This window comes from Rhizobium sp. Root149 (assembly GCF_001427345.1).
Lineage (GTDB): Bacteria > Pseudomonadota > Alphaproteobacteria > Rhizobiales > Rhizobiaceae > Neorhizobium > Neorhizobium rhizoryzae.
In genome coordinates this window covers 1-50034 of record NZ_LMGD01000007.1, presented here as the reverse complement: position 1 = coordinate 50034, position 50034 = coordinate 1, and the positions used below count along the sequence as shown (strand labels likewise).

General features: G+C 59.0%; 47 protein-coding genes. 19 read left to right on the top strand and 28 right to left on the bottom strand.

Annotated features, from left to right (window positions below):
* Positions 1–666 precede the first annotated feature (666 nt).
* From ASD54_RS06335 to arsC, 3 genes are all read right to left on the bottom strand, one after another.
* Positions 667–981 carry a hypothetical protein gene (locus ASD54_RS06335; RefSeq protein ID WP_062553778.1) on the bottom strand — a complete coding sequence of 105 codons (315 nt, stop codon included), beginning with the start codon at positions 979–981 and terminating at the stop codon, positions 667–669.
* 85 nt (positions 982–1066) lie between these two features.
* Positions 1067–2251, bottom strand: coding sequence for an arsenite efflux MFS transporter ArsK (gene arsK, locus ASD54_RS06330; RefSeq protein WP_244484694.1), 1185 nt, complete (start codon positions 2249–2251; stop codon positions 1067–1069).
* Positions 2244–2666 carry an arsenate reductase (glutaredoxin) gene (gene arsC, locus ASD54_RS06325; RefSeq protein WP_062553776.1) on the bottom strand — a complete coding sequence of 141 codons (423 nt, stop codon included), beginning with the start codon at positions 2664–2666 and terminating at the stop codon, positions 2244–2246. The genes arsK and arsC overlap by 8 nt, the downstream gene beginning before the upstream one ends.
* A gap of 214 nt (positions 2667–2880) precedes the next feature.
* Between arsC and ASD54_RS06320 the strand changes: the two genes are divergently transcribed.
* The 5 genes from ASD54_RS06320 to ASD54_RS06305 all read left to right on the top strand — a co-directional run bounded on the left by ASD54_RS06320 (position 2881) and on the right by ASD54_RS06305 (position 7306).
* Positions 2881–4608, top strand: a complete 1728-nt coding sequence (locus tag ASD54_RS06320; protein ID WP_062553775.1) for a glycosyltransferase family 39 protein — start codon at positions 2881–2883, stop codon at positions 4606–4608.
* Positions 4609–4824: 216 nt separating this feature from the next.
* Positions 4825–5652 (top strand): AraC family transcriptional regulator, encoded by an 828-nt coding sequence (locus ASD54_RS06315; protein ID WP_062553774.1) that lies wholly within the window; start codon positions 4825–4827, stop codon positions 5650–5652.
* Between the two features lie 75 nt (positions 5653–5727).
* Positions 5728–5880 (top strand): DUF2256 domain-containing protein, encoded by a 153-nt coding sequence (locus ASD54_RS26025; RefSeq protein WP_082547109.1) that lies wholly within the window; start codon positions 5728–5730, stop codon positions 5878–5880.
* Positions 5877–6872 (top strand): FAD-dependent oxidoreductase, encoded by a 996-nt coding sequence (locus ASD54_RS06310; protein ID WP_062553773.1) that lies wholly within the window; start codon positions 5877–5879, stop codon positions 6870–6872. The genes ASD54_RS26025 and ASD54_RS06310 overlap by 4 nt, the downstream gene beginning before the upstream one ends.
* Positions 6872–7306, top strand: a complete 435-nt coding sequence (locus tag ASD54_RS06305) for a DUF3429 domain-containing protein (RefSeq protein WP_062553772.1) — start codon at positions 6872–6874, stop codon at positions 7304–7306. Before ASD54_RS06310 ends, ASD54_RS06305 begins: the two co-directional genes overlap by 1 nt.
* Positions 7307–7483: 177 nt before the next feature.
* Here the strand turns inward: ASD54_RS06305 and ASD54_RS06300 are convergent, their stop codons facing one another.
* The 5 genes from ASD54_RS06300 to ASD54_RS06280 all read right to left on the bottom strand — a co-directional run bounded on the left by ASD54_RS06300 (position 7484) and on the right by ASD54_RS06280 (position 11206).
* On the bottom strand, positions 7484–8173 hold the full coding sequence (locus ASD54_RS06300; RefSeq protein ID WP_062553784.1) for an SDR family NAD(P)-dependent oxidoreductase: 690 nt from the start codon (positions 8171–8173) through the stop codon (positions 7484–7486).
* A 74-nt stretch (positions 8174–8247) separates the two neighbouring features.
* Entirely contained in the window at positions 8248–9795 is a 1548-nt protein-coding gene (locus ASD54_RS06295) for a cryptochrome/photolyase family protein (RefSeq protein ID WP_062553771.1), read from the bottom strand.
* A gap of 72 nt (positions 9796–9867) precedes the next feature.
* On the bottom strand, positions 9868–10098 hold the full coding sequence (locus ASD54_RS06290; RefSeq protein WP_062553770.1) for a hypothetical protein: 231 nt from the start codon (positions 10096–10098) through the stop codon (positions 9868–9870).
* 3 nt (positions 10099–10101) lie between these two features.
* The gene (locus ASD54_RS06285; protein ID WP_082547108.1) at positions 10102–10512 is read right to left on the bottom strand and encodes a DUF2325 domain-containing protein; all 411 of its coding nucleotides are present in this window, start codon (positions 10510–10512) and stop codon (positions 10102–10104) included.
* 262 nt (positions 10513–10774) lie between these two features.
* Positions 10775–11206, bottom strand: a complete 432-nt coding sequence (locus ASD54_RS06280; protein WP_062553769.1) for a hypothetical protein — start codon at positions 11204–11206, stop codon at positions 10775–10777.
* A 233-nt stretch (positions 11207–11439) separates the two neighbouring features.
* Between ASD54_RS06280 and ASD54_RS06275 the strand changes: the two genes are divergently transcribed.
* From ASD54_RS06275 to ASD54_RS06265, 3 genes are all read left to right on the top strand, one after another.
* Complete coding sequence (locus ASD54_RS06275) at positions 11440–12801, top strand: NAD(P)-dependent oxidoreductase (protein WP_062553768.1); 1362 nt, start codon at positions 11440–11442, stop codon at positions 12799–12801.
* A gap of 15 nt (positions 12802–12816) precedes the next feature.
* Entirely contained in the window at positions 12817–14130 is a 1314-nt protein-coding gene (preA, locus tag ASD54_RS06270; protein ID WP_062553767.1) for an NAD-dependent dihydropyrimidine dehydrogenase subunit PreA, read from the top strand.
* A 320-nt stretch (positions 14131–14450) separates the two neighbouring features.
* On the top strand, positions 14451–14639 hold the full coding sequence (locus ASD54_RS06265; protein WP_062553766.1) for a type II toxin-antitoxin system VapB family antitoxin: 189 nt from the start codon (positions 14451–14453) through the stop codon (positions 14637–14639).
* Positions 14640–14649: 10 nt separating this feature from the next.
* Here ASD54_RS06265 and ASD54_RS06260 read toward each other — a convergent pair whose 3' ends face one another.
* Positions 14650–15282 carry a TetR family transcriptional regulator C-terminal domain-containing protein gene (locus ASD54_RS06260; protein WP_062553765.1) on the bottom strand — a complete coding sequence of 211 codons (633 nt, stop codon included), beginning with the start codon at positions 15280–15282 and terminating at the stop codon, positions 14650–14652.
* Positions 15283–15335: 53 nt separating this feature from the next.
* On the bottom strand, positions 15336–15533 hold the full coding sequence (locus ASD54_RS26495; RefSeq protein WP_156379101.1) for a hypothetical protein: 198 nt from the start codon (positions 15531–15533) through the stop codon (positions 15336–15338).
* 40 nt (positions 15534–15573) lie between these two features.
* On the opposite strand from ASD54_RS26495, the gene ASD54_RS06255 reads away from it, so the two are divergent.
* Both ASD54_RS06255 and hydA read left to right on the top strand, forming a co-directional pair.
* Complete coding sequence (locus tag ASD54_RS06255; RefSeq protein ID WP_062553764.1) at positions 15574–16827, top strand: Zn-dependent hydrolase; 1254 nt, start codon at positions 15574–15576, stop codon at positions 16825–16827.
* A gap of 31 nt (positions 16828–16858) precedes the next feature.
* The gene (gene hydA, locus ASD54_RS06250) at positions 16859–18313 is read left to right on the top strand and encodes a dihydropyrimidinase (RefSeq protein ID WP_062553763.1); all 1455 of its coding nucleotides are present in this window, start codon (positions 16859–16861) and stop codon (positions 18311–18313) included.
* A 560-nt stretch (positions 18314–18873) separates the two neighbouring features.
* Here the strand turns inward: hydA and ASD54_RS06245 are convergent.
* Complete coding sequence (locus tag ASD54_RS06245; protein WP_062553762.1) at positions 18874–19287, bottom strand: cupin domain-containing protein; 414 nt, start codon at positions 19285–19287, stop codon at positions 18874–18876.
* A gap of 136 nt (positions 19288–19423) precedes the next feature.
* Between ASD54_RS06245 and ASD54_RS06240 the strand changes: the two genes are divergently transcribed.
* From ASD54_RS06240 to ASD54_RS06210, 7 genes are all read left to right on the top strand, one after another.
* On the top strand, positions 19424–20218 hold the full coding sequence (locus ASD54_RS06240; protein WP_062553761.1) for an ABC transporter ATP-binding protein: 795 nt from the start codon (positions 19424–19426) through the stop codon (positions 20216–20218).
* Positions 20205–21095: an ABC transporter permease gene (locus ASD54_RS06235; RefSeq protein ID WP_062553760.1), complete on the top strand. Its 891-nt coding sequence runs from the start codon at positions 20205–20207 to the stop codon at positions 21093–21095. The genes ASD54_RS06240 and ASD54_RS06235 overlap by 14 nt, the downstream gene beginning before the upstream one ends.
* Positions 21092–21958 (top strand): ABC transporter permease, encoded by an 867-nt coding sequence (locus ASD54_RS06230; protein WP_062553759.1) that lies wholly within the window; start codon positions 21092–21094, stop codon positions 21956–21958. The genes ASD54_RS06235 and ASD54_RS06230 overlap by 4 nt, the downstream gene beginning before the upstream one ends.
* Positions 21959–21983: 25 nt before the next feature.
* Positions 21984–22976, top strand: coding sequence for an ABC transporter substrate-binding protein (locus ASD54_RS06225; RefSeq protein WP_062553758.1), 993 nt, complete (start codon positions 21984–21986; stop codon positions 22974–22976).
* A 322-nt stretch (positions 22977–23298) separates the two neighbouring features.
* Entirely contained in the window at positions 23299–24498 is a 1200-nt protein-coding gene (locus ASD54_RS06220) for an efflux RND transporter periplasmic adaptor subunit (RefSeq protein ID WP_062553782.1), read from the top strand.
* A 14-nt stretch (positions 24499–24512) separates the two neighbouring features.
* Complete coding sequence (locus ASD54_RS06215; protein ID WP_062553757.1) at positions 24513–27848, top strand: efflux RND transporter permease subunit; 3336 nt, start codon at positions 24513–24515, stop codon at positions 27846–27848.
* 121 nt (positions 27849–27969) lie between these two features.
* A complete protein-coding gene (locus tag ASD54_RS06210; RefSeq protein WP_062553756.1) occupies positions 27970–28656 on the top strand; it encodes a Crp/Fnr family transcriptional regulator in 687 nt (228 codons plus the stop codon).
* Here the strand turns inward: ASD54_RS06210 and ASD54_RS06205 are convergent, their stop codons facing one another.
* From ASD54_RS06205 to ASD54_RS06130, 16 genes are all read right to left on the bottom strand, one after another.
* On the bottom strand, positions 28657–29484 hold the full coding sequence (locus tag ASD54_RS06205) for an MBL fold metallo-hydrolase (RefSeq protein ID WP_082547107.1): 828 nt from the start codon (positions 29482–29484) through the stop codon (positions 28657–28659).
* On the bottom strand, positions 29481–30101 hold the full coding sequence (gene ureG, locus ASD54_RS06200) for an urease accessory protein UreG (protein ID WP_280139167.1): 621 nt from the start codon (positions 30099–30101) through the stop codon (positions 29481–29483). Before ureG ends, ASD54_RS06205 begins: the two co-directional genes overlap by 4 nt.
* A 57-nt stretch (positions 30102–30158) precedes the next feature.
* Positions 30159–30830 (bottom strand): urease accessory protein UreF, encoded by a 672-nt coding sequence (locus ASD54_RS06195; RefSeq protein WP_062553753.1) that lies wholly within the window; start codon positions 30828–30830, stop codon positions 30159–30161.
* Complete coding sequence (ureE, locus tag ASD54_RS06190) at positions 30830–31342, bottom strand: urease accessory protein UreE (protein ID WP_062553752.1); 513 nt, start codon at positions 31340–31342, stop codon at positions 30830–30832. Before ureE ends, ASD54_RS06195 begins: the two co-directional genes overlap by 1 nt.
* A 144-nt stretch (positions 31343–31486) precedes the next feature.
* On the bottom strand, positions 31487–33199 hold the full coding sequence (ureC, locus tag ASD54_RS06185; RefSeq protein WP_062553751.1) for an urease subunit alpha: 1713 nt from the start codon (positions 33197–33199) through the stop codon (positions 31487–31489).
* A gap of 67 nt (positions 33200–33266) precedes the next feature.
* Positions 33267–33686 (bottom strand): lysozyme inhibitor LprI family protein, encoded by a 420-nt coding sequence (locus ASD54_RS06180; RefSeq protein ID WP_156379100.1) that lies wholly within the window; start codon positions 33684–33686, stop codon positions 33267–33269.
* A 28-nt stretch (positions 33687–33714) separates the two neighbouring features.
* A complete protein-coding gene (locus tag ASD54_RS06175) occupies positions 33715–34020 on the bottom strand; it encodes an urease subunit beta (protein WP_062553750.1) in 306 nt (101 codons plus the stop codon).
* A gap of 10 nt (positions 34021–34030) precedes the next feature.
* Complete coding sequence (locus ASD54_RS06170; RefSeq protein WP_062553749.1) at positions 34031–34333, bottom strand: urease subunit gamma; 303 nt, start codon at positions 34331–34333, stop codon at positions 34031–34033.
* 21 nt (positions 34334–34354) lie between these two features.
* Positions 34355–35182: an urease accessory protein UreD gene (locus ASD54_RS06165; protein WP_062553748.1), complete on the bottom strand. Its 828-nt coding sequence runs from the start codon at positions 35180–35182 to the stop codon at positions 34355–34357.
* On the bottom strand, positions 35116–36321 hold the full coding sequence (locus ASD54_RS06160) for a hypothetical protein (RefSeq protein WP_062553747.1): 1206 nt from the start codon (positions 36319–36321) through the stop codon (positions 35116–35118). Before ASD54_RS06160 ends, ASD54_RS06165 begins: the two co-directional genes overlap by 67 nt.
* A 131-nt stretch (positions 36322–36452) precedes the next feature.
* Positions 36453–37148, bottom strand: coding sequence for an urea ABC transporter ATP-binding subunit UrtE (gene urtE / locus ASD54_RS06155; protein ID WP_062553780.1), 696 nt, complete (start codon positions 37146–37148; stop codon positions 36453–36455).
* A gap of 5 nt (positions 37149–37153) precedes the next feature.
* Positions 37154–37912, bottom strand: a complete 759-nt coding sequence (urtD, locus tag ASD54_RS06150; protein WP_062553746.1) for an urea ABC transporter ATP-binding protein UrtD — start codon at positions 37910–37912, stop codon at positions 37154–37156.
* A 5-nt stretch (positions 37913–37917) separates the two neighbouring features.
* A complete protein-coding gene (gene urtC / locus ASD54_RS06145; protein ID WP_062553745.1) occupies positions 37918–39084 on the bottom strand; it encodes an urea ABC transporter permease subunit UrtC in 1167 nt (388 codons plus the stop codon).
* On the bottom strand, positions 39081–40694 hold the full coding sequence (urtB, locus tag ASD54_RS06140; RefSeq protein WP_244484695.1) for an urea ABC transporter permease subunit UrtB: 1614 nt from the start codon (positions 40692–40694) through the stop codon (positions 39081–39083). The genes urtC and urtB overlap by 4 nt, the downstream gene beginning before the upstream one ends.
* Positions 40695–40983: 289 nt before the next feature.
* Entirely contained in the window at positions 40984–42273 is a 1290-nt protein-coding gene (urtA, locus tag ASD54_RS06135; RefSeq protein WP_062553743.1) for an urea ABC transporter substrate-binding protein, read from the bottom strand.
* Positions 42274–42448: 175 nt separating this feature from the next.
* Positions 42449–44314, bottom strand: a complete 1866-nt coding sequence (locus tag ASD54_RS06130) for a hypothetical protein (RefSeq protein ID WP_062553742.1) — start codon at positions 44312–44314, stop codon at positions 42449–42451.
* 465 nt (positions 44315–44779) lie between these two features.
* Between ASD54_RS06130 and ASD54_RS06125 the strand changes: the two genes are divergently transcribed.
* Together ASD54_RS06125 and ASD54_RS06120 are read left to right on the top strand one after the other, a co-directional pair.
* Positions 44780–48163 carry an ATP-binding protein gene (locus ASD54_RS06125; protein WP_062553741.1) on the top strand — a complete coding sequence of 1128 codons (3384 nt, stop codon included), beginning with the start codon at positions 44780–44782 and terminating at the stop codon, positions 48161–48163.
* On the top strand, positions 48156–49079 hold the full coding sequence (locus ASD54_RS06120) for a response regulator transcription factor (RefSeq protein WP_062553740.1): 924 nt from the start codon (positions 48156–48158) through the stop codon (positions 49077–49079). The genes ASD54_RS06125 and ASD54_RS06120 overlap by 8 nt, the downstream gene beginning before the upstream one ends.
* Positions 49080–49124: 45 nt before the next feature.
* On the opposite strand, the gene ASD54_RS06115 is transcribed toward ASD54_RS06120, so the two are convergent.
* Entirely contained in the window at positions 49125–49736 is a 612-nt protein-coding gene (locus ASD54_RS06115; protein WP_062553779.1) for a hypothetical protein, read from the bottom strand.
* Positions 49737–50034: the final 298 nt, after the last annotated feature.

Below are 50034 nucleotides of genomic sequence, written 5' to 3'. Positions count from 1 at the left end.
AGCTTCGCGTTTCCGCCGGTTGCTCCCACCGCGCCATTTCGCGTAACAAAAAACGCCGAGGCTCTAATCACCGCCGGATGAAAGTTCAGTGGCAGGTCATGAAGCACATCGTATCTTAGAGTTAATAGGCACCGAAGATTTTATAGTTTCTTTATCAAAGGCGTCACCATTCGACCGGATTGCATTTTTGCACCTAACTAATCCTGAACAATTTGCGGCAGCATTGTTGCAAATGAAGGACAGGCGAATGTGGCGGACACTTCTAGCACTAAAATACCGCTACAATAGCGGTCGCTCTACTGAACTTCAAGCAGAGGCACCCTGGCTCAAGGCTGTGCGGGAGTCCCTAGTCCGCCACACAACCCAACACCGGGGCACCATAACTGCTGTGCGATTAGATGACATCATTCCTAAGATCGATGAATCCTATCTATTTTTGACTGGGAACAAGATTGGACCTTGACGTTTTGTTCGCCATGTACCGCTTGCCTTTCATGCTAAACTCCTTCACATTGGGTCACATCGAAGCAGGTTGGAACGTGTATTTTCAATAGCTTAGCAGATTTCTGGCCGTCTCCTGTCGGGTGCGCCACTTCCGTTGAAGAAAGTCAGAAGCAAACAGGCACGAGCCCACAGTGCTGTCGCGCACTTGCGCAACTGTGTCCGTCATTTGACGATGAAGACAACCTTGCGGACGGGATAGGCGTAGGGCTCATTGCCTTGATAGACGAAGCCATAGCGGGCCAGGCAATTGCGCATGGGGGCCGCGCCGAAGGCTCCCCTGTTCATCGGCTGCGCATGGTAGGTTCCGTAGAGTTCCACCTTGCACCAGGCCTGCGCGCTATCATAGTTCGCCATCAGGTGCGGATCCCCGGCAACGGGCACCGCGCCGTAGAGGTGGACATCAGACCGTGCTTCCGCCACGGCCGCCGTGCCAGCCAGAGCCAGAGCCGCAGTCACTGCGAATTTGACAAGCATCATATCATCTCCCGTTGTCTGTTCGCCAGAAACGAGAGGAAAGCAGGATGGTTCCTGTCACATCCGCAATGAGGGCAGATGCGATGCATCAGCGCCGGGCAATAGCCAGAAAGGCTGCGACACTGATCAGGCCCCAGAAGCCAAGCAGCAGAAGCGAGATCGTTGTTCCCGCATTTGCTAAAAGATAGGCGAGCGCAAAGGGAGCGCAGGCCGATGATACGAGGCGGGCGGAGGTGACCTTGCCCTGCAACGCGCCATAACCGGCGCTGCCGAACAGATAGAGCGGCAAGGTGCCGGCCGTTATGCTGAAGAGGCCGTTTCCAAACCCGAAGATACAGGCAAAGATGATTGCCGAAGTGATGGATGGCGCACCCAAAAGCAGTGCGACTGGCGCAATCGCCATTAGAACCGCGGAAATGATCGCGAGCGCCAATGGCGAAAGATCGCGACCGAACAGCATGTTGATCAGGCGGCTGGCCACTTGCGACGGCCCAAACAGGCTACCGGCGATGACCGCGATACCGCCGAGACCAAGCGCTGTCAGCAATGGCACCATATGCACGAGGATCGCAGAACTCAGGAGCGCTTGCGTGGAAAGGGCGAAGGCCATCAACAAAAACCCCTGACGCCGCCGGTCGGACGCAAGCAGTCCGGAGATTTCGGCCCTGGGTCCGGCCGAGATGTTCTGCTGACGGCGCGACCGGCTCAACTGGCCTGCAAGCCAGAAGTGGGCCGGAAAACAGATTGCGAGATTCAGGACGGCAAAGAGCCGATAGATCTCCTGCCAGGTCATCCAGCCATGCAGGGCCGAGGTGAAGGGCCAGAACAGGGTTGAGGCGAAGCCAGCGATCAATGTGAGATAGGTAATGCTGCGCGTGGCGGCGGCAGGCTGCAATTGCACCAGCAAGGCAAAGGCTGCTCCGTACTGCACGAGATTGGCAGCCACTTCGAGCATAAGCAGGCAGATCGCGAAGGACCCTATGCCGGAAGACAATGAGCAGATGATGAGGGCAAGACTGGCAACAACGCTGCCAAAACACATGACCTTGCCCGCACCGAATAGATCGAAAGCCTTGCCGATCCATGGTGCAGCCAGTCCGCCCGCCAGCAGGGCACAGGACAGAAGAGCAAAGATCCACTCGGTCGAATGACCGAAATCGCGCGCGATGGCTGGCGCCAGAATGCTGAACGAATAGTAGAGCGTTCCGTAGCCGATGATCTGGGTTATGCCGAGAAGGATTACGGCAGCAACCGGCAAGCGGAGGTCAGACAACCCTTTTGCCTTCAGAATCCAGCACCTGTTCACCATCCTCCTTGCGGAACTCGCCTTGAGGCGCCGCGGGCAGGATGTCCAGCACCAGTTCCGAGGGGCGGCAAAGCCTTGTGCCCAGTGGTGTCACGACAAAGGGCCTGTTGATGAGAATGGGGGTATCGATCATGGCTGCCAGCAATGCATCGTCGCTCAGACCCGGATCATCGAGCCCCAGATCCAGATAGGGTGTGCCCTTCTCACGAATGGCATCGCGAACGGACAGCCCCGCGTCCGATATCATCTGCCGCAATCCGTCTACCGAAGGAGGATTATCGAGATAGGCGACGATTGTCGGCTCGATGCCGTGATGACGGATCAGCGCAAGCGTATTGCGGGACGTCCCACAGGCGGGATTATGGTAGATGGTGACATCCATGGCGGGTCTGGACTCTATGCTGTTCGGCGGGACGCGACGAACATTGCCTATTCTGGAGTAGGACTCAAGGCCTGTACCGCGAACACTCGGTCCGAACGATCTCCTGTTGATCAGGGGGGTGCCTCGTCAATCTGCCCGAAACATTCTGCCCAAGTATAGTGAGTTTGACATAATCGCCCTATAGGCAGACGCCGGATGGGAGTTACCGGCAGCCATGCGTATCGATTCCGGCGTTGAAACATGGAGGGTAGCGGGAGACGCGAGCGCGCTTCACCCCGCTCCCGAACCGGCGCCCGGACGCGCCATGCACAGGCCTGCCGAATGGCGTCGCCATGTCCTCAACCTCATCCTCATAGGCCTTGTGGGCCTTTTCCTGTTCGCTCCTGGCATCAGCCTCATGCCTTTGACGGATCGCGATGAGGCGCTCTATGTCCAGGCCAGCCGGCAGATGCTGGAAACCGGCAACTGGGTTGATATCCGCTTCCAGCAGGAGCCCCGCTACAAGAAGCCGGTCGGCATCTATTGGCTTCAAGGCCTGTCGGCGAAGGTGTTTGGCGAAGGGGCTGCCAGCCCGTTGTGGATCTATCGCCTGCCCTCCCTTGTCGGCGCCCTTCTCACGGCCTTTTTCACCTATGCCATTGCGGCGCGAATGGGTGGATCGAAGGCAGGCCTTATCGCCGGGCTTCTTGCCGCAAGTACCGTAGAACTCGCCTTCGAAGCTCGCATCGGCAAAACGGATGCCATGCTCTGCGCAATGATCGTCGCGTCGCAGTTCGGGCTCGCCTGCGCCTATCTCGACCCGCAGCGCAGGCAGGTGCTGTGGCGCAACGGGCTGTTCTGGATAGCCCTTGGCCTGGGCACACTGATCAAAGGCCCGGTTGCGCCCATGATTGCAGGCCTCACCATCATCGGATTAACGGCGCCCGAGCGAAATCTGTCGCTGATCCGCGCGCTCTCGCCCGTGCGCGGCGTTCTGGTGTATCTGCTGGTGGTCCTTCCCTGGCTCGCGGCGATCGGCTGGATTTCGAAGGGTGCCTTCTTTGCCCAGTCCATCGGTCACGATATGCTGGGCAAGGTCGCGACAGGACAGGAAGGGCATGGCGCACCACCCGGCACCTATCTCCTCGTCGGTCTTGGCACCTTCTGGCCTCTCTCCATCTTTGCCTCGCTCGCCATTCTCTGGGGCTGGACACGACGAACACGACCTGAAGTGCGCTTCCTTTTCTTCTGGGCGGCTCCCGCCTGGTTGCTCTTCGAATTGATCGCAACGAAACTGCCGAACTATATCCTGCCCATGATGCCCGCCCTGGCCGCATTGGCCGGGCTTGCCCTGGCAGACAAAGGCCTGCGGACCGAAAGCCGCTGGTTCCGGTTCACCTATTCTGGCATCGCCGCCCTCGGTATCCTGCTTGCAATCGCCCTGAACGCGGTTTTCTATATTTCGGAACACAGGTTATCCCGGCTCGGGATCACGCTTGGCTGTGCACTTGTCCTGATGTCCGTCGCGGCCTGGCGTCTGCTGGTGGCGCACAAAATGCGGGAGGGGATCGCCGCCTCCATTCTTGCTGCCGGTCTGGCCTACATTTTGGCATTCGCCATCATCCTGCCGGGTGCTGAACGTCTGTGGCTGACAGATCGTATCGCCGATGCAGCACAGAAGATGATCAACTGCCCGGCACCCACCATCCTCAGCGTTGGTTACGAGGAGCCCAGCCTCGTCTTTCGGCTGGGTACGGGCATGCAACGCCTGGCTGCCGATGATGCCGCGGCAGCCTTTCACCGAGCATCATGCGCTTTTGCAGCAGTGAGGGTCGAGGAGAGCGCAAGTTTCCAGAAGAGCCTGCTTGCTCTCGGAGAGGTGGCGACCCCTCTCCAGATCGTCGAAGGGCGAAATCTGAACGGCTTCAACCTGCGCCAAATGCAGGTTTATCTGAAGCGCTAACATAGCCACCGCCCCGGATAAGGCTCAATAGAAATAAAATTGAAGATTGTGTTCAATAGAACTCGTTTGAAACATGAGCGGTTCTGGCTCACCAATTTCATGAGAATTTTCAGGCTTAGATGCCGTCGTCGGTAAGTGAGGACGATCAGCATCCAACAGGCACACGAATAAATACTATGATTTCATTCACCCACCGGTCGAGCGGGAGAGGATATAATGAATATATCTCGCACAATTTTCAAGGAAATCTCCCAGCTGCGCTGTCAGCGTCATTGGCCGGAAGTAGAGAGGTTCGATGCCCGTATTGCACGAACGAGCTTCGCAACCCATGCCCATGAAGGGTTTGTCATCGGGATTGTCCTTACCGGTGTGCAGTCTTTCATCCATAAAGGGATCGATCATGCCGTCCCGGCTGGTTCGATCACCTTCCTCAATCCGGGTGAACTGAGTTCGGCGGGAGCCTTGCAGGGGCACAGCGTCCAGTATCAGACCCTCCATGTGCCTGCCCAGGCGATGGAAAGCATAGCGCCTGCGGGCTTCCGGTTTCCAACGCCCGTTCTCTACAATCATTCGATTGCGCGGCGGCTGAGCGAACAACTGGCCATTCTGGATGCAACCCGGGAAAAGGCTGTATGGCACGCTCGCCTGACGGAATTCCTCCATCAATGCACGGGGCTTTTCATTTCTCGCGAAACACCTGAACCTGAGATTGAGGATGCTCGGATCACCGCGATCCGCAGCTATATTGAAGACAATCTGGTATCCTCCCTGGAACTGGAAGCCCTCTCGCAGCAGATCGAACTCAGCAAATTCCACTTTCTGCGCCTGTTCCGCGCACATGTCGGGGTAACACCGCATGTCTATATTCAGGCACGCCGGACGGCTCGGGCGAAGATGCTGCTGCGGCAGCATTCTCCGGCCCAGGTCGCAGCGCTTTGTGGTTTCGTGGACCAGAGCCATCTGACCCGCTGGATACGATCCTGCTATGGCACGACCCCGAGTGTCTATCACAAGCAGTTTCGCAGTCTCAGCAAGCTCGCCTGAATCCTGATCCGCTGTCAGCCTCACGCCGTAATCACCTCTGTGTGACAGCAAGACGGGTGACAAGCGAGACAGGCCGTGGCCAAGCAGATCAAAAAACAGAACCTGCCCACCAAGGTTTGCCAAACCTGTGGACGCCCCTTTTCCTGGCGCAAAAAATGGGAGCGAGACTGGGATAATGTAAAATATTGTTCTGACCGCTGCCGAACCTCGAAAGGAAGCGCGTCATGACAAGGCCTCGTATCGCTATCATCGGCGCAGGACTGGCCGGCGTTACACTGGCACGAAGGCTCGATCAGCATGCCGAAGTTCTGGTTTTGGAGAAAAGCCGCGGCACCGGTGGGCGCATGGCGACGCGCCACAAGGATGGCGTGAGTTTCGATCACGGAGCGCAGTATTTCACCATTCGGGATGCCGGTTTTCACGCGCTTGTCGAACCGGCCCTTGATGAGGGCGTCATCGAGACCTGGAGCACGCCGGTTCACCACCTGACGGCAACGGGCGCGTTGGAGCAACGCGAAGACCGCTCGCCGCGCTTCGTTGCAGTGCCAGGCATGTCCAGATTGGTGAAATGGCTGGCTCGACCACTGAAAGTTCAATTCGAAACGCGGGCAATCGCACTCGAAGGCAAGGTCGGCGACTGGAAACTCGATTGCGATCACGGCAACGTGGAGGGCAGGTTTGATTGGGTGGTTTCGACCGCCCCTGCCCCGCAAACCGCCTCCCTGCTGCCGCTTGATCCTGCCGATCAGGAGGCACTGGAAGGTGTCCGCATGAACGGGTGCTTTACCCTGATGCTCCAGATGAAACCGGACATCGATCTCCCGTTTGCGGCAGCCCAGGTTTCCCATCCGATCCTTGGCTGGATCGCCCACAACAACACCAAGCCGGGCCGCGAGACGGGCAATCATCTTGTCGTGCATGCCAACAATCGCTGGTCGGATGCCAATCTGGAAGAGCCGCCGGAACAGGTACAGGCACGGATGATTGGCGCCCTGGAAGCACTATTGCCTGTGGTGAGAAACGCTCTGATCGCGCCTCCGGTCCTCCACCGCTGGCGTTATGCCAATGTGGAAACGCCGCTGGGGAAACCGTTCCTGCTGGATATGGACCGCCATCTTGCGGCCTGCGGGGACTGGTGCCTCGGCAACCGCGTCGAAGCGGCATTCCAGAGCGCCAATGCTCTGGCGGATGCACTCCTGTTGCAAATGGAAACTGCCTGATGTCGACGAAGCGCCTTACCCAGAGCCTGACCTTCAGCGGCGCGCTACCCTTCTACCTGCTGCTGATCCCCGGCTTCATCGCGCCGGATATTCGTTTCCACGCTTTTCTAACCTATGGCGCAATCATCGCCTCCTTCATGGCTGGCACCCTCTGGGGTTTGACGCAGCGAGACCGCGATCCGCCGGTGCTTCCGATTGTGGCGAGCAATATTCTGGCTCTGGCCACATGGACGTCATTGCTCATTCCGTCGCAGCTTGTCGCGATCGGGCTTCAACTCATGATCTTCGTAGGCTTGCTGGAAGTAGACCGCCGGATTGATGCCGAGGGGCGCGAGACACCCTGGTACTTTGCCATGCGCATGCGCATTACCGCGGCGGTCGCAATTGCCTATGTCATTCAGATCATTGTTCTGGTGAACTTATGGTCGATCTAGTTTATTGACGAGGGGCTTTTCAGCTGTCTTCCCGTCATGCTCGGGCCTGTCCCGAGCATCTACAACGGATTGATTTTATTGGACGTCCGTAGATTCTCGGCACAAGGCCGAGAATGACGGCGCGATTGATACATGTCGCGCTCAACCGGATTGCAGGAGCGTGTGACAACCTGAAGATCACCACTCGATCCTTGATCCGTCATAGGCAAAAAACTGGCCAGATTGCTGCGGAGCAAGTCCGTTCAGCACCGTCAGCAGGTTTGTCGCCGCAACCGCAGGCTCCGTCCGCTCGTGCCCGCCGGAATACTTCTCGGAGAGTGAAGTGGCGACAGTGCCCGGGTGTAGCGGCACGATGACCGCTTCAGGATTGGTGCGTGCCAGTTCGATGGAGGCCGTGCGCAATATCTGGTTCAAGGCTGCCTTGGAGGCGCGATAGGAAATCCAGCCGCCCAGATTGTTATCACCAATGGAGCCGACGCGGGCAGACAGAAAGCCCATCAGGCCCCGCTCTTTTTTCGGCAGAAGCGGCGTGAAGTACTTCGTCACGAGAGCCGTACCAACGGCATTGAGCGCAAACTGGCGCATCATAGCTTCTGCCGAAATCTGCCGAAGCGACTTTTCAGGACCAACGCCATCGATGGTCAAGCCGCCCGTCGCGCAGAAGATCAGATGAAACGGCCCTTCCAGCGCAGCGACTGCCGCTGCAACGCTTTCCTCGTTGGTGACGTCGAGACCGGTGCCGCTACGCGAAAGCGCAACCACTTCGCCGCAGGCAACATCCCCCTTCAACACGGTCGACAGGGCACTGCCAATGCCGCCGCTCGCACCAATAACCAGCGCGCGATAGCCTTGCGGAAGCGAAGTCATGGACAACATGCGAAGGTCTCCTCAAATGATCTATCCTGCTTTACGCAGACAGAAGAGAACCGGTTTTCCAAAGCTCACACCTTCTCGCCCGCTTCCAGTTTTTTAAGGAAGCCTTGCGCGCTTTTGCGGTAGGTGCCGCGCTGTTCGTCGCTCATTCGCCGCCATGTGGCATAGGGCTGCGCCAGCCGCCGATTGCCGGAAAGCTTCTCGCCATTGCGATCGAGAAAGTCCCAATAGAGGGCATTGAACGGACACGCGCCCTCGCCAACTTTCTTCTTCACGTCGTAGCGGCAGTGCTGGCAATAGTCCGACATCTTGGAGATATAATTGCCGCTGGCCGCATAGGGCTTCGAGCCCAGAATTCCGCCATCGGCAAACTGCGTCATACCAATCACATTGGGTGCCTCCACCCACTCATAGGCATCGGCATAGACTTCCAGATACCATTCATGCACCTGAAACGGATCGATGCCAGCCAGCAGCGCGAAATTGCCGGTGATCATCAGGCGTTGAATGTGGTGCGCATAGGCGTGATCGATGGTCTCGTCAATCACCGTCGAAAGACACTTCATATCCGTCTCGCCCGTCCAGAAGAAACCGGGCAACGGGCGTTTCGCCTCCAGGAAATTCAGCTCCGTATAGCCCGGCATTTTCAGCCAGTAGACGCCACGCACATACTCCCGCCAGCCGATGATCTGCCGAATGAAGCCTTCCACCGCATTCAAGGGTGCCCGACCGGCGCGATACTCCTCCTCCGCCGCGCGGCAAACGGCAAGCGGATCGAGAAAGCCGATATTGATATAGAAGGAGATGAGCGAGTGATTGAGAAAGGGATCGCCGACCAGCATGGCATCCTGCGTCTCCCCGAACTGCGGCAGAAAGTCCCGAATAAAGCTCTCCAGAACCGTTTCTGCTTGCGCGCGAGTGACCGCAAAGCCAAAGCGATCCAGCCTGCCGATATGATCGCCGAAGCGTTCCTCAACGAGCGCGATCACCTCCTGTGATAGCGCGTCCGGCTTGTAGCTCTTGTGCTTGGGGCGCAGAAGGTCCGGGCTGGCAGGCTTCCTGTTTTCGGCATCGTAATTCCAGCGTCCGCCCGCCGGGTGATCGCCTTCCATCAGAAGCCCGGTCTTGCGGCGCATCTCGCGATAGAAGAACTCCATGGTGAGTTCCTTGCGACCGGATGCCCAGTCGCGAAACTCCTTATGGGAACAAAGGAAACGGTCGTCGGCGCGAATATCGACGGGCAGGCCCAGCAATTGCCGCCACCCTTTCATATCCTCAAGCACGCGCCATTCGCCGGGCTCCGTCACGATCACGCAATCGGGCGAAAGCTCGGCCACGGCAGCGCGCAGCTCTTCGCGGAAGGAACCCTTGTTGCCCTCGTCATCGAGGCGGCGATAGCGGACAGTGAAACCTTGCTGGCGCAGCTCTTCCGCAAAATGCCGCATGGCCGAAAAGATGAAAGCGATTTTCAGCTTGTGATGTCGTACATAGGTCGCTTCCGCCATTACCTCGCACATCAGGATCACATCCTGCGCCGGATCGGCATCGCGAAGACTGGCGAGGTTTGGCGACAACTGATCGCCCAGAATGAAGATGAGATGTCTGATGGATGGCATGAACCGGACTTCGCAACGGGGAAACTTGTCCTCGTTACGAAGCTCGGCGGTCGATAGATTACCGCTCTTGCGTCACGCCTTCCGGCTTTTCAAAGGAATTACCCGGCCTGTCTCTTCCGGCGCAGTGCTATTCGGCAAACGTGTCCGTCCGATGGGAAAGCGCAGGATCTTGTCGGTTTCTTCCAACTCATCCGGGCGGCGCGTCAGAAGTTCATAAAGCTCCGGCACCAGACCGTCGCCATTCTGCTGGGCAAGCTTGTGAAGGCCGATGAAGAAAGTGCCATCGCGGCTATCGTGATTCATGGCTTATGCGTTCCGTTCTTTCATGGTCTGCAATGCCCGCTCCAGGCTCGATTTCGAGCCGTTTCTCAAAGGAATGAAAGCCTTGCTGAACTTCTTGCAGCCGGTCTTCACCCGCAGGCATGCATCGTGGCTGATACAGTCGATCGGGCAGAAAACGCAGTCCACGGAGGGCAAGAGCGTATCGATGCGCGAAACGGCCTCTCTCAAACCGCCGTCATGATGAATGAGTTCCGCGCCATAGCTCTCGGCGATCTCGCGCAAATGGGCCACCTGGCAATCCCTGCCGCCGACATAGAGAAAGCTTTTCACGCCGGACGCATCGTCGATCTTCTCAATCGTCTGCAACTGAGCGGTCTTGGCCGAAGCCTTGCCCCCTTGCTTGCCTGCCGGCTTGCGCTTGTCCTTCTTGGCCACGGCTCGTCTTCCCTCGTCTCTAGCATGGCGCGCAAAAGTGTGGAGCGGTTTTGCGATAACGACATGCGACAATAAAAAGAGCTAAAGCGTCAGGAGCGAATCTGAAAGATCGCTACTCGCTTTAGGTGCTTGCCCTTGGTGGACACTGCGAGGCGGACCATAGATAACATGACAAAAGGAGTAAAGATTAAACTTGATAGAAAGGATCATATTTTCGCACGGGCCTGTGAATGCAATTGGCAGACCCGTGGCTGACGGCTTTTCAGTCCCGGTGACGAGAGGTGATCCGGGCTTCGATGGCCGGCGCACAGTCACCGCGCAACCGCTTCAACATGCTGAGCGGCGCGCGGACCCGAACCAGCGCCTGCACGAAGGCGGATGATTCCGGCTGTGCAAAGACGACCGCCATCTTGTTCTCCTTCAGCTGCCGCTTGGCGCAGGTGATGAAGATCTCCTTTTCGCCAAGGCACAGGTAAAACTGCTCCGGCAGGAATTCCAGAAGGTGCCCGTGCAGCAACGCGCCTTCCGTCGAAAGCTTGGTTATGCGCACCTGCATGGTCGAGAAGTTCTTCATGCCCTTGGACGAATAGACCGCACGCACCAGAAGGTTCGTTTCGCGATAGTTGAGATCGATCCGCCCAAGCGTCTGATAATGTTCGGCAAGATAGTGCCGCGATTTCTGTGTTCCGGTCAAAGGCAGCACTCCATCAGCAATCACGTTAATGAAGCATTAGGCATAACCTTGAGCCATCGATCCGACAACGCCGATTGAGCCTCGGAAAAGCGGTGCTGCAAGCCTCGCGCAAGCGTCTCCGCCCTGAGCTTGCGTTCTGCCAATTTCCCAAAATTTGACCGATTGATAAATTTTTTGGCCGTGCTAGGCTCCTCTTCAGTTGCGTAACAAATTCCATAAAAGAGGGAAGCAACATGCACAGACTGGGAAGCGGTATCGCGGGAGGCCGTCTGGCGCCCGCGGAGTACGAACATAATTTTTCAGACCTTCATCCGCGCTTTGACAAGCACGAGGCACTGGTAGCATCCGACCGGTGCTATTTCTGCCATGACGCGCCGTGCATGACGGCCTGTCCAACCGAAATCGATATTCCGCTGTTCATCCGGCAGATATCGACAGCCAATCCGCTGGGCGCTGCCCGCACCATCTTCTCCCAGAACATTCTGGGCGGCATGTGCGCGCGCGTCTGTCCCACCGAAACGCTGTGCGAACAAGCCTGCGTGCGCAACACCGCAGAGGATCGTCCGGTCGATATCGGCCGCCTGCAACGTTACGCCACCGATATTGCGATGGAACAGAACCGCCAGTTCTTCCATCGCGCGGCGGAAACGGGCCACACCATTGCGGTTGTCGGTGCCGGTCCGGCCGGTCTCGCCTGCGCGCACCGTCTGGCGATGAACGGCCACTCGGTCGTTGTCTTCGATGCGCGTGAAAAGGCGGGCGGCCTCAACGAATATGGCATTGCCACCTACAAGGCCCCGGACAATTTCGCTCAGAAGGAAGTGGATTACCTGCTCGCCATCGGAGGTATCGAGATCCGCAACGGCATGGCTCTGGGTCGCGATTTCTCCCTGCAGGATCTGGCCGCCGATTATGACGCCGTCTTCATTGGTATCGGCCTTGCCGGCGTCAACGGCCTCGGCATCGAAGGCGAAGAACTTTCGGGCGTCGATGATGCGGTGGATTTCATCGCCTATCTGCGTCAGGCAGACAACAAGGCAGATGTGCCAATCGGCCGCCGTGTCGTCGTCCTCGGTGGCGGCATGACCGCTGTGGATGCTGCCGTTCAGGCCAAGCTGTTGGGCGCGGAAGAAGTCACCATCTGCTATCGCCGCGGCAAGGAGCACATGAACGCTTCCGAGTTCGAGCAGGATCTGGCCGCCTCCAAGGGCGTCACCATCCGCCACTGGCTGGCCCCGAAGCGGGTCGTCGGCAAGGATGGCGCAGTGGCCGGGATCGAGCTGGAATATACCGCTCTTCGCGATGGTCATCTTGTCGGCACCGGCGAGACGGGCGTGATTGCCGCCGACCAGATCTTCAAGGCCATCGGTCAGTCCTTCAAGGCCAGCGGTCTGGGTGCGCTCTCCATGGAAAAAGGCCGCATCGTGGTGGACGATCAGTGTCGCACCTCCATGGAACGGGTCTATGCCGGCGGTGATTGCGTCAACCGGGGGGAAGATCTCACCGTTTCCGCCGTGGCGCATGGGCGCGATGCCGCCGACGCCATTCATCTTGCCTTCGCTTCCGCCGGTCAGCCGGCTGTGGCCGTCGCTTGAACCGGGAGATGAACCATGGCTGATCTTCGCAACAACTTCGTCGGCATCAAATCGCCGAACCCCTTCTGGCTGGCCTCCGCGCCGCCGACTGACAAGGCCTATAACGTCGAGCGTGCCTTCAAGGCAGGCTGGGGCGGCGTGGTGTGGAAAACACTCGGCTCCGAAGGACCGCCGGTCGTCAACGTCAACGGCCCACGCTATGGCGCAATCTGGGGTGCCGACCGCCGCCTGCTGGGTCTCAACAACATCGAGCTCATTACCGACCGGCCTCTCCAGATCAACCTGCAGGAAATGAAGCAGGTGAAGATGAACTGGCCGGATCGCGCCCTCATCGCCTCCATCATGGTGCCTTGCGTCGAGGAAGAGTGGAAGGCCATTCTGCCGCTGGTGGAAGAAACCGGCGCTGACGGCATAGAGCTCAACTTCGGCTGTCCGCACGGCATGTCCGAGCGCGGCATGGGTTCCGCCGTCGGCCAGGTGCCGGAATATATCGAAATGGTCGTTCGCTGGTGCAAGCAGTATAGTCGCATGCCGGTGATTACGAAGCTGACGCCGAACATCACGGATATCCGCAACCCGGCCCGCGCCGCAAAACGGGGCGGCACGGATGCCGTCTCGCTGATCAACACCATCAACTCCATCGTCTCGGTCGATCTGGATAACTTCGCACCTATGCCAACCGTCGGCGGCAAGGGTAGCCACGGCGGCTATTGCGGCCCTGCCGTCAAGCCGATCGCGCTCAACATGGTTTCAGAAATCGCCCGCGATCCGGAAACCTATGGCCTGCCGATCTCCGGCATTGGCGGCGTGACGACATGGCGCGATGCGGCAGAATTCCTGGTCCTGGGTGCCGGCAACGTGCAGGTCTGCACCGCCGCAATGACCTATGGGTTCAAGATCGTTCAGGAAATGATCTCTGGCTTGTCCGACTGGATGGACGAGAAGGGCCACCGCTCGCTGGATGATATCACCGGACGCGCCGTGCCGAACGTGACCGACTGGAAATACCTCAACCTCAATTATGTGGCCAAGGCCCATATCGATCAGGATGCCTGCATCAAATGCGGCCGCTGCCACATCGCCTGCGAGGATACCTCGCACCAGGCCATCACCAGCATGGTCAATGGCGTGCGCCACTTTGAGGTGATGGAAGACGAATGCGTGGGCTGCAACCTCTGCGTCAACGTCTGTCCGGTCGAAAACTGCATCACCATGGTGGGGCTGGAACCGGGAACGCTCGACCAGCGCACCGGCAAGATCGTCGATCCGAACTACGCCAACTGGACCACGCACCCCAACAACCCGATGGCACAGGTTGCCGCGGAGTAAGCGGATTAGGGGATAGAGATTGGGCGGGGCGCGAAAGTGCCCTGTTCTTGATGACAAAGGGTTCACTCAATCTTCCGTCATGCTCGGGCTTGTCCCGAGCATCTACAAACGCTTGATTGTATTGGACCTCAGTAGATTCTCGGCACAAGGCTGAGAATGACGTCGCGGCTGGAAAGCCAGATTGGAAGCAGTCTGGTGGTACGGGAACGCCCTGCTCTTGGATCAAAGTACGTTCAGGCTGCTGGCACGGCTAAGACATGGTGTTTGGCATAGAACCCCGCACCAAATGGTTCTATATTTGATGCAACTGGAGCCATCCCATGCGACCCACCATCAACCTCGACGATGACCTTCTAGAACGCGCCCGCGCCCTGACGGGGACGAAAGAGATGGACGCGCTGGTGCGACAGGCCCTTGAAACACTGATCCGTGTCGCTTCCGGCAAACGCCTTATCGCGCTTGGTGGCACAATGCCGGATGCTGAGGTCCTACCCAGCAATATGAGTTAATCAACTCATTCTACCTGATCCCCAACCCCCGCATGAACAGGTCTTCCAGAAAACGGGCGGCATCCTCGAAACGGCCATCGCCTGATTTGTCGCCCAGTACCGCCTGCACCTGCACATCGAAATCCGCATAATGCTGCGTGGTGGACCAGATCGAGAAAATCAGGTGATAGGGGTCGCATTTGGCAATCTTGCCCGCCTTGATCCAGGCGCGGATCACCTCCGCCTTCTCATCCACCAGCTCCTTCAGCGGACCCTTCAATCCATCCTCGATATGCTGCGCGCCCTGAATGATTTCATTGGCGAAGAGGCGGCTTTCGCGCGGGTAATCGCGAGACATTTCCAGCTTGCGACGGATGTAGGAGCGGATCTCCGTTTCCGGATTGCCCTCCGAATCGAAGGCCTGCAGCGGCTCCAGCCAGGTAAAGAGCATGTGGTCCAAAAGCGCTCTGTGGATGGCCTCCTTGGTCCTGAAATAATAGAGCAGGTTCGGCTTCGACATGCCTGCCGCTTCCGCAATCTGGTCAATGGTCGCACCGCGAAAGCCATAGGCGGAAAACACGTCCAGCGCAGCCTGGAGGATCTTTTCCTCCTTCTCCTCCTGAATGCGTGTGCGCCGCTGTGTCTTCGCCGCTCGTGGAATCATCTGCCTTCCCGGTCCCCTCTCACCCGCACGACCCTATCGCAAGTGCACAAATTTTACACCGCCAGAATGACTGCCGGAAACTTGTTCATTTTTTCATCGCCAATGCGATTTTGCGCTTGAGTGCGGCGGTGGAAATTGTAAGCTTTTACCAATCGGTCAAATATCAATGACCCACTCGGCAAAGGCAAGCCACTGGCTCGCCGAATGTCAAAAGAAGGTGGGCGATGACCGTTAGGGAACAGCAGCCGCATCGCACGATCCAACGGCTGAAACAGATGAAGGAATGAACGTATGGTGGCGGCACCAGGCGAAAACCTGCGCGTGAACGGCGACAGGCTTTGGGACATGTTGATGGATATGGCCAAGATCGGCCCCGGCATTGCGGGCGGCAATAACCGCCAGACGCTGACCGATGCCGATGGCGAAGGTCGCCATCTGTTCAAGTCTTGGTGTGAGGCAGCGGGCCTGACCATGGGCGTGGACAAGATGGGCACGATGTTTGCTACCCGACCAGGCACCGATCCGGATGCCCTGCCCGTCTATATCGGCAGCCACCTCGATACACAGCCGACCGGCGGCAAATATGACGGTGTGCTGGGCGTTCTCGCAGGTCTCGAAGTCGTTCGCACCATGAACGACCTCGGCATCAAGACGAAGCACCCGATCGTCGTCACCAATTGGGCGAATGAGGAAGGTGCGCGCTTTGCGCCCGCCATGCTGGCTTCTGGCGTGTTTGCGGGCGTGCATTCACTTGACTATGCCTATGGGCGCAAAGACCCGGAAGGCAAGACCTATGGCGACGAGCTGAAGCGCATCGGCTGGCAGGGTGAGGAAGAAGTGGGCGCGCGCAAGATGCACGCCTATTTCGAATATCACATCGAGCAAGGCCCGATTCTGGAGGCGGAAAACAAGCAGATCGGCGTCGTCACCCACTGCCAGGGTCTGTGGTGGCTGGAATTCACGCTGACCGGCAAGGAAGCGCATACGGGTTCAACGCCCATGACCATGCGCGTCAATGCGGGCCTTGCCTTTGGCCGCATCATGGAAATGGTGCAGGAGGTTGCCATGTCCGAACAGCCCGGCGCAGTTGCCGGTGTTGGCCAGACCTTCTTCACGCCCAATTCCCGCAACGTGCTGCCGGGCAAGGTGGTCTTTACCGTCGACCTGCGCACGCCCTCACAGGAAAAGCTGGACCGCATGCGGGCCAAGATCGAGGCGGAAGCCGCGAAAATCTGCGAGGCGCTTGGCGTTGGATGCTCGGTGGAAGCGGTCGGCCATTTCGACCCCGTCACCTTCGACCCGGTTCTGGTGGAGCGGGTTCGCAACGCAGCCGAAAAGCTGGGTTACAGCCACATGAACCTCATTTCCGGCGCAGGGCACGATGCCTGCTGGGCCGCAAAGGTGGCACCTTCCACCATGGTCATGTGCCCCTGCGTCGGCGGCCTCAGCCACAATGAGGCGGAAGAGATTTCCAAGGAATGGGCTGCCGCAGGCTGCGACGTCCTGTTCCACGCGGTGGTGGAGACGGCGGAGATCGTCGCCTGAGCAACGAAGAATAGATCGAGGGATGAGACCAATGACCACAGTCATCAAGGGCGGAACCATTGTCACGGCAGACCTGACCTACAAGGCTGACGTGAAGGTGGATGGGGGCAGGATCGTCGAGATCGGCCCCAACCTTTCCGGCGATACGGTTCTGGATGCGGACGGCTGTTATGTCATGCCCGGCGGCATCGACCCGCATGTGCATCTGGAAATGCCCTTCATGGGCACCTATTCCGCCGATGACTTCGAAAGCGGCACCCGCGCGGGTCTGGCGGGTGGCACCACCATGGTGGTGGATTTCTGTCTGCCAGCGCCGGATCAATCGCTTCTTGAAGCCTTGCAGATGTGGGACAACAAGACCTCCCGCGCCACGGCAGACTATTCCTTCCACATGGCGATCACCGGCTGGAACGAGCGCATCTTCAACGAGATGAAGGTTATCGTTCAGGAAAAGGGCATCAACACCTTCAAGCACTTCATGGCCTACAAGGGTGCCTTGATGGTGAATGATGACGAGATGTTCGCCTCCTTCCAGCGTTGCGCGGAACTCGGCGCCCTGCCGCTGGTGCATGCGGAAAACGGCGATGTCGTTGCCTCCATGACCGCCAAACTTCTGGCGGAAGGCAATGACGGACCGGAAGGCCATGCCTATTCCAGACCGCCGGAAGTGGAAGGCGAAGCGACCAACCGCGCCATCATGCTGGCCGATATGGCGGGCGTTCCGCTCTATGTGGTTCATACCTCTTGCGAACAGGCGCACGAAGCCATTCGCCGCGCCCGCCAGAAAGGCATGCGCGTTTATGGCGAGCCGCTCATCCAGCATCTGACGCTGGATGAAAGCGAATATTTCAACAAGGATTGGGACCATGCCGCGCGCCGCGTCATGTCGCCGCCCTTCCGCAACAAGCAGCATCAGGACAGCCTCTGGGCTGGCCTGCAATCCGGCTCGCTCTCCTGCGTGGCGACAGACCATTGCGCCTTCACGACGGAGCAGAAGCGCTTCGGCGTCGGCAATTTCGCAAAGATCCCGAACGGCACCGGCGGCCTGGAAGATCGCATGCCGATGCTGTGGACCTATGGCGTCATGACCGGTCGCCTGACCATGAACGAGTTCGTGGCGGTCACCTCCACCAACATTGCCAAGATCCTCAACATGTACCCGAAAAAGGGCGCGGTTCTGGTAGGCGCGGATGCCGATCTGGTTGTGTGGGACCCGAAGCGCTCCAAGACGATCTCGGCCAAGAGCCAGCAATCCTCCATCGATTATAACGTCTTCGAGGGCAAGGAAGTCACCGGCCTGCCGCGCTTCACGCTGACCCGCGGCTACGTTGCCATCGAGGAAGATCAGGTGAAGACGCGCGAGGGTCACGGTCAGTTCGTCAAGCGCGAGCCCTTTACCGCCGTCAACAAGGCGCTTTCCACCTGGAAGGAACTGGTTGCACCCCGCAAGGTGGAACGCACCGGCATTCCGGCCACGGGGGTTTGAGACGGCGAATGTTGGTAATGCGGGCGCTCCAAACGCTGACAGGAGGCAAGGCCGGTTCGCCATCCTCACACCTCCCCTTGAGGGGGAGGTCGGCGCAGCGCGCCGGGTGGGGTGATACCAGAACCATATTGGCCCCCGCGGACATTACCCCCCTCTGTCCTGCCGGACATCTCCCCCTCAAGGAGGGAGATCGGCGGAACGCAACCGCGCAAATTCATCAGAAAATTAGAAGCTTGCGGATTGTCACTGCCGGTTCGCCATCCTCACACCTCCCCTTGAGGGGGAGGTCGGCGCAGCGCGCCGGGTGGGGTGACACCAGAACCATATCGGCGCTGGCGGACACTACCCCCCTCTGTCCTGCCGGACATCTCCCCCTCAAGGGGGGAGATCGACTTGGAGCACCATCCACATTTCCGTTAAGCGCCGCCGAATTGGTATCTGCTTCTCCATATGATCGAGGGAGCGAGACAGAGGCCGTTCTGCCGATCTCCCCCCTTGAGGGGGAGATGCCTGGCAAGGCAGAGGGGGGTAAATCCATCACATCCGGCAGAGAGCAGATCTCAAACCTTCACCAAGCCATCCAGCTCCGGCAAAAGCACCACGCTCTCCTGCTCGTTGGGGTCCGTGCGGGCTATGATCGCTGTCGCCGGTTCATCGGACGTATTGGCGGGCAGATGGGGAACGCCTGCCGGAATGTAGAAAAGCTCGCCCGCACTCACCACCACATGGTGTTCCAGATTGTCGCCGTACCAGGTGTCGGCCTTGCCGGAGAGCATATAAATCGCGGTCTCGTGGTTCTCATGCAGATGGGCCTTGGCACGCGCGCCGGGCGGCATGGTCAGAATATGCATGCAGATCGCCTTGGAGCCAACGGTTTCGGCCGCAATGCCCGCAAAATAGCTCAGCCCCTGCTTGCCGTCATAGGTGCTGCCCGGCTTTACCAAACGACAGGTGGGTTTCGATGATCCATCCATGTTTTCAATCCTTTATCCCTCTGGCCTCAACCCGTCTGGCATCCCGCAGCGATGCAAGGCCGCCCAGACGTTTTCAAGCGAAGATAACAGATAAAATGCAACTGACCATTTCTCTCTCTGGCGGCGAGGCACGCCGATGACCTCCGCCGCCGCACCTGTTGTAACCGCCCGCGATCTTGGCCTGACATTCCAGACGAATGACGGCCCGGTGAACGCGCTGACCGGCGTGAACCTCGATATCAAGAAGGGCGATTTCGTCTCGTTCATCGGCCCGTCCGGCTGCGGAAAAACGACGTTCCTGCGCGTCATTGCCGACCTCGAGAAGCACACGAGCGGATCAATCGAAATCAATGGAATGACTCCGGAAAATGCCCGTCTGGCGCGGGCCTATGGCTATGTCTTCCAGGCGGCAGCCCTTTACCCCTGGCGCACCATCGAGAAGAACATCGCGCTTCCGCTGGAAATCATGGGTTACAGCAGCGCCGAGCAAAGGCAGCGTGTCGAGCGAACGCTGGATCTCGTGAACCTCTCCGGTTTCGGCAAGAAATATCCCTGGCAATTGTCCGGCGGCATGCAGCAGCGCGCCTCCATCGCCCGTGCGCTGGCCTTCGATGCCGACCTGCTTCTGATGGACGAACCCTTCGGCGCGCTGGACGAAATTGTCCGCGACCATCTGAACGAACAGCTGCTGAAACTCTGGGACCGCACGAACAAGACGATCTGTTTCGTCACCCACTCGATTCCGGAGGCCGTCTATCTCTCCACCAAGATCGTTGTCATGAGCCCTCGTCCGGGCCGCGTGACGGATGTGATTGAATCGCCGCTGCCACGCGAACGCCCGCTGGATATTCGCGATACGCCGGAGTTTCTCGAAGTCGCCCATCGCGTCCGCGAAGGGTTGAAGGCGGGGCATAGCTATGACGAGCACTAAGCCCTCTCTCTTCCGGGACCGCGTGCTGCCAGTGCTGACGGTGATCGCCGTCATCCTCGTCATCTGGCATGTGGCCGTTGTCTACCTGAATGCGCCTTTCGTGCGCGATCAGGCAGCGCGTGCCGGAACCGTTGTCACGCTCGGTGAAATCATTCCGCAGACCTTCAACCAGGAGCGGCCCATCCTGCCCGCGCCGCATCAGATCATTGCGGAGCTGTGGGACACGACCATTGCCAAACCCATCACCTCGAAGCGCAGCCTTGTCTACCATGCCTGGGTAACACTATCGGCAACGCTGATGGGCTTCGGCATGGGCACGGTGCTCGGAATTCTGCTGGCGGTGGGCATCGTCCATAACCGGGCGATGGACAAGTCGCTGATGCCGTGGGTCATCGCTTCCCAGACGATCCCGATCCTCGCCATCGCGCCAATGATCATTGTGGTCCTGAACTCCATCGGCATATCGGGACTTCTCCCCAAGGCTTTGATTTCGACCTATCTTTCCTTCTTCCCCATCGTCGTCGGCATGGTGAAGGGTCTGCGCAGCCCGGATGTCCTGCTGCTGGATCTGATGCACACCTATAATGCCAGCCGCGCGCAGACCTTCTGGAAATTGCGCTGGCCCGCGGCCCTGCCCTATCTCTTCACTTCGTTGAAGGTTGCGATTGCCATCTCACTGGTCGGCGCAATCGTCGGTGAACTGCCCACGGGTGCTGTGGCAGGCCTTGGTGCGCGCCTTCTGTCCGGCTCCTATTACGGCCAGACGATCCAGATCTGGGCGGCCCTCTTCATGGCGGCAGCGCTTGCAGCTGTGCTGGTCTCCATCATCGGCCTTGCCCATACGCAAGTGCTGAAGCGCATGGGAGCCAAGCCATGAACGGATATATTCTTGCCGCGCTTGCCATCTGGATCGGCGCCTGGACCCTGAACGAGTGGCTTGTGCGCCAGCGCCCCGCGTCTGCGCAGGCAAAGCAGGCCGTCGGGATCATCGTTCCCGTCATCTTCGGCGCCACCTTGCTGGCAGTCTGGGAATGTCTGGTGCATGGCTTCCAGATCCCGCCTATCCTTCTTCCGGCCCCCAGCGCCATTTGGGTGAAGCTCATAAACTCGGTCCCGGTCCTCTGGGCAGATTTCCAGCAGACCTTCCTCAAATCCGTCATCACCGGCTATATCGCAGGCTGCGGACTGGGCTTTGCCGTTGCGCTTCTGATCGACCGCTCGCCCTTTCTGCAAAAGGGTCTGCTGCCCATCGGCAATTTCGTATCGGCACTGCCGGTCGTCGGCATCGCGCCGATCATGGTCATGTGGTTCGGCTTCGACTGGCCGTCGAAAGTGGCGGTGGTCGTGATCATGACCTTCTTCCCCATGCTGGTGAACACGGTGCAGGGTCTTGCCTCCGCCAGCCATATGGAGCGGGATCTGATGCGCACCTATGCGGCAAACTGGGGACAGACGCTGATCAAGCTTCGCCTTCCGGCCGCATGGCCGTTTATTTTCAATGCACTGAAAATCAACTCCACGTTGGCGCTGATCGGCGCTATCGTAGCGGAGTTTTTCGGAACGCCCATTGTCGGCATGGGCTTCCGCATCTCCACGGAAGTGGGCCGCGCAAATATCGATATGGTCTGGGCCGAAATCGCGGTGGCCGCGGTGGCTGGCTCGGTCTTCTACGGTCTGGTGGCACTGGCAGAACGCTGGGTCACCTTCTGGCATCCGTCCGTCCGTGGGGGACGGGCGTAACAACCAAAAGAAAAAGGGAACTGACATGACGCTGAAAATTGCATCGCTGTTGCTGGGAGCAGCCGTTTCGCTCACCGCCCTTCAGGCGCACGCCGCCGACAAGGTAACCCTGCAGCTGAAGTGGGTCACGCAGGCCCAGTTCGCCGGTTACTACGTGGCCAAGGAAAAGGGCTTCTACAAGGAAGAAGGTCTCGACGTCGATATCAAGCCAGGCGGCCCGGACATTGCTCCGCCGCAGGTTCTCGCCGGTGGCGGCGCTGACGTCATCGTCGACTGGATGCCGTCCGCACTCGCAACGCGCGAAAAGGGCGTGCCCCTTGTCAACATCGCGCAGCCTTTCAAGAAATCCGGCATGATGCTGACCTGCCTGAAGGAAACCGGCATCACCAAGCCCGCCGACTTCAAGGGCAAGACGCTCGGCGTCTGGTTCTTCGGCAACGAATATCCCTTCCTGTCCTGGATGAACACGCTGAAGATCAAGACCGATGGCTCGGCGGAAGGCGTGAAGGTGCTGAAGCAGGGCTTCAACGTCGACCCGCTGCTGCAAAAGCAGGCCGCCTGTATCTCCACCATGACCTACAACGAATACTGGCAGGTCATCGATGCGGGCATCAAGCCGGACCAGCTGGTGACCTTCAAGTATGAAGACGAAGGCGTGGCCACGCTGGAAGACGGCCTTTACGTTCTGGAAGACAAGCTGAAGGACCCGGCCTTCAAGGAAAAGATGGTCAAGTTCGTCCGCGCTTCTATGAAGGGCTGGAAATATGCCGAGAAGAACCCGGATGAAGCAGCCGGTATCGTTCTCGATAATGACGCCTCCGGTGCCCAGACCGAGAAGCATCAGAAGCGCATGATGGGCGAAGTGGCCAAGCTGACCGCTGGCTCCAACGGCGCGCTGGATGAGGCGGACTATAAGCGTACCGTCAAGACGCTGCTGGGTGGCGGATCCGACCCGGTTATCACCAAGGAACCGACAGGCGCCTATACGCTGGACATTACCAAGGCAGCGCTGAAGTAAACCCGCGTTGAAAAACTTTCAGGCGCGCGGCAGTTATGCTGCGCGTCTTTTAATTCATCAATAATGTCGAACTGTTCTATTCACGCATGCTGATTGATCCGACACGTCGTAGCGGATAAGGTCGCTCACGTTTTGTTGTAGGGTGACCTTGCGCGGCTTTCTCTGCGTAACCACCTGAGAACAGGTTCTGGTAGGGAATTGGGGAGACCCGCGCGGGCGCTGCATGAGTGGGATGCGGCGAGAGCAAATCGGTCACGATCGTTTCGTATCCGACCTTATCGACTTGGCAGCAGCATGGTTTAGAAATGGGTCGGACGGGATGATGAACTCTCGCAAACTAACGGGTGCACTCTTTTTCGCTGCTATGGCATCGACGGCAATTGGTTTGCCCGCTGCCGCGCAGGAACAGAAACCCGCTCAGGAACAGGCTGGCCAGGCAAACCTGCCCGCTATCGTCGTGACGAAAGTTGCGGAAAGAAACCTCAAGGACAGCGTCGTTGCCAGCGGCACAATTCGTCCGGTCGAGGAAGTATTCGTCCAGCCTCTGGTGGACGGCTTGTCGATCAAGTCTCTCAAGGTCGATGTGGGGGATGAGGTCACCGCTGGTCAGGTTGTGGCAGAGCTCAATAGCGATTCTCTTCTGCTGCAGAAGAGCCAGCTTCAGGCCAATCGCGCCAAGGCCGAGGCCGGACTGGCGCAATACCGGGCGCAGGTGATCGAGGCTCAGGCAAACGCCGATGATGCCGTTCGCCAGCGCGACCGGACCCAGAACCTCAGCCGCAACGGAACGGCCTCCACCGCACAGGTGGAACAGACGGCAGCCTCCGCAGCGGCGGCCCTTGCCCGGTTGAACGCGGCCAAACAGGCCGTCAGCGTTGGCGAGGCCGACATCAAGGTCGTCCAGGCGCAGATCGACGACATCGATCTCAAGCTGGAACGCACGGACGTCAAGGCTCCGGTTGCCGGCGTCATTTCCAAAAAGGATGCCAAGGTCGGTGCCATCGCTGCAGGCAGCGGAACGCCGCTTTTCACCATGATCCGCGACGGCGACATTGAACTTGTTGCCGATGTACCGGAAAGCGAGATCGGACGGCTGAAAGCTGGCATGTCGGCAAAGGTCACGGTCGCAGGCACCACGGAATCGCTGGATGCGAAAATTCGGCTGGTTTCGCCCGTGGTCGATCAGACGAGCCGTCTCGGCGCAGTCCACATTGTGGTGAGTGATGAAACTGCGGCAAAGGCCGGCATGTATGCGAACGCAGAGATCATCATCACCGAAACGCGCGGCCTCGCCCTGCCCCAGTCTGCCGTCACCACAGATCGCAAAGGCTCGTTCGCCCGTCTTGTGGAAGGCAATGTGGTCAAGCAGGTGAAGCTTGAAATCGGCATCCAGGATGCAGGCTTCGTGCAGATCCTCAGCGGCTTGAAGGCTGGCGACCAGGTGGTTGCCAAGGCTGGTGCTTTCGTTCGCGATGGCGATCAGATCAAGCCGGTTCCATCTGCCAACATCGCCTCGAACTGACAGGAACTCTTCGAATGAATTTCTCTGCCTGGTCGATCCGAAATCCGATTGCGCCGCTACTGGCTTTCGCGCTGTTGATGTTCATGGGCATCCAGTCCTTCAACAAGCTGCCGATCACGCGCTTCCCCAATATTGACGTACCCGTCGTTTCCATTTCCGTCACGCAGAGCGGCGCTTCGCCGAGCGAACTGGAAATGCAGGTGACGAAGGAGATCGAGGACGCCGTTGCCTCCATCAGCGGGGTGGATGAAATCACCTCCACCGTGACGGATGGCTTGTCGACGACCGCGGTTCTCTTCCGTATTGAAAAGCCGACGCAGGAAGCCGTTCAGGACACCAAGGATGCGATTGATCGCATTCGCTCCAACCTGCCCGCTTCCGTCGAGGAACCGATCGTTTCCAAGGTCGAGGTTGAAGGTCAGGCGATCCAGACCTTCTCCGTCACCTCCGCGAACATGACGCTGGAAGAACTGTCCTGGTTCGTGGACGATACCGTCAAGCGCGCACTTCAGGGCCAGCCCGGCATTGGCCGCATCGACCGCTACGGCGGCGCGGACCGGGAAGTTCGCATCGCGCTGGAACCGGCAAAACTGAATTCCTACGGCATCACCGCGTCGGAGGTTAACAGCCAGCTGCGCAGCGTCAACGTCGATCTCGGCTCCGGTCGCGGACAGGTTGGCGGCAGCGAGCAGGCTATCCGAACACTTGGCGATGCCCGCCGTGTTTCTGACCTTGCCAACACGACGATTGCTCTCTCGAACGGGCGCTTCGTGAAGCTGTCCGACCTCGCCACAATCACCGATACCTATGAGGAGCCGAAGTCCTTCTCACGGTTCAATGGCGAACCGAGCGTAACCTTTGCGGTATTCCGCTCCAAGGGATCAAGCGAAGTCACCGTGTCGCGCACGGTTGCCGAGCAGCTGGATACGATCCGCAAGACCCATACGGATGTCTCCATCAAGATGGTGGATGACAGCGTCTATTTCACCTACGGCAACTATGAATCGGCGATCCACACCCTCATCGAGGGCGCGATTCTCGCCGTCATCGTGGTCATGCTGTTCCTGCGCAACTGGCGCGCGACGCTGATCTCCGCGGTTGCCCTGCCGCTCTCTGCCATCCCCACCTTCTGGGTGATGGATATGATGGGTTTTTCGCTGAACCTCGTTTCGTTCCTCGCCCTGACGCTGGCGACCGGTATTCTCGTCGATGATGCGATCGTGGAGGTCGAGAACATTGCCCGCCACATCAAGATGGGCAAGACACCCTATCGCGCAGCGCTCGAAGCGGCAGATGAAATCGGCCTTGCCGTTATCGCAACGAGCTTCACCATCATCGCCGTCTTCGTGCCGGTCTCGTTCATGCCCGGCATTCCGGGGCAGTACTTCATCCAATTCGGTCTGACGGTCGCCTTCTCGGTGTTCTTCTCGCTGCTTGTAGCACGCCTCATCACACCGCTGATGGCCGCCTATCTGATGCGGGCCGAAGATGCGATGGACGACCACCACGACAATGATGGTCGCCTGATGAAGGCCTATACCAGCCTGGTCACCGGCACGACGCGGCGCTGGTACATGCGCTATGCCACACTGGTGGGCGCCATTGCCTTTCTGATCGGCTCGATCATGCTGCTGATGCAGGTTCCGGGCAGCTTCATGCCGCCGGAAGACAGCTCACGCATCACTCTGTCGCTGGAACTGCCACCCAACGCGACGCTGGATGAAACCGCGGAAACGACGACCAAGATCTATGAGGCCATCAAGCCTCTGGAAGGCGTGGAAAGCGTGTTCGTGCTCGGCGGCGCCTCGCCCAAGGGCGATCTTGAACTGCGCCGCGCCACCGTGAACGTCATTCTGGGCAAGATAGACCATTCGCTGGTCAAGACGCTCGTCAACAAGGGCCTCGGAAATCTGCCACTGATCGGCTCCTACATTCCGAAGGTGGAGGACAAGGGCCGTACCAAACCGCAGTGGGAAATCGAGAAAGAGCTGTTCCAGAAGGTTCGCTCCATCCCTGACGTTCGCATCACAAAGCTGAACGATCGTGGAGAACGCGAGCTTTCGTTCAACTTCCTCGCCAGCAGCAGCGAGCAGCTGGATGATGCGGTGGCGAAGCTCGAAACCAACCTGCGTGCTTCACCGATCCTTGCCAATGTCTCGTCGGAAGGTGCACTTCCACGCCCGGAACTGCAGATCCGCCCCCGCAAGGATGAAGCCGCTCGTCTTGGCATCACGCCGCAGCAGATTTCGGAAACCGTTCGCGTTGCCACCATTGGTGATGTCGATGCGGCACTGGCCAAGATCTCGCTCGACAATCGTCTCATCCCGATCCGCGTGCAAGCATCGCTCGATGTCCGCCGCGACTTGCAGGCCATTCGCAACCTGAAGGTCAAGACCGCGAGTGGGGCGACCGTTCCGCTGTCCACCGTTGCCGATGTGGATTATTCGGAAGGTCCAAGCTCCATCAAGCGTAACAACCGCAACCGCGTCGTCTCCATCGGCTCGGATATTCCGCAAGGCACGGCGCTCGATACGGCAACGGCCGAGTTCCGTCGTGTCGTTGACCAGACGCAGTTGCCTGAAGGCGTTCGACTGGCTGAAAGCGGTGACGCAAAGATCCAGGCAGAAATGGTGGCAGGCTTCGGCAATGCCATGCTGCTGGGCCTGCTGCTGGTTCTGGTCGTGCTCATCCTCCTCTTCAAGGATGTCATCCAGCCGTTTACGATCCTGTTCTCGCTGCCATTGGCAATCGGGGGCGTGGCGGTCGGCCTGATCGTGACGAACAACTCGCTTTCGATGCCGGTGCTGATCGGTATCCTGATGCTGATGGGCATCGTCACGAAGAACGCCATCCTGCTTGTCGATTTCGCCATCGAGATGCGCCGTCACGGCATGGAGCGTGTTCATGCCATGGTGGAAGCGGGCCGCAAGCGTGCACGACCCATCATCATGACCTCTATCGCCATGTCGGCAGGCATGCTGCCCTCGGCGCTGGGCGTGGGTGAAGGTGGTTCCTTCCGCGCCCCCATGGCGATTGCGGTCATCGGCGGCATCATCGTTTCAACGGTGCTCAGCCTCGTGGTTGTCCCTGCCTTCTTCCTCATCATGGACGACCTTTCCATGCTGTTGGGCCGGATCTTTGGCCGATTCGTCGGCAAGAAGGAAAAGGAAGATCCCGTTTTGAGCGAAGAGGAACTCAGCCGTGCCGCCCGCGAAACGCAGGCCAAGCTCTCCGAACTCCAGACGAAGCTCGATGCCATGCAGCCATCACCTCGTCAGGACAACGAGAAAGGACATGGGGCACCCGCAGGCAATAATGTGCTGAGACTGCCCCCACTGGCTGCCGAATAGCTTTCGGAACAAACACGACTGCAGAGGCCCGATTGACATCGATCAATTCGGGCCTCTTTTCGTTGTGGTAATGGCTGAACCATTCAACACATTGGACCGCAGGTTGATGGGAAACGCGACGATGCTGGAAAAGAGCAACAAAGCCACGACACGCGAGCGCAGTCTTCTGGCAAAAACAGCATTCATGCGATCGCTTTCAGCAAATGCTCTGGCAACCTTGCTGGACAGTGCGCAGATCGTATCGCTCGGCGCGCGCGCATCCATCTTCCGCGAGGGAGAAAATGCGCAGGCCTTCTATTGCCTGCTGACCGGCTATGTCCGCCTGTATCGAATGGGCAAGGACGGACGGCAGGCGGATTTCCGCATTTGCGGCCCTGGCGATATCTTCGCAGAATGCCTGGTGCCACAGGATGCCCGCTATCCCTACAGCGCGCAGGCCGCCGAAAACGTCTGCATCGCAAGGCTTGATTGTCGCGAAGTTCGCCAACTGGCCGAGCGTGATGCGACCGTTTCCGCGGCGCTGATCATGACCCTGTCTGAACATCTCAAGGCGACCACGGACATTCTTGTGAATGATCGTCTGCACACCGCCCCCCAGCGCGTGGCGGACTATCTGCTGGATCGATGCCCGGTCGATGCCGGCTCCGCATCCATCCGCCTTCCCTTCCAGAAGAATCTTCTGGCCGGGATGCTGGGCCTCGCCCCTGAAGCTCTCTCCCGCGCCTTCTCGGCTCTGCGCCGCGCCGGTGTCAGTGTTCGCGGTCGCGTCATCCAGATCAGCGACGTGAAAGCGCTGAGGGAAATCTGATCACGGATCAACCAGACGGAACGCGTCGCCACGACGCTCCACCGTCTGAATGCCAGGTGTGTGGCAGCCCACGACATGCCAGCCCTTGTCCGCGGCCTGCTCCATCATGAATCTGCGGCTGAGCGCGGCCTGTTCAGGATCGAGATCGAATACCATGCCGATACGCGGATCCTGCGGCTGAAGGCCCGCCATATGCAGAGCATCCGCGAAGATCAGCAGTGCGCCTTGCTCCTCGCCGATCAGATAACCCGTATGGCCCGGTGTATGCCCGGGCAGCAGGATGGACCGTATGCCCGGCATGATCTCGCCTTCCGGCCGGGTCGAAAGCCTGTCGCCATAAGCAGCAAGCAGTGAGGCCGCCAGTGCGAACCCGCTGCGGCGCGCTTCCGGCACACGTTCCCTGGCTGCCTCGTCCGTAAAGAACGCCAGATCTTTTTCCGGCACGATGATTTCGGCCTTCGGAAAATATGGCTGCCCTTCATCCAGAAGACCGGGCACATGGTCTCCATGCAGATGGGTGACCAGAACACGCCGCACGTCGTCGCGGCCAATCCCGATATCTGCCAGCGCCTGCCGCGCCTTGCCAAACCTTTCGCCCCATGCGGTACCGCAACCGGCATCAACAAGGGTCACGCCATCCGGCCCACGCAAGACGAAGCAGTTCACCACCATCTCGAAGTTTTGGTCCGGTATATTCTTGCGCGCAGCATCCAGAGCCGCCTGCCCATCGAGATGGATGATCTGCTGGACCGACGCCTGAAGCGCACCGTCACGCAGAAGGATAATCTCATAGTCGCCGAAGCGGCCCGTCAACGCAGGTGCACTCACGCCGCCAGCCCGCCATGCGTTTCAAGGAAGCGCACGATATGATCCACCCCCTCGCCGCGCTTCAGGTCAGTAAAGACAAAGGGCTTCGCCTCGCGCATGCGGTTCGCGTCGCGGTCCATCACATCGAGATCGGCACCCACGTAAGGGGCCAGATCCTTCTTGTTGATGACCAGCAAGTCGGAACGGGTAATTCCCGGACCGCCTTTTCGCGGGATCTCTTCACCCTGGCAGGTCGAGATCACATAGATGGTGATATCCGCCAGATCCGGTGAGAAAGTCGCGGCCAGATTGTCGCCGCCTGACTCGATGAACACGACATCGAGATCCGGGAAGCGCTCGTTCAAACCGGCAATCGCCTGCAGGTTGATCGTTGCATCCTCGCGAATGGCGGTATGCGGGCAGCCGCCGGTCTCCACACCCACGATCCGGTCTGAGGACAAGGCCTGCATGCGCACCAGCGCCTCTGCATCTTCCTTCGTGTAGATGTCATTGGTGACCACAGCCACCGAATAGCTCTCACGCATGGCCTTGCAGAGCTTTTCCGTCAGTGCCGTCTTGCCGGACCCCACAGGTCCACCGATGCCGACGCGAAGAGGTCCGTTGGATGATTTCATGATCTGAGCCCTCAAATCTGCAAACAGAATAACGTACGGATCGACCCGCACAAGACATGGTCAGGATCGGAAGAGGCGCGACACCTGCGCCTCATGCCGGATGGAAGCGATATCCGCCTGCACAGTGGCAGAACCGAGATCGTCCAGCTCTGCTACCGCTGCATGCTCGGCCACCTTACCCGCAGACGCCTCCAAAGCCGACAGGATGCGAAGACCATCCTGCTGGCCCGCGACGCCCAAGCGAATGCCTGCGGATACACCTTGCGAAAGGCCAGCGTGCAGGAAGGCAGCAATCGCCTGTTCAGCCGAAATGCCATGCGCGCCCGCGACGGCGCCGACCGAGACCGGATACGGGCACTCCACCGGCAGCCGTTCGAACACCGGCGACGGCCAGGCCGTTGCCGCCATCAGGAAGGCTTTGCCAAGCGAGAGCGTTTCCATATGTCGCTCTGCGGAACCGGCCAGCGCCAGCGCCAGCTCCGCCAGTTCGCTCAATGCATCCGGAGTGTCGCAACACCGCGCCGCAAGCGACACGAAGACGGCATCGTTCCACAGCATGCCGTGTCTGAGCGACGTAGAAAGCCAGGCCTCCAGTCCGGCGGCATCCGTGACAAACCGGTCATGGACCGCCCGCTCCAACCCGCTGGAATAGGCAAAGCCACCCACCGGAAAGGCGGGCGAAAGCCATGCCATCAGCCGCATCAGGGCTTGTGTACTGGCCGCGGCAGTCATCAGTCGTGATGATGCCCGTGGTGATGGTCATGCGAGTGATCATGAGAGTGGCCATGGCTGTGACCATGCGAATGGCCGCCGTGACTGTGATAGGCCCCGCGCGCAGGCTGGAATGGCTCTTCCACATCCACCACCGCAGCACCGAGACCCTCCAGCATCGCACGGATCACATGATCGCGCAGGATCAGGATACGACCTTCCTCGATCTGCGCCGAAAGATGCCGGTTGCCCAGGTGCCAGGCGAGTTCGATGAGGTGAAGCGTATCACGCGCCTTCACCTCGAACAGCTTTTCCGCCGCCGCCTTCACCTCTACCGTATCGCCATTATCGAGCACCAGCCGGTCGCCATCGTGAAACAGCACGGCTTCCTTCAGGTCGAGCATCACCATGTCACCATTGGAGAGGTGCAACAGCTTGCGCCGCAAATGGCGCAGATCGTGCGGAAGCGTCACCGTATCGATCGGCGGATCGCTGACTTCCCCTGCGGGACGGTAGGAATGGACATGCTGCATGGTGTTGCCTTTACCAGAAAAACTCAACTGACAGGAGAGATGTCCTTCACCCCCCTCTGTCCTGCCGGACATCCCCCTCAAGGGGAGATGTCCGGCAGGACAGAGGGGGGTAAAATCGCTGTCACGAACGTAGCTCGAACACTATCAAAACAGGAAATACCGCTGTGCCATGGGCAGAACCGTTGCCGGTTCGCAGGTCAAAAGCTCGCCATCGGCCCGCACTTCATAGGTTTCCGGGTCCACCTCGATGTGCGGCGTCAGATCGTTGAGAATCATCGACTTCTTGGAAATGCCGCCGCGCGTATTCTTCACCGCCACCAGCTGCTTGGCGACGCCGAGACGATTGGCAAGGCCATCGTCCAGAGCTGCCTGGGACACGAAGGTGACCGATGAGTTTGTCCGCGCCTTGCCGTAAGCGCCGAACATGGGGCGGTAATGCACCGGCTGCGGTGTCGGGATCGAAGCATTCGGATCGCCCATCGGGGCCGCCGCAATCACGCCGCCCATCAGCACCATATCCGGCTTCACACCGAAGAAGGCCGGGTTCCAGATCACGAGATCGGCGCGCTTGCCCACTTCAATGGAACCGATCTCGTGGCTCACGCCATGCGCAATCGCCGGATTGATCGTGTATTTCGCCACGTAACGGCGAACACGCAGATTGTCGTTGTCACCGGTTTCGCCCGGCAGGCTGCCGCGCTGGCGCTTCATCTTGTCTGCCGTCTGCCAGGTGCGGATGATGACCTCTCCCACGCGGCCCATGGCCTGACTGTCCGACGAGATGATCGAAAACGCACCGATATCATGCAGAATATCTTCCGCCGCGATGGTTTCCTTGCGGATACGGCTTTCGGCAAAGGCGATGTCTTCCGGAATGGACGGCGACAGGTGATGGCAGACCATCAGCATGTCCAGGTGTTCGGCCAGCGTGTTGACCGTATAGGGCCGCGTCGGATTGGTCGAGGACGGGATGACGTTCAGTTCGCCGCAGATCTTGATGATATCCGGCGCATGGCCACCGCCCGCCCCTTCCGTATGGAAAGCATGGATGGTGCGGCCCTTGATGGCACCGACCGTATCTTCCACGAAGCCGCTCTCGTTCAGCGTATCGGTATGGATCATCACCTGCACATCGTATTGATCGGCAACCGAAAGGCAGCAATCAATAGCGCCGGGGGTCGTGCCCCAATCCTCGTGCAGCTTGAGAGAGGTCGCGCCGCCCAGCACCATCTCCTCCAGCGCGCGCGGCAGAGAGGCATTGCCCTTGCCGGCGAAGGCGAGGTTCATGGGGAAGGCGTCGGCTGCCTCGATCATCCGGGCAATATGCCATGGACCCGGCGTACAGGTGGTGGCGAGCGTGCCATGGGCAGGCCCGGTGCCGCCGCCCAGCATGCAGGTGAGGCCGCTCATCAGGGCTTCCTCGATCTGCTGTGGGCAGATGAAATGGATGTGAGCATCCATGCCACCAGCGGTGATAATCTTGCCCTCGCCAGCGATTGCCTCGGTGCCGGGACCGACGATGATATTGACGCCCGGCTGGGTATCCGGATTGCCAGCCTTACCGATGGCAACGATGCGGCCGTCTTTGAGACCGATATCGGCCTTGACGATGCCGGTATGATCCACGATCACGACATTGGTGATCACGGTGTCGACAGCACCTTCGGCACGGCTGACCTGGCTCTGGCCCATGCCATCACGGATGACCTTGCCGCCGCCGAACTTCACCTCCTCGCCATAGGTGGTGAAATCCTTCTCCACCTCGATGAAAAGCTCCGTATCGGCAAGGCGCACCTTGTCGCCCACGGTCGGGCCGAACATGCTGGCATAGGCAGCGCGGGAAATCTTGTAAGGCATGGGCTATCTTGCTCCATCATGCATGGACATGCCGACGCCCCTCGCGCCTGATCATGCCCCTTGGTTTTTATTGACCGATTGGTTCGGCGAGTTCTTTGAGCTCTTGCGTCCGGCTCTTCGTAAGGCGTGTCTGGCAATTGATGTAGAACATTGTTTCCAGCGTACCGCCGCGCGCCTGAAAGCCTTCCGCATCGCACTGGCCATCCCGATAGGTTATCCAGGCCCGCTGCCCTTTCAGAAGAGCGGCTTCCGCGCCGCGCTGATCGGCATCAAGCTGCTTGTCCCAATCGGCCATGGCCTTGCGCGTCAGCTTCCACTGATTGTTCAGCGCCTTGTCGGCAGCGTCATATTCTTCCTGGGCGCAGGCGTTCATTTCCATCTGCGTATTCTTGTTTTCGCAGTCGAAATTCGGCTTTTCTTCCGCAGAGGAAGGCCCATCCTGCAAGAGAACACATCCGCACAGCATGAGGCCAAGAAACAGTTTCATCGAACGCTTCGCTTTCTGCATGGCGCGTTCACAAAGCGCCCATGATCTTCTGCCGGAAACCGTAAACCTCGCGCTTGCCGGAGAGAGGAATGAGGGTCACCTCACGCGTCTGGCCCGGTTCGAAACGCACCGCCGTTCCTGCCGGAATATCCAGCCGCATGCCGCGCGCCTTGTCGCGGTCAAAGGAAAGTCCGGCATTGGTCTCGAAGAAATGATAGTGGCTGCCCACCTGCACCGGACGGTCGCCCGTATTGGACACTTCGATGGTCACTGTCGGCTGACCGCTGTTCAGCTCGATGTCGCCACTTGCGGAAATGATTTCGCCTGGGATCATGGTTTTGCCCTCACCGGATTGGTTCGTGAACGGTCACCAGCTTGGTGCCGTCCGGGAAGGTTGCTTCCACCTGCACGTCGTGGATCATTTCCGCGATCCCCTCCATCACCTGGTCGCGGGTGATGACATGCGCGCCCGCTTCCATCAGGTCGGGCACGGCACGGCCGTCGCGGGCACCTTCAACCACGAAATCGGTAATCAGGGCAATGGCTTCCGGGTAGTTCAGCTTCACGCCGCGTTCCAGCCTGCGGCGGGCCACCATGGCGGCCATGGATATCAGAAGCTTGTCTTTTTCTCTTGGGCTGAGGTTCATGGGTTCCCCGATTATTGTCTCTCAGATGTTCCAGACTTTCGGCACGTTTGCGTCTTTTCGCAAGAGCGAAATCACCGGAACCAGAATTTTTCGCAGCGCAAAACCGTGTGATGCTGCAGCGCGGATAATCAGCTTGTCTTTCCAGAGGCTTGCGCCAGCATATCCATCCTGCAGCAGAGGTTGAAGACGCGGCAGAAACGCCTCGCATTGCGGCCCGGAATAGAAAACGGTAGCAAAAGCCACCTTGCCGGAAAGCACCGAAGGCTGCTCTCCCAGACGGGCGATCTGCCCCTCCATCCGCACTTCCTCCGCATGGATGAGACGACCCGCACGGCGCACGCGCCAGCGATCCCGAAAGAAACCGTTCTCGGCACTCTCGCCCATGGCGGTTCGTCCAAGAATAACCGCTTCCACAGCAAGAAATTCGGCTGTCTCGGCCAGATCGACATGCAATTCACGGGTCAGCGAGGCGCGATCGAAGAGAATGCTTTCCTGCGGCAGCCACGCCACGCGGCTGCCTTCGCCTGCTTCGATCTCGCTCTTCAGGAGCGCTGTATCGGCGGAGGCTTTATAGATCTTCTCGTTTGCCTGCGTGGTCACGGTCACATCCGTGCCGGGACCGGCGCGCAGCGACCATTCCAGCCGGTCGCCGCCGGTCAGGCCGCCGGAGCTGTTGATGAGAATGGCTTCGAGGGAGGAATCGAAGGTGTCCGGCAGGCGGATCTTGCCGCAGCCTTCCTGATAGAGTTCGGCGAGCCGCGTACGGCCCGCCAACTGCTTGGTTACAAGGCGCCCTTTGCCCCGAGCCCGCTGCGGCGCGGCTGGTCGTTCGGCTGGCTGTTGCTGCACGTCATCCCCTCGGTATTCATCGTGGATGCCTCGTCGCCCGCACAACCGACCGCCTGGACCTTTGCCTTGGCGGAGGATGGCCGTGCCGTGGCCACGACATCCGTACTGTCGGCCTTGCGGAAGAAATCCCACATGCGATAGGCCGGATCGACATTCGGATCGAAACTCGGCTTCTTGACTGCCGAGACCTTCACGACACCTGCCGCCTGTCCCTCGCTGGCAGCAGCGATAACGTTCGCCTTCGCATTCGGCTTCGGCCAGTCATGGCTGCCGTTTTCGAATTCATAGGTCGCGATGCGCGCCCCGTTCTGGCAGGTATCGTAGAGGCTGTAGGTCACCCCTTCGATTGTGTCCGGCTTGGCATTGGCCTTGCAGCCGTCCAGTTCCATCCAGCGCTGGAGCGCGGTCTTGAAACTGTATTGCCAATAGGGTTTGCCGCCCCCGGCATAGGGGTTCTGCTCATCCTTGATCCCGGCAAACGCCATGATCGAAATCGGCTTGGCGGGCTGGCAGGTGGAAGGATCCGCTCCCCATTTGCCCTCGCGATTTTCAACCGGCAGGCCGACGCGCAGCGAATTGACGAAACCGGCACCGGCAAAATCATTCGCCCCCGAGCAGAGATAGGCCGACAACATGCGACCGCCACCGGAATAGCCAGACGCGAAAATCTGCGCCGGATCGACGCAATAGCTCTGCTTCACCTTTTCGACAGCAGCCTTGATGAAGGCCACCTCATCCAACCCGCCTTCGCGGAAGGTCACGCCCGGCACATTCCACGCATTCGTTCCCGGCATATTGCCGGAAAGACTGCCCTGCGGCGCAAACACCAGGAAGCCGTTCTTCGCCGCAACCTTGTCCCAGGAACTGCGCAGCATCTGCCCCCGCGGATTGCTGTTGCTGCCGTGAAAATCGAAAACGACGGAAACCTTGTCCTGGCCCGTATAACTGTCGGGAACAAACACGACGCCGGAGCGCGGAGTGCCGCCGACATCGACCGATACATCATGATAGCCCGGTTCAACCGGCGTACCACAGCCAGCCGCCTGAGCGGCCATGCCTGGCCCTAAGAAAAAGGCGCCCGCTGCGGTCATGCAGCCAAGAGCGCGGAGGATTGAACCAGAGCGAATTCCAAATGCCATCAAGCGCCTCGTAAAGGAGAGTGCGTGGAAAGGGGATATGCGTTGGATGAAAACCGCGCTCTGACTAACATATTAGAAGATACTATTAAACCCTCTCCATGACCGGCAGCCATGCAAAATATGAGCATCTATCACACTGTGAGATGCCGTCTGGCCTCCGGTGTGTCGAGCGTTTCTGCGGCACCTTCATGAACGATTTCACCCCGATCCATGATGTAGACATGATCCGCCAGTTCCCGGCAGAAGTCGAGATACTGTTCGACCAGAAGAATGGCCATACCTGTGGAATCTCGCAAATATCGGATTGCACGGCCGATATCCTTGATGATCGAAGGTTGAATTCCCTCCGTCGGCTCGTCCAGAACCAGCACTTTCGGTCTTGTGACCATGGCGCGACCGATCGCCAGTTGTTGCTGCTGCCCGCCGGACAGATCGCCGCCGCGACGTGACAGCATTGAGTTCAGCACGGGAAACAGGCTGAAGATGTCGTCCGGGATATTGCGATCTTTGCGCGCCAGCGGCGCAAAGCCCGTTTCCAGATTCTCCTGCACTGTCAGAAGCGGAAAGATCTCCCGCCCCTGCGGCACATAGCCGATGCCCTGTTTGGCGCGGCGGAAGGGTGCCAGACCGTTCAGGCTTTCGCCATTGAAGGAAATCGTACCTGCGCTCACCGCATGCTGGCCGGTGATGGCGCGCAAAAGCGAGCTCTTGCCCACACCGTTTCGCCCCAGCACGCAGGTTATCTTACCCATGGGCGCTTCGATGGAAACGCCACGCAGTGCCTGCGCCGCGCCGTAGTGAAGATTGACGTTGTTGACTGTCAGCATGGTGATCACCGCCCCAGATAGTTTTCAATGACCTTCGGATCGTTCGACACGAAATCGATCGACCCTTCAGCCAGCACGGAGCCTTCGGCAAGGCAGGTCACCTTGACGCCGAGATCCCGGATGAAGCCCATGTCGTGCTCCACCACCACCACCGAACGGCTCTTGGCAATCTCACGCAGCAGAATGGCTGTTTCGGCGGTTTCCGCATCAGTCATGCCCGCCACCGGCTCATCCACCAGCAGAAGCTTCGGCTCCTGCGCCAGCAGCATGCCAATCTCCAGCCACTGCTTTTGGCCGTGGGAAAGGTTGGCCGCTAGCTCGTCGCGCCGATGCGTCAGCCGGATGGTGCCGAGAATTTCCTCGATGCGATCACGGTCCTCGCCCGAGAGGCGATAGAACAGGGTCGAAAAGACGCCGCGCTTGCGGTTGAGCGCCAGTTCCAGATTGTCCCACACGGTATGGCTCTCAAACACCGTTGGCTTCTGGAACTTCCGACCAATGCCGAGCTGGGCAATATCGGCCTCGTCTCGCTTGGTGAGATCCACCTTTTCCTCGAACAGAACAGTGCCGCTGTCAGGCCGAGTCTTGCCTGTGATGATGTCCATCATCGTTGTCTTGCCCGCGCCGTTCGGGCCGATGATGGCGCGAAGCTCACCCGGCTCAACCACGAAGGAAAGTGAATTCAGCGCCCGGAATCCATCGAAGGATACGGAAACACCATCGAGATAGAGCAGCGACTTCGGCTTGGAGTCCTTGATTTCCATGAGTCTTACTCCGCGGCCTGGATCTGTGTTGAAGGCGTATCGTCATTCTGGGCCTGGGCACGCGCCGCAGCCTTCACCGCCTTGCGATTGGCAAGTGCTGCCTGAACGGTCCCGACAATTCCCTTGGGCATGAACAGCGTGACGAAGATGAAGAGTGCGCCCAGCGCATAGAGCCAGAATTCAGGAAAGGCGCCGGTGAAGAAGCTCTTGCCGCCATTGACCAGCACCGCACCGATGATCGGACCGATGAGAGTTCCGCGACCACCAACCGCCGTCCACACCACGACTTCGATGGAATTGGCCGGTGCGAATTCGCCCGGATTGATGATGCCGACCTGCGGCACGAACAGAGCGCCCGCAATACCCGCCATCATGGCCGAGGTGACGAAGGTGAAGAGCTTGATGTTTTCCACCCGGAAACCCAGGAAGCGAACGCGGCTTTCCGCATCACGCACACCCACCAGCACCTTGCCGAACTTCGAGCGGGTAATGGCCGAGGCCAGCACGAGGCAGAGCGAGAGCATGATGGCCGACAGCGCGAACAGTACGGCGCGGGTTCCATCCGCCTGAACTGAGAATCCGAGGATATCCTTGTAATCCGTCAGACCGTTATTGCCGCCAAAGCCCATGTCATTGCGGAAGAAGGCGAGCATCAGCGCATAGGTCATGGCCTGGGTAATGATGGACAGATAGACGCCGTTGACGCGGGAGCGGAAGGCGAACCAGCCGAAGACGAAGGCGAGCAACCCTGGCACCACCAGCACCATCGCACAAGCAAACCAGAACATGTCGAAGCCATGCCAGAACCACGGCAACTGCTTCCAGTTCAGAAACACCATGAAATCGGGCAGGACGGGATCGCCATAGACGCCACGGCTACCGATCTGGCGCATCAGATACATGCCCATGGCATAGCCGCCGAGGGCGAAGAAAGCGCCGTGGCCCAAGGACAGAATGCCGCAATAGCCCCAGACGAGATCCAGTGCCAGCGCCAGAAGCGCATAGCAGAGATACTTGCCCATCAGCGACATCACATAGGTTGGGATATGCAATGCATTGTCGGGCGAAAGAAGCAGATTGCTGGCTGGCACCAGAAGGGCCACGGCAAGAATGATGGAAACGGTGACGACGATGCGGCCTTCCAGAGCACGCAGGATAAAGCTGGAAATCATGCTTCCACCGCCCTTCCCTTGAGCGCGAACAGGCCGCGCGGTCTCTTCTGGATGAAGAGGATGATGAGAACAAGCACGAGGATCTTGCCAAGCACGGCACCGGTCCACGGCTCGAGGAACTTGTTGAGGATGCCGAGCGACAGCGCGCCAACCAGCGTGCCCCAGAGATTGCCCACGCCGCCGAACACCACGACCATGAAGCTATCGATGATGTAGGACTGGCCGAGATTGGGCGAAACGTTGTCGATCTGGGAAAGCGCCACGCCAGCAATGCCCGCGATCCCTGAGCCGAGCGCGAAGGTGAAGGCATCGACCCAGGGTGTGCGAATACCCATGGAAGAGGCCATGCGGCGGTTCTGGGTGACGGCCCGCATCTGCAGGCCGAAGGCGGAGCGCTTCATCACGATCAGCAGGCCGATGAAGATCGAGAGGGAGAAGGCGACGATCCACATGCGGTTCCAGGTGATCTGCAGGCCACCCAGCGCGAAGGCACCGGACATCCAGGACGGATTGCCGACTTCCTGGTTCGTCGGGCCAAAGATGGAGCGTACCAACTGCTGGAGGATCAGCGATACGCCCCAGGTCGCCAGCAGGGTTTCCAGCGGACGCCCGTAGAGAAAACGGATGACACCACGCTCGATGACGAGACCGACACCAGCTGTCACAAGGAAAGCGACCGGCAGAGCGATGGCCAGCGACCAGTCGAACAGATGCGGCGCGTGGGTGCGGATCAATTCCTGCACCATGAAGGTGGAATAGGCACCCAGCATGACCATTTCGCCATGCGCCATGTTGATGATGCCCATGACGCCGAAGGTGATGGCCAAGCCGATGGCCGCGAGCAGCAGCACGGAGCCGAGCGACATGCCGTACCAGACATTCTGGGCGACTTCCCAAAGCTTCAGGGAATTTTCGATCTTGGTGATCGCCTTGTCGAGATCACCCTTCAGGGCGGGATCGATCGAAGACGAAACCGACATCAGGATGCTGATGCCATCACGCCCGCCGAGATTGGCAATGGTATCGATCGCCTGCTTCTTCTGATCGATTGCGCGGTCGGAAATCAGCACGGAGGCCGCACGCGCCTCTTCCATGCGCACCTTGACGGCCGCATCGGTTTCCTTGGCAAGTGCTGCCTCGACCAGCTCAAGATTTTCCGCGCTGGGAGACTTCAGAACCGCATCGGCGGCTGCCATACGCACTGCCTTGTCGGGGCTCAGCAGTGTCAGACCGCCAAGTGCCGAGCGAATGACGCGGCGCAGGTTGTTGTTGATCTTCAGCTTGCTCAGCTGCGCCTTCGGCACCTCACCGGCGGCAGCACCCGTGACTGGATCGATCAGGGCGACATTGGTCCCGGCTGCTTTGGTGATGAATACGGCGCTATCGGATTTGCGGGCGTAAAGCTCGCCTTCGGCAAAGGCTTCCAGGGCCGGCACGATGCGCGGATCGCCGGTGGCGGCCAATTGACCGATCAGCTCTTCCGCCTGCTTGAAATCCGCCTTGCCCAGTGCATTGAACAGGGCCTTCGGATCAGCGCCGGATTGCGCAAAGGATGTTGCGGCAAGCGAAACGATCAGGAATAGGGTCGATAGGAAAAGTCGAAGCATAATTGTCGCCCCTTGTGACTTACCCCCCTCTGCCCTGCCGGGCATCTCCCCCTCAAGGGGGGAGATCGACTCGCGGCTTTTCGCTTTGGTCCTCGTTAGCAAACCGATTGTGGCAGCCAACAACATTGAAAGAAGGCGAAGGTTAGCTTCTTGCCAATCTCCCCCCTTGAGGGGGAGATGTCCGGCAGGACAGAGGGGGGTAAGCGTGATCCGGTAAATGTAACTTGCGAGAGCGAAGCCCTCCCCTATGTGGGGAGGGTCGGGAAGGGCTCTTGCCCCTGATAGCTAGGCCTTAGCTGCCCTTGCCGCCGCACTTGCCGGTGGCAACGTTGAAGTTGCCGCAGGACATCGGCTTGCGCCAATCGGAGATCAGGTCCTTGGAGTCCGGCAGGTAATCCGACCATTCGTCACCCACGACGGATGGCGTCTGCTGCACGATTTCGAACTGGCCATTGGCCTGGATTTCACCGATCAGAACCGGCTTGGTGATGTGGTGGTTCGGCATGACAGTAGAAGTACCGCCAGACAGGTTCGGCACGGAAACGCCGATGATGCTATCCAGAACCTTGTCGGTTTCGGTCGTGCCGGCAGCTTCGACTGCCTTAACCCAGGCGTTGAAGCCGATATAGGCAGCTTCCATCGGGTCGTTCGTCACGCGCTTCTCGTTCTTGGTGAAAGCGTGCCATGTCTTGATGAACTCGGCATTGACCGGGGCGTCGACAGACTGGAAGTAGTTCCAGGCAGCGAGGTGACCAACGAGAGGCTTGGTGTCGATACCGGCCAGCTCTTCTTCACCGACGGAGAAGGCCACGACCGGAATGTCTTCAGCCTTGATGCCCTGGTTTGCCAGTTCCTTGTAGAATGGAACGTTGGCATCGCCATTGATGGTGGAAACAACAGCCGTCTTCTTGCCTGCAGAGCCGAAGGCCTTGATCTTGGAAACTTCCGTCTGCCAGTCGGAGAAGCCGAATGGCGTGTAGTTGACCATGATATCGGCTTCCTTGACGCCCTTCGACATCAGGTAGGCTTTCAGGATCTTGTTCGTGGTCTGCGGATAAACGTAGTCCGTGCCTTCCAGAACCCAGCGCTGAACGCCTTCGTTCTTCATCAGGTAGTCGACAGCCGGAATGGCCTGCTGGTTCGGAGCGGCACCGGTGTAAAAGATATTGCGCGAGGATTCTTCACCCTCGTACTGGACGGGGTAGAAGAGAATGGAGTTCAGCTCTTCGAAGACCGGCAGAACGGACTTGCGCGAAGACGAGGTCCAGCAACCGAAGACGGCAGCGACCTTATCCTTGGAGATCAGTTGGCGAGCCTTTTCGGCAAACAGCGGCCAGTCGGAAGCCGGATCGACAACGACGGCTTCGAGCTTCTTGCCCAGAACGCCGCCCTTCTTGTTCTGCTCTTCGACGAGCATCAGCATGGCGTCTTTCAGCGTGGTTTCCGAAATCGCCATCGTGCCGGAGAGCGAGTGGAGAACGCCGATCTTGATCGTATCTTCGGCAGCAAATGCGCCGTGGAATGCGGTGGTGGACATGATGGCGGCGATGAGCGCGCCGCCCAGCTTGGCTTTCAATGTCATGGCAGAACCCCTCTTTTTTGTTTTGAGTGCGACAGCCGGTTAAAGCCTGTTAACCGTTGCTGACCGGACTATGGGTCGCTGCACTGCAAAACCACATACGTAAAATGACGTATGCGAGGGGGTGAAATGGGGAAGCTCGCGCCAGCGACGCAATGCGTCGTCGATCAAGGGAGCCTTACAGACTGGGTCGGAACATGAAGCTGACTTCCTTGCCGATCAGCGGCCGAAGGCGATCATTGACCTGCCCTTCCAGCTTGCCAAGAACTTTCACGCCCTTCGCCATCTCGAGAAGACCAAGCACGAGACCGGCCAGAGCACCCACGGTCCCGGCAACGCGACCAACCATTGAGAGACCGTATTTGAGACCATTCGTCACGATGTTCGTGTAGTTGGGAATTGAGGCTGCGAAAGGTGCCGTTATTCTTGGTACAATGCTGCTGAATTGCAGCGCAACTTCAGCCATACCTACGGTGCCACTGGTCAGCATGGCGGCTCCGCTGATGATCTGGAAGGCCGCTTCCGGCTTTTCTCCGCTTTTCAAAGCACGATGCGCGCTGAAGAAGGCAAGTCCAGCCATGGCAAAGCTGCCCACCCCGCCGATGATCTTTCCACCGGCTTCCAGCGTCTTCGGATCAATGAATTTCGAAATGGATGCTCCCCAGGTACCGGTGCCCGTACCGAACATGCTGAAGGCCTTGCCCCTGCTATCGAGATTTTTTGCAAGCCCTTCCGTGGTCATGCCAATGATCTGCACACCGTTTGCAACAGCAGCCGCGATATCGTGGGGCTTGGGCTTCGGGCCATTGCCAATAGCACGCGCGGTCAGAACACTTGCAAGAGTGAGGGTCTGCACGCCATGCATGAGACCCGCCTTGTAGATGTCATTGGGAATGCCCAATGGCGCAGGTTTGGCGTTGACGGACTTCATGACTGACGCCAGCGCATCGTCCATCTTCATACCGGTTCGTAGCAGGGTAATGACGCCGTTCACATTCCGGGCGATGTCCTGAGCGTAGTTGAGTTTGATGGACAGCTGGCTGACATTCTTGTCGTTCAAGGTCTGCGCCATAAATTGCAGCGCCATGGCCTCCGCAGCGGGCGTCAGAGTATCTGAATTCCCGTTGGCATCGACATTGAACATGCTGAGATCGCCGCCCGTGCCATCGCCAACCATGTATTTCTGCGTCAGTTGCGACAAGGTCAGGCTGGCTGCGCCTGCATATTTGTCCCGAACGTCTGGCGGTAGAATTTTCGTCAGGAACGACGCTTCGCTGCTATAGGCCGCAAAGGCTTCTTCAATCGTCTTGCCGCAGGCCAAGGCACGATCAATCGCCTTGCCACCCGCAATGTCGGCGAAATAGGCATCCGTGAACTTGCTCAGCAACATGTCATTTTCGGGTTTCTGAAGAAACGCCTGCGCGCCGCGGGAAAATGCGCTGTCTGCGGCGGCCAGAACGCCGGGATCGTTCAATACAACGTCAAGCCGCGCCTTGAGGTCCGCATCCGCTTCATCGCCTTTCGGAACACTGTCGCCATACTGGTTCAGATAGGCAGTCAGGTGCTGCCTTCCCTCTATGAGATCGACCATATAGGCCGCCTTCTGGTCATCCGTCAGCTTGTCGAGATTCTTGAAGGTCTCTGGCGTGATGAAACTGCGATCGACGTCCTTCACGCCTTCCTTGATCAGCTCGAACTGTTTGTCGTTGAGGCCTTTTTCGGCTTCGGCGTATCCGGGCGTCGCGGTCATGGACTGTGCCACCATCGCATAGCCTTTGTCTGCTTCCGTGATGGGCGGCAACTGCACCTGGGCGACATAGGGCGAGGCATCCGGAACAGATTCGGCATAATGCGAATATTCCCGATTTCGGTTCATGACGCCGCGCACGATGTCATCATTGCTCGGTGGTCCCCGCTTCACGCCAGGCCCCTCGGGACCCGTCCAGGATTTTGGCAGCGAAACGTAGCGACTGTCTGCCGATTGCGGACTCGACGATGAAGCAGCGGTCGAATTGCTGCTTGCACCGGCCGCAGTCGCCGTCATTAGCCTCTGCGGGGCGATCTGCCGAGCTTTACCTTGAGGACGTGCGGTTGAGGCTTGCCCTGCGGGACGACGCGGCGTGGATGATACTTCACCCTTCGTTTCCGCCTTGTCAGATCCAACTGTCGCCAAAGTCGACGTCGCACTGGATGAACGTGGGGGATTGGATCGAACCGTCATATCAACCTCAAGCGTCAGTTGCTGGAGGCATAGTCACGTTAAACGACAGTAATTTTGCAAGAATACGAACTATTTATGAATTAAACGTTATTAATCCAAAATACATTAAAGTATATTCCACATCGAAACCTGGCGAAGATAGTATGAGCTGGCCTGCCTGACATATTGGACAAGCCGTCAATCCATGGAGTGCATGCAACTGCATCCCGCAGGTTCATCTTGCAAAATCCTGCTGAAAATCCGAGAGTGCCCAAAATCTAAACATGCACAAACAGACGGCATTCCTGAATGGCAGCGCGGCAACGCATTATCCCCATCCGCAGAGATTACAACCGTTGGGTCGCGAACCAGACGCTGGAAGATTATGCCCTGCGTTTCACCGCCAAGAGCGCGCGTCGGTTTTCATCCAGCCGGATTTCGCAAACGGCGATAGGCGCCATTTCATTTCTTGCGCTGGAAGCAATCGGGGGAGCCATCACGCTCTCCTACGGCACGACGAATGCCTTTTTTGCGATTCTGGTGGCTGCGGTGCTCATGCTCGCGGTTGGTCTGCCAATCAGCCGCTACGCCATTCGCCATGGCGTCGATATCGACCTTTTGACGCGCGGCGCAAGCTTCGGCTATATCGGCTCGACCATCACCTCGCTGATCTATGCGAGTTTCACCTTCATGCTGTTTGCCATCGAGGCATCCATCATGACGGGGGCGCTCAACCTTGCCTTCGGCATTCCGCTCTGGCTCGGCTATATCATCAGTTCGGTCGTCGTCATCCCCCTCGTCATTTATGGCGTGCAACTCATCTCGCGCTTCCAGCTGGCGACCCAACCCTTCTGGATTGTGCTGAACGTTCTGCCTTTTGTTTTCATCGCCTTCATGGATTGGGAGAAGATCGAGCTGTGGCGGGCCTTTGCGGGCATCGGCCATTCGAATACCGGCTTTGGCGGACCCGCCCCCTTCGATCTTCTGGAATTCGGCGCAGCCTCCGCCGTCATCCTTGCACTCATGCCCCAGATTGGCGAACAGGTGGATTTCCTGCGCTTTCTGCCCGCAGAGGGACAGAAGAAATGGCGTCATCGGCTGGCTGTGTTTCTGGCCGGTCCGGGCTGGGTCGTTCTGGGCGTGCCAAAGCTTCTGGCGGGAAGTTTTCTGGCGGTTCTGACCTTGTCGACCGCGGTTCCCGCACACGAGGCCGCCGATCCGGCCCATATGTATCTTGCGGCCTTCGGCTACATGATCCCGAACGAGACAGCCGCCCTCCTGCTGATGGCCGCTTTCGTCGTGGTGTCGCAGTTGAAGATCAACGTCATGAACGCCTATGCGGGCTCTCTGGCCTGGTCCAATTTCTTCTCCCGCCTCACCCACAGCCACCCGGGCCGAGTTGTGTGGCTGGTGTTCAACGTCGCCATCGCGCTGCTGCTGATGGAACTCGGCATCTACCGGCTGCTGGAGGCGACGCTCGGCATCTTCTCCATCATCGCCATGTCATGGCTCTGCACCATCTCTGCTGATCTGGCCATCAACAAGCCGCTCGGCCTGTCTCCGCCGGGTATCGAATTCAAGCGCGCCCATCTTTACGATCTGAACCCGGTCGGGCTCGGCGCCATGCTCGGTTCGGCTGGCATCGCCCTTGCCGCCCATTTCGGCCTGTTCGGAAACATTGCGGCCTCCCTCTCCACCTACCTCACGCTCTCGGCCTTCCTTCTCTCGCCCCTGATCGCCTGGGGTACGAAAGGTCGCTACTATCTCGCGCGAAAGCCTCGCCACGCCTGGAAAAACGCAACCTCCATCACCTGCTCGATCTGCGAACATCCCTTCGAGCCTGAGGACATGGCCTGGTGTCCCGCCTATGCAGCACCCATCTGCTCGCTCTGCTGCTCACTGGACAGCCGCTGTCACGATATGTGCAAGCCGAAAGCCCAGATGAAAGCGCAGATCGGCAGCGTGGCGCGCACCATGTTGTCGGACCGTATCGTCGAACGACTGATGACGCGTCTGGGACGCTACGCACTCACCTCCATCCTGTCGATCTCGGCCATGGGTGCCATTCTCTTCATGATCGCCTATCAGGTGGGCGAGGCAACGCCCGCCAATGCCGAGGTGATCTACGGCACCACGTTGATCGTCTTCTTCGTCTTCGCCATCATCGCCGGCATCGTCTCCTGGTTCTATGTTCTGGCGCATGACAGCCGCGTCGTGGCGGAGGAGGAAAGCTCGCGGCAGAATACGCTGCTGCTCAAGGAAATCGCGGCCCACCGCAAGACAGATGCCGCGCTCCAGCAGGCAAAGGAAGTGGCAGAGGCCGCCAACCGCGCCAAGAGCCGCTACGTCGTGGGCCTCAGTCACGAGCTTCGCACGCCGCTCAACGCCGTATTGGGCTACGCACAGCTTCTCGAACGGGACGAGACCATTCCCGCACCGCGCCAGTCCGCAATCAAGGTCATCCGCCGCTCCGCCGATCACCTCTCCGGCCTGATCGACGGACTGCTCGATATCTCGAAGATCGAAGCGGGCCGGCTGCAGGTCTATTCCAACGAAATCAATATCCAGGATTTTCTCGACCAGATCGTCGACATGTTCCGCCCGCAGGCGCAGGCGAAGGGCCTGAACTTCGAGCACGACCGCACCCCGGCCCTGCCCACCTATGTGCGCACCGACGAAAAGCGCCTGCGCCAGATTCTGGTAAACCTGCTCTCGAACGCCATAAAGTTCACCGATCGTGGAACGGTGCGTTTCAACATCACCTATCGCAGCCAGGTTGCCACCTTCACTGTCGAGGATACCGGCCGCGGCATCGCGGAAAAGGATCTCGCCCGCATCTACGAACCCTTCCAGCGCGGTGAGGCAGAAAGTATCCGGCCAATGCCGGGGCTTGGTCTCGGCCTCACCATTACCCGGCTTCTCACCAACACCATGGGCGGCGAGATTTCCGTTACCAGCGAAAAGGATGTCGGCTCCAGTTTCCGGGTCCGCCTTCTGCTCTCGGCGGTCAACCGCCCGACAATCATGCCCGCACCGGAGAAGAAGATCATCGGCTATACGGGTCCGCGCCGCACCGTCGTGGTGGTCGATGACAATGAGGATCATCGCGACCTGATGCGAGAAGTGCTGAAGCCGCTCGATTTCGTGGTCCTGACCGCCGGTGGCGCCCCCGAATGCCTGACCCTGATTGCGGCTGCGAAACCCGACCTCTTCCTGGTGGACATCCTCATGCCGGGCATGAACGGCTGGCAACTGGTGGAACGCCTGCGCGAGGACGGTCAGACCGCGCCGATCATCATGCTCTCGGCCAATATCGGCGATGGCGCCTCCAGCATCCGCAAGGGGGATGGCCACAGTGACGCCATCTCAAAGCCGGTGGATATCCGCCAGCTTTCCGACAAGCTGGCCCAGCATCTTGGCCTGACCTGGATCTATGAGGGCGAAGCGCTACAGGAACGGGAAGGCCCCGCCCCGGTTAAAAGCCCTGGCGCAAGCCATATAGACGACCTCATCCAACTGGCGGAAATAGGCTATATTCGGGGGCTTGAAACGAAGCTTGGCGATCTCGCAGCCTCACCCGAGCACCGCGCCTTTACGGAAGCGGCCCGGCACTATATTCAAAGCTTCGATATGGCCGGACTGATGACGTTCCTGAGACAGTTCCGCGAGGAAAGGATGCCGCAGGATGGCTGAAAACGCCGCACCCAGAGAAATTGTTCTTCTGGTGGATGACAGTCCGGATGCGCTCGGCTTTCTGACGGAAGCACTCGAACAGTCAGGCTTCTCGGTGCTGATTGCAACGTCTGGCCAATTCGCCATCAGCATTGTCGACCGCATCACCCCGGATCTCATTCTGCTCGATGCCGTGATGCCCGGCATGGATGGGTTCGAAACCTGCCGCAGGCTGAAGGCCAATCCCGCCGTTTCACAGGTGCCGGTCATCTTCATGACAGGGCTGACCGAGACCGAGCATGTGGTCAACGCGCTGGAAAGCGGCGGTGTCGATTACCTCACCAAACCCATCAACATCGATGAACTGCGCGCCCGCATCCGCGTTCATTTGTCCAATGCCCGCTCAGCCCAGAGTGCGCGCGTGGCGCTGGATGCGGCAGGTCGCCATCTTCTGGCAGTGCGCGGCAACGGTGCTCTGCATTGGTCGACACCACAAGCGACGCGGCTCATCAATACAGCTTTCGGTCAGGACGACGGTCTGGACCAGGCTACACGGAAAATCTCGACCTGGATGACCGATCGCGACAGACCGGGCTTTCCACGCGAGGTGACCTTCGCCGTCGATGCGCAAGCCGCGACCACCCTGCAGTTTTCGTTCCTCGGCGCCATTGGGCCGGACGAGTATCTCATTCGTGTGAGTGCACTCAGCAACCGCGCCGAAGATGACGTTCTGCGCCAGCACTTCCCCGTGACCCAGCGCGAAGCGGAAGTGTTGCTCTGGATTGCCAAGGGAAAGTCCAACAAGGACATTGGCGATATTCTCGGCCTCTCCGCCCGCACCGTCAACAAGCACCTGGAACAGATCTACGTGAAGCTGGGTGTTGAGAATCGCGCATCGGCAGCCGTCAAGGCCGCCAATGTGCTGCATGAAATGTGATCGCTGCTACGAAGACCGCACGGACAGACCAGATCAGCGATCCGATCAGCCCCTTGGTGCTCGCGTAGGTGCTCGTGGCTGCGAGACAGCCGGACCGCCAGCCTGTGGATTTGCCATTACATTCGCCGGCTGGCCCCAGACGGATATCGGTTGATTGTCTTTCGTCAGCACCTTGGAATCGTAAATGGCAAGCGAGGTTTGCTGCTGGGCCATGTCCGCGCATTGCTGGATGATACCACCAATGTAGCGCATGCAACTGGTCGCATCGCCGGGCACGGACCCTGTGGCCCAATCTTTCACGATTCCGTCTTGTCCAACGAGAAAATACGACAGGCGGTTGTTGCTCGTGACGGAAGAGCTTGAGACCAGACCGCCAAAGTCTGCCCCGCGCTCGGTCCGTGCTGCAGGGGCAATGTGGCGATAGATCATCTGGCCATTTGAAAGCGGTGTGGCGCCAATCATCGGGCCAAAGGTCGCGCGGTCGTCTCCGGCCAGTCTTTCCATCGGCGAGGTTCCGAGGCTGGCAACCTGAGCATAGGGTTTTCCGAGCGCATAGCTGGTGAAAGACCTGTTGGCCATGCCCTCGGCCTTTTCCGTCACCTGCGAGCACCCGGCCAAGGCAACCAGCAAAACAAAAGCGGCAAGCCCGAAACGCATGATAGGACCCTTCATCCGTTAAAGCATGTCGCGCAAAAGTGTGCAGCGGTTTTGCGACAACGACATGCGATACAATAAAGAGAGAAAGCGTCAGGAGCAAATCCGAAAGATCGCGACACGCTCGTCTCCGACAAATCTTGCGCAAAGTGCCAACAACTTTCAAGCTTTTGCAGCCTTAGCCAACATTTACACAACAAAAAAGGGCCGGCGCATGCCGACCCTTTCCCATGGACGGATGAACCGCCGCTGATGTCTTACATCTGGAAGTAGGAATACTTGCCGTCCGGGCCCTTCTTCC

Bases quoted from the DNA above. Each gene is read 5' to 3' on its own strand.
- ASD54_RS06335 (WP_062553778.1), bottom strand. From the start codon at position 981: ATGATGCTTGTCAAATTCGCAGTGACTGCGGCTCTGGCTCTGGCTGGC.
- arsC (WP_062553776.1), bottom strand. From the start codon at position 2,666: ATGGATGTCACCATCTACCATAATCCCGCCTGTGGGACGTCCCGCAAT.
- ASD54_RS06320 (WP_062553775.1), top strand. From the start codon at position 2,881: ATGCGTATCGATTCCGGCGTTGAAACATGGAGGGTAGCGGGAGACGCG.
- ASD54_RS06315 (WP_062553774.1), top strand. From the start codon at position 4,825: ATGAATATATCTCGCACAATTTTCAAGGAAATCTCCCAGCTGCGCTGT.
- ASD54_RS06310 (WP_062553773.1), top strand. From the start codon at position 5,877: ATGACAAGGCCTCGTATCGCTATCATCGGCGCAGGACTGGCCGGCGTT.
- ASD54_RS06305 (WP_062553772.1), top strand. From the start codon at position 6,872: ATGTCGACGAAGCGCCTTACCCAGAGCCTGACCTTCAGCGGCGCGCTA.
- ASD54_RS06300 (WP_062553784.1), bottom strand. From the start codon at position 8,173: ATGACTTCGCTTCCGCAAGGCTATCGCGCGCTGGTTATTGGTGCGAGC.
- ASD54_RS06295 (WP_062553771.1), bottom strand. From the start codon at position 9,795: ATGCCATCCATCAGACATCTCATCTTCATTCTGGGCGATCAGTTGTCG.
- ASD54_RS06290 (WP_062553770.1), bottom strand. From the start codon at position 10,098: ATGAATCACGATAGCCGCGATGGCACTTTCTTCATCGGCCTTCACAAG.
- ASD54_RS06275 (WP_062553768.1), top strand. From the start codon at position 11,440: ATGCACAGACTGGGAAGCGGTATCGCGGGAGGCCGTCTGGCGCCCGCG.
- preA (WP_062553767.1), top strand. From the start codon at position 12,817: ATGGCTGATCTTCGCAACAACTTCGTCGGCATCAAATCGCCGAACCCC.
- ASD54_RS06265 (WP_062553766.1), top strand. From the start codon at position 14,451: ATGCGACCCACCATCAACCTCGACGATGACCTTCTAGAACGCGCCCGC.
- ASD54_RS06260 (WP_062553765.1), bottom strand. From the start codon at position 15,282: ATGATTCCACGAGCGGCGAAGACACAGCGGCGCACACGCATTCAGGAG.
- ASD54_RS26495 (WP_156379101.1), bottom strand. From the start codon at position 15,533: ATGCGGCTGCTGTTCCCTAACGGTCATCGCCCACCTTCTTTTGACATT.
- ASD54_RS06255 (WP_062553764.1), top strand. From the start codon at position 15,574: ATGGTGGCGGCACCAGGCGAAAACCTGCGCGTGAACGGCGACAGGCTT.
- hydA (WP_062553763.1), top strand. From the start codon at position 16,859: ATGACCACAGTCATCAAGGGCGGAACCATTGTCACGGCAGACCTGACC.
- ASD54_RS06245 (WP_062553762.1), bottom strand. From the start codon at position 19,287: ATGGATGGATCATCGAAACCCACCTGTCGTTTGGTAAAGCCGGGCAGC.
- ASD54_RS06240 (WP_062553761.1), top strand. From the start codon at position 19,424: ATGACCTCCGCCGCCGCACCTGTTGTAACCGCCCGCGATCTTGGCCTG.
- ASD54_RS06235 (WP_062553760.1), top strand. From the start codon at position 20,205: ATGACGAGCACTAAGCCCTCTCTCTTCCGGGACCGCGTGCTGCCAGTG.
- ASD54_RS06230 (WP_062553759.1), top strand. From the start codon at position 21,092: ATGAACGGATATATTCTTGCCGCGCTTGCCATCTGGATCGGCGCCTGG.
- ASD54_RS06225 (WP_062553758.1), top strand. From the start codon at position 21,984: ATGACGCTGAAAATTGCATCGCTGTTGCTGGGAGCAGCCGTTTCGCTC.
- ASD54_RS06220 (WP_062553782.1), top strand. From the start codon at position 23,299: ATGAACTCTCGCAAACTAACGGGTGCACTCTTTTTCGCTGCTATGGCA.
- ASD54_RS06215 (WP_062553757.1), top strand. From the start codon at position 24,513: ATGAATTTCTCTGCCTGGTCGATCCGAAATCCGATTGCGCCGCTACTG.
- ASD54_RS06210 (WP_062553756.1), top strand. From the start codon at position 27,970: ATGCTGGAAAAGAGCAACAAAGCCACGACACGCGAGCGCAGTCTTCTG.
- ASD54_RS06195 (WP_062553753.1), bottom strand. From the start codon at position 30,830: ATGACTGCCGCGGCCAGTACACAAGCCCTGATGCGGCTGATGGCATGG.
- ureE (WP_062553752.1), bottom strand. From the start codon at position 31,342: ATGCAGCATGTCCATTCCTACCGTCCCGCAGGGGAAGTCAGCGATCCG.
- ureC (WP_062553751.1), bottom strand. From the start codon at position 33,199: ATGCCTTACAAGATTTCCCGCGCTGCCTATGCCAGCATGTTCGGCCCG.
- ASD54_RS06180 (WP_156379100.1), bottom strand. From the start codon at position 33,686: ATGAAACTGTTTCTTGGCCTCATGCTGTGCGGATGTGTTCTCTTGCAG.
- ASD54_RS06175 (WP_062553750.1), bottom strand. From the start codon at position 34,020: ATGATCCCAGGCGAAATCATTTCCGCAAGTGGCGACATCGAGCTGAAC.
- ASD54_RS06170 (WP_062553749.1), bottom strand. From the start codon at position 34,333: ATGAACCTCAGCCCAAGAGAAAAAGACAAGCTTCTGATATCCATGGCC.
- ASD54_RS06160 (WP_062553747.1), bottom strand. From the start codon at position 36,321: ATGGCATTTGGAATTCGCTCTGGTTCAATCCTCCGCGCTCTTGGCTGC.
- urtE (WP_062553780.1), bottom strand. From the start codon at position 37,148: ATGCTGACAGTCAACAACGTCAATCTTCACTACGGCGCGGCGCAGGCA.
- urtD (WP_062553746.1), bottom strand. From the start codon at position 37,912: ATGGAAATCAAGGACTCCAAGCCGAAGTCGCTGCTCTATCTCGATGGT.
- urtC (WP_062553745.1), bottom strand. From the start codon at position 39,084: ATGATTTCCAGCTTTATCCTGCGTGCTCTGGAAGGCCGCATCGTCGTC.
- urtA (WP_062553743.1), bottom strand. From the start codon at position 42,273: ATGACATTGAAAGCCAAGCTGGGCGGCGCGCTCATCGCCGCCATCATG.
- ASD54_RS06130 (WP_062553742.1), bottom strand. From the start codon at position 44,314: ATGACGGCGACTGCGGCCGGTGCAAGCAGCAATTCGACCGCTGCTTCA.
- ASD54_RS06125 (WP_062553741.1), top strand. From the start codon at position 44,780: ATGGCAGCGCGGCAACGCATTATCCCCATCCGCAGAGATTACAACCGT.
- ASD54_RS06120 (WP_062553740.1), top strand. From the start codon at position 48,156: ATGGCTGAAAACGCCGCACCCAGAGAAATTGTTCTTCTGGTGGATGAC.
- ASD54_RS06115 (WP_062553779.1), bottom strand. From the start codon at position 49,736: ATGCGTTTCGGGCTTGCCGCTTTTGTTTTGCTGGTTGCCTTGGCCGGG.